Consider the following 53,225-nt stretch of genomic DNA (forward strand, 5'->3'; position numbering starts at 1 on the left):
TTGCAGAAACAGGCCCAGGTGGATTTCTCTTTTGCGAGTCATGACAATATCCTTCGTCATTCTGGATTTTGGGCGGCATCCTGGTTGAGCAGCGCCAGAAGTTGGCGAAGGTCGGCCGTGCTGCTCATTGTCCGGACGAGCGACGGGACATCCGCGAAGGCGGGATTGCGCGCAGTTGCGTCGCGAAATTTTTCGGCCGGATCGCTCAGCCCCGGCAGGCCGTCGAAGCGGCGCTGTATCGCGCTGCCGTCGCGAAGCACGATATCGACGATCACGAAGCGGGTGCGTGGATCGCTCGACATGCGCGGCGCAGTCTCGTCGTGGCGGCGGCCGGCGCGCCGGGCAAGGTCCATCAGGCGCGGCAAGACAGGCCGCTCGTCGAAATGGTCGAGCCGCAGAGCCCCGTCGATGAGGGCGGCGGCGAACACGTATTCGGGACTGAAGCGCGCCTCGATCCCATTGCCGGGCTTGCTCACCACCAGGGCGGCATCGGCGCCGGGCGGGTAGGTGAAGGTGATATACTCGATCGCATCAGCCTCCAGACCTTCCCGGTTGAGGCCGATGCCGAGAGACGCGACCGGATGGCTGGCGGTGCAGCAGGGATAGGCCTTCAGCGTCAGCCCGGGCGCCACGATCTGCCATGGCGAACCCCAGTTCTCGGTCACGGCGGACGGGCGTTCCGCGCCGAAGGCATAGACCGAATGGAAGCCGACCGGATTGTCGAGGAAATCCGGCGCGCCGCCGAAACCTGCAGCGGCCATCCTCGCCGACAGGAGCCCGGATCGCGCCGCCATGCCGGCGTGGAAAGGTTTGGCGTCCGTGCCGAACTGCAGCCGCAGGCCGGACGATTGCGTTGCCGCAAGGCCCAGCGCGACGGCGGTCTCGTCGATGGAGGCGCGGGTCAGATGGGCGATTGCCGCCGCCGCGCCGATCGTCCCGAGCGTCGCCGTGGCATGGAAACCGTTCTCGTAGTGCTGTGAGCCGAGCGACAACCCCAGCCGCGCCATGGCTTCGAGCCCGACGATATAGGAGGCGATCAGCGCATCTGCGGAAAATTCGCGCTCGGCGGCGAACGCCAGCAGGGCCGGGATGATCACGGTCGTCGGATGGCCGCGCACGCTTGCATGCACGTCGTCATAATCGAGCACATGGCCGGCATGACCGTTGACGAGCGCCGCGACCAGCGGATCGGTTCGGCGCGAGCTGCCGAGCAGGATCGCTTCGCCCGCCAGATTGGCACCGACGGTATCTGCCAGAATGCCGGTCGTGCGGTCGCCGGCGCCTGCGATCGCACAGGCGAGAAAATCGATGATCGCCGTGCGCGCCGCGTCCAATGCCACGGGATCTTTCGATGGATCCGAGGAGATGATCGCCTGGGCGAATGCCGAAGTCAGAGGCGCGAATGTGCTCGTCATGAAAAAATCCTAGATGCCTTCGCGCACTGGCCCGCGCCCACCGGCGAGACCACCGACGAATTGGCGGATACGGGGATTGTCGAAGGTGTGGAAAATCTGTTCAGGCGAGCCTTGGTCGACGATGCGGCCGTTCTCGGTGAAGACGACGATGTCGCTGATCTCCTCGGCGAACCGCATTTCGTGGGTCACGAGGATGCTGGTCATGCCGTCGCGGATGAGGTCGCGGATCACCCACAGCACTTCGCCCACCGTCTCGGGGTCAAGCGCCGAGGTGACTTCGTCGAACAGCACCAGTTCCGGCTTCATCGCCAGCGCGCGGGCGATCGCGACGCGCTGCTGCTGACCACCGGAAAGCTGGCCGGGATAGGCGCCGGCCTTTTCCGAAAGCCTGACCTTGTCGAGCAGTTCGCGTGCGAGTTTTTCCGCTTCGCGCCGCTCGACGCCGAGGATGCGGGTCGGGGCCAGCACGATATTGTCCAGCACGCTCAGGTGGGGAAAGAGATTGTACTGCTGGAAGACGATGCCGATACGCTTGCGCAGCGCGATGCGTTCGCTCTCCTTGGCCAGTTGATCGACGCGGGTGCCGTCGACCGTGATGCGGCCGCGCTGCGGCGCCACCAATGCGTTGATGCAGCGCAGGATCGTCGACTTTCCCGAACCGGACGGGCCGATAATGGAAACCGCATTGCCCTTGTTGACGGTGAGGTCTATGCCCTTCAGCACCTCCGTCTGGCCGAAGGACAGGTGCACGTCTTCCAGTCGCACGATCGTTTCGTCGGGTTTTGCGTTCATCATTCAAATCCTCAGGCCGTCTTGAAGCGCCGCTCGAGGCGTCGGGTCAGGCGGGCGATCGGGTAGCAAAGCGTGAAGAAGGCCGCCATCACCACGATATAGGCGATGATCGTGAAATCGAGGCGGCGCACGGATGTGCTGGCATCGGTTGCCGCATGCAATAGTTCGTGCACGCCAACCAGCGAGGCGAGCGACGTGCCCATGGTGATGGAGGCCAATATGTTCATCCATGGCGGCAGCGAGCGCCGCAGGCATTGCGGCAGGATGATCCAGCGCAGGGCCTGGCCGCGCGAAAAACCGAGCCCCTTTGCCGCTTCCCATTGCGTGGTCGGGATCGAAAGGATGGCGCCGCGGGTGATCTCGGCCACATAGGCGCTGGCCGGTATGGCAAGGCCGATCACCGCCTTCATCCAATCCGGGAAGGGCAGATAGTTGCCGGCCACCACGATTTCGAAGGGAAAGATGTAAGTCGTCGCGAAGATCAGCACGAGATGCGGGGCATTGCGGAAGACTTGCACATAGGCGACCACCGGGTAGCGCACCAGCTTGAAGGGAACCAGTTCCAGTATGCCGAACACGGCTCCGACGGTCGTTCCAAGCGTCATCGCGCACAGGCTGATGACGACGTTCATCATGAAGCCCGAGCCGAGATAGGGAAGCCACGTCACCAGTTCGCGCCCCAGCGTCAGGTCGGCCAGCGACCAGAGGACGATAACAAGCGGGAGTGCCGTAAAGCCGATATTGCGCAGCAGGCGACCACTCCTGCGCTGCTCGGAAAGTACCGCAGTCGTCATAGGCCATACCCCGGAATGGCGAGCTTGCGCTCCACCCACAGGCCGATGCGGGCAACGGCAAGGTTGATGATGCTGAAGAACAGCAGAATGACGATCATCAGTGACACCACGTTGTCGCGCTGCGTCCAGACCATGATCGAGGCATAGGTAATCTCGCTGACTGCAATCGCATTACCCACCGTCGTCAACTTCACGAGATTGATGAGATTGTTGACGATCGCGGGCAGCGATGCCCTCAATGCCAGGGGAACTTCGACGTAACGGAGGATCTGCAGCGTGCTGAAGCCGATGCCGCGCGCCGCTTCCACCGTGGCCGACGGCACCGCCTCGATACCTGCGCGGATCGCCTCGGCATGCAAGGCGGCGATGTGCAGTCCGACCACCGCCACCACCCAAAAGAAGGGTGTCAGCGGATTGTTCTGCGTCCCGCCGACCAGGTTCGATACGAATGTATTGAGAACGAGGAAGCTGAACATCAACTGTACCAGCGTCGGCGTGTTTCGGGTGATTTCCACGAAAGCGCGGACCGGCGTCGATAGCCAGGGCTTGCCGGATGTCAGGCAGGCGGCAAACAGCAGCCCGGCAATCAGGCTGACGGGGATCAAGAGGGCAATCAGATAGAGCGTGGTGATGAAACCATCACGCCATATCTGCGCCTCGTACCCCGTCGCTAGGAACTCGTAGTTAAGGCCAAGCCTGTTCGTCAGGTTGACGAACAGGCTGGTCATGCTGGTGTCGTGCATGTCGATCCGCCAGTGTAACCTGTCTTACTTGCCAGCCGACAGGGTCTTGCGCTCTTGTTCGAGATAGTCGGTATTGCGGAGCCGGTTCGCCTTCGCAAATTCCAGGAGCTTTCCTGACGTATGGAGCTGCCGGATCGACTTATCGAGTGCCTCGGCCGTCTCCTTTTCGCCTTTTCGCACCCAGATTACCGAGTCGGAAGGGAGCAGTTCGGTCGGGAAGAGAATGGTGTAGTCCTTCCACTCCTCGGGCCGGTCCTCCAGCAGAAGGCCGACGGTTGCGCCGACATGGACGGCGGCGACACAATTGCCGCCCTGCAGTGCCAGCAGCGATTCCGGCTGGCTCGGCAAGCCCTTTACCTCGGCGCCGTATTGTTCGATGAGCGGCTGCGTGAAGTTCGACCCTTGCGAAACGCAGACCGGCTTTCCCTTGAGATCTGCCCAGTCCTTCAGGCCGCTGTCCTTGCGTCCGACGGCAGCACCGCCGCTGCGATCATACGGCGTCGCCACCCAATCAAGAACTTTGGCGCGGTCCTCGGTATATTGCATGTTCGCAATCAGGATATCGACCTTGCCCTGCTGGAGAAATTGCACCCGGTTCGGGGGCGTGACGGTGACTGTTTCCAGCTTGACGCCAAGATCGTCCGAGAGCGCTTTTGCAATATCGAGATTGTATCCCTTCTGCGTTTGCGATGTCGGATCGATATAGCCGAAGGGCGCCCCCGAGAGGATGACGCCAACGGTAAGGGTGCCGCGGGCTTTGATGCGGTCGAGCGTGGCATCCGCGGATGCCTGCGTTGCCGCCAACAAGGCAATCGACATGGCGAGGAGCGCCTTCGGGAGAAATTTGCGTGACATGTTTGAGCTCCGTCTTGGGAAGGTAGAAGGACCGGTTCAGGTCCCCGAGCAATTGCAGCACTCTTTGGCTCGACTGCTATGGCGTGGATGTGCGCCACTTTGAGGTGAGGCCGAAAAGGCTGGTGATGAGATGGACGTCGGCTTCCCGCGCAATATTGGGCATGCTTCTCCGCGCTGATAGAAAAGAACGCTGACCGCATCGCATTCCTGCGCGAATCGGCAACTGGACGGCTTTGAAAGGCATAGGGAACCAATGAGAGAGAAGGAACGTTCTGTCTCAGAGAAAATCATCATTGTGATGGATTTTGTAGATTTTATTTTCTGAAATAGGTGCGTTCGTTGAAAAATCTTGTGCACGAGAGGGTTGCTGATCGGCAACCTTCCCGCCCGGTAATGGCATCAAAAATCGGATTTTGCTCGGCCGAACTCCGGCCGTCTTGCGGCTAATCCCGACTGGGCAACCCGCCTTAGCGGATCGTCACGAAATCGGCCGAGGCGAGGACGTTGTTCGGCGCCGGCGTCTTCTTGAATTTCAGCGTCACCACCTTGTAGCCTTCGGTTTCGAGTTTCGAGAGCAGGGTTGGTAGCATCGTCGCCGTGCGTTTGTGGATGTCATGCATCAGGATGATGCCGCGGCCGCGCTTGTGCAAGAGGTTCATCGTCCGCTGCGTTATGGAGACCGGCGTCGTGGTGAAGTAGTCCTTGCTGTCGATATCGACATCCATGACCACCATGTCGCGCATGGCGACCGCGGCGCGCAGCCTGTGGCTCTCGGCAAGATAAGGGAAGCGGAAGAAGGAGACATCGGTTCCGGTCGCCTTGGTCACCGCCAATTCGCCCTTGATCACCTCGGCCATCGCCGCGTCGAAACTCAGCGAAGCGAGGTTGGCGTGGTCATAAGTGTGGCTGCCGATCGTGTTGCCGTCCTGGGCGACCTTGCGGGCGAGCGCCGGATGCATCTCGGCCATCTCGCCGACCATCATGAAGGCGCCCTTGACGCCGAACTGGTCGAGGATTGCCAGCACCTTATCGGTCCGGCCGGGGATCGGGCCATCGTCGAAGCTGAGGATCACTTCCTTGTCCTGGAGCTTGAGATCGGCGAGCGAGGAGACCTCCAGCGTTCGTCCGGCCAGATGGTGCCAGCCGGTTAGGCGCGGCGTCGCATCGTCGCCGGCATAGGCAAGTTTCCGCTCTTCGGGCGCGATCACCGAGGAGGTTTTGATCGATGTGTCAGGAGCGGATTGTCTGGTGGTGCTGCAGGCGGAGAGGGCGGCCGTGAGGGCCATGCAGGACAGAACGAAAAGACGATACATGGAAAGGGCTCAACAAATCGGTAACGAATGTTGAGACAACCTTTCGGATTATGGTTAACGATCGGTTGATAATGGCCCAAATTGCGTTGATGCGCGGCACTTCGCCACGCATTCGATGAGACCTGTGGCTATCCCGCCATCGCTTCTTCGTATTCGGCCGACAGCATCAGCCAGTCTTCCTCGGCGGCAGCCAGTTTTGCAGCAGCTTCGCCGCGCTGTTTTGCCTTCTCGGCGGCTTTAGCGGGCGTCTTCTCGTAAAGGACCGGATCCGCAAGTTCCGCGTCAAGCGCCTGAATCTGTTTCTCCAGCTTCGCCGTCAAGGATTCGATTTCGTTGATCTTTTTCTTAAGTGGCGTCAGTGAGGCGCGACGTTCGGCATTGAGCTTGCGCTGGTCGGCCTTCGATGTCGCGTCTTCAGTTAGCTGCGGCTTTTCTTCTTTTTTTTTACCGGATGTGACGATGAGGTCGCGGTACTCGTCCATATCGCCTTCGAAGGTCGTCACCGTACCGCCGTTGACCAGCCACAGCCGATCGACCGTCGCTTCGATCAGATGGCGATCGTGCGAGATCAAGATGACGRCGCCTTCGAAGTCGTTGAGCGCCTCGATCAGCGCGCGGCGGCTGTCGATGTCGAGGTGGTTGGTCGGCTCGTCGAGGATCAGCAGGTTCGGCGCATTGAAAGCGGCAAGCCCCATCAGCAGGCGGGCTTTTTCGCCGCCGGAAAGATCCTTGGCGGCCGTCGCCATCTTTTCGGTCGCAAGCCCCATCTGGGCGACGCGGGCGCGCACCTTGGCTTCCGGCGCGCCCGGCATCAACCGGCGCACATGCTCCACGGGCGATTGCTCGGGGATGAGGTCGTCGAGCTGGTGCTGCGCGAAGAAGCCGATCTTCAGGCTCGGCGCGATCTTCACTTCACCGCTCTCCGGCGCGAGCCGGCCGGAGATGAATTTGGCGAAGGTCGATTTGCCGTTGCCGTTCGAGCCGAGCAGGGCGATCCGGTCGTCATTGTCGATACGAAGATTGAGGTTCTTCAGGATCGGATTGCCGGGCTCATAGCCGACGGCACCACTCTGGATCGCGACGATCGGCGAAGCCGGCTGCTTTTCCGGCTCGGGAAAAGTGATCGGCTGCACATGGTCCTCGATCACCGCAGCGACCGTTCCCATGCGCTCGAGCGCCTTGACACGCGATTGTGCCTGTCGGGCCTTGGAAGCCTTGGCTTTGAAGCGATCGATGAAGCCCTGCAGATGTTTGCGTGCCGCGTCGTTCTTGGCCTTGGCCTTCGTCTGCAATTCGTCGGCTTCCGCCTTCTGCCGCTCGAACTGGTCGTATCCGCCGCGATAGAAGGTAAGCTTCTTCTGGTCGAGATGGACGATCGCATTGACCGCATTGTTCAGGAGGTCGCGATCGTGGCTGATGATGATGACGGTGTGCGGATAGCGCCTGACATAGTCTTCCAGCCACAGCGTGCCTTCGAGGTCGAGATAGTTGGTCGGCTCGTCGAGCAGAAGCAGGTCCGGCTCGGAAAACAGCACGGCGGCGAGGGCGACGCGCATGCGCCAGCCGCCGGAGAAGGAGGAGGCGGGGCGGGCTTGCGCCGCCTTGTCGAAGCCGAGGCCGGCAAGAATACTCGCCGCGCGCGCTTCGGCAGAATGCGCGTCGATATCGACAAGGCGCATCTGGATTTCGGCGATGCGGTGCGGGTCGGTCGCGGTTTCCGCCTCGGCAACGAGGGCGGTGCGTTCCTTGTCCGCGGCAAGCACGATCTCGATCAGAGCGTCCTCAGTCGCCGGTGCTTCCTGCGCCACCTGGCCGATGCGTGCGGCCTTCGGGATCGACACCGATCCGCTCTCCGAGCCGAGATCGCCGGTGATGACGCGAAAAAGCGTGGACTTGCCGGCGCCGTTGCGCCCGACGAGCCCTGCCTTCGTGCCCGAAGGCAGCGAAATGCTGGCATTGTCGAGTAGCAGGCGCCCGGCGATGCGGGCGGAAATATCGGTGAGCGTGATCATGGCCGGCGTTTTGGCCGAAAGCGCTCGCCAAGGCAAGAGCGCTTATCCCGCGCCAAGCTTGCTTGTGCGCTGACAAGCCTGCTTATCCCGGGGACTAGCCTGCTTGTCCCACCGCAAGATTGCTTGTGCGTCTCAGCGGCCGAAAGCCTGCACCGGCAGTCGGGGGTTCGATTGTGCGGCGAGAAGCGCCACCCGGGCATTGGCCTGTAACTGTCCTGGCGTTGCCGCATCTGTGCTGAGTGCCACGCCGATCGAGATGGTGAGCCTGCCGGGATCGGCCTTGTCGGATGTCGCAAAGACCAGATTGTCCTCGACGGAGGAGCGAAGGCGTTCGGCGATCGTCATTGCATCCTGCATGCCGACATTGGAAAACAAAAGGGCGAATTCGTCAGCCTCGGTGCGGGCAATAAAATCGTTCTTCTTGATCGACTTTTGGAGGAGGCCGGCGAGCTTCTTCAGGAGCTTGTTGCCTGCCTGGGTGCCGTATTTGCCGTTGAGGTCGGTGAAATTGTCGATATCGACCATGATCAGCGCGCTGCCGGCGGCACCTTCCTCCCGCTCGTAGAGGTCGGCAATCGTCCGGTTCAGTGCGATGCGGTTCGGAAGTCCGGTGATCCTGTCGGCGATCGCAGCCGATTGCATCGCGGAAATACCGCGCTCCAGCGTTTCCAGCGTCTTGATGTCGTCCTGCAGCCTGGCGCCGATTTCCATCTCCGCCGCAAGAACGGTCGAAAGCGAAGCCGTGAGGTAGTCGACCTCGCCGAGGAAAGCGGCAAGGCTCTGGTCGTCGTGGCCGGAAACGGATTTCAGGATCGTGCCGCAGGCGCGCGCAAAGGCGTTCTTGTGCTTCAGCCCTTCGGCAAGCCTTTCCGCCACGTCGCGCAGCATCCGGCTCGCCTCGTTCCGTGATGTCTCGCCCGCCAGCCCGCAATGGCCGACGAGGCGGTATTTCAGGCCGAGTTCGTCGAGCATCGGCTGCTGCGGCTGCGGTCCGAGTGCTGCAATATCCTGCGCAAGGCCGGCATTGAGCCCGACGATCGCCTCATGAAAGAGTTCGTAATTGCGCGGTAGTGCCGCGACGTTCAGGCGCGCCATGTGCTGGGCGATCTTCTGAATATCCGCCATCGGCGTCGGGCGCACAGCCTCGCGCGGCACCAGTGTGTTTGCGCTTGCATTCTGCATGACGATCCCTCGCGGCCCGGCCTCATCTCTCACATCCGCTATGCCCGCAAGCTTTTAAGAGAGGCTGAATGTTCAACGGCGAAGCCCTGGATTGGCGGTGGAACCGGCAAAGGCGGTTAATGCCGTGTTGAGAGCGAAGGCCTCACACCCTGTAGCGTGCAAGATCGAATGGCTTTTCGCGCAACATCGAATGGCTACAGAGTATTTTGATCTCCCGGCCCCAAAAGGCTTGTAAAAAGGCCCCTGGTGATAGCTGGTTTCAAGAAGAGCAACGCTGCTAGGCTGGACTCTCGGAACACACGGAAATCAGTCGCTGTGAAAGTTGGGAGCAATGTCCGATCGGCTGGCGGACCATCTTCGTCTCACATTTCGTATTGCCGGCTTAAGCCTTCTTGAGGCGAACTAATATTATTTTCGGGTTGTCCGGTGCTCGCTCGACATCGACGATACCGAACGACCTCACGAGATCGCTTAGTCTGGGGAAGCCGTAATTGCGTGCATCGAAGTCGGGCGCTTGCTTCGCCAGATGCCCTCCCACTTGGGCCAGATTGGCTCGACCGTCTTCATCAGCAGTTGCGATAATCGCTTTGGTCAACATGTCTCGTGCCGTTTTATTCAAGTCCGCCTTTTTAGACGTCGCCTTGGTGGCGGCAGGCTTGGCCTGGACTGGGTTTTGGGTGGGAGCCGCTGCTTCTTCGAGCTCCGCAGCCTGAGCATTGAGCACATCGAAATAGACGAACTTGTCACAGGCAGTGATGAAGGGGCGCGGAGTCTTCCGCTCACCGAACCCATAGACGGTGACAGCTTGCTCCCGGATTCTCGCCGCCAGCCGCGCAAAATCGCTGTCACTGGAGATAATACAGAATCCCGCGAAACGACCAGTATACAACAAGTCCATGGCGTCGATGATCATTGCGCCATCGGTCGCGTTCTTTCCAGTCGTGTAGGCGAATTGCTGAATTGGCTGGATGGAATGTTCGAGCAGGCATTCCTTCCAGCCCCTTAGGTTGGGAGCGGTCCAGTCACCGTAGATGCGTTTGACGCTAGCGATTCCGTAGTTGGCAATCTCAGCCATGAGGCCGCGGACGATCTTTGGCGAAGCGTTGTCGCCATCAATCAACAGCGCTAGGTGTTTAGTTCCGGAATTTTCTGTTGCCATTTATCTCTCCCGCGATGCTCGCAAAACTATATGTCGTGCAGTCTATTGCAGCTGCGACAATGTGGAAACAGGAGGTTGATAAGGATAACGAGAAACGGAAAGAACACTTGGGCGGTCGCCGCGAAGTATATCTACCCAAAGGCGTCCTGGATCGCTTAGGGCATTAGGCTCTGTTGACAAAGTTGATGGTGAAGATGCGATAAGGTCGCTTCCTGATGGAGGGGTTTCATGGCCGGACCTGTTTTGCAGATACTCGAGCTTGTCGACAGGCTCTTTCAAGAGAAGGCCTCGTGGCCAGAACTCATCAAGGAGATAAGAGGCGCATCCGGCGTTGACATTTTGACGGCGGAAAGGATTGCCTTTTCCCACACCGGTTGGAGACGATTGTGTAACCATCGGATCAATCACGATCCTGAATGCAAAAAACAAGCAGCACGACACATCAAAATCCATGGGCCAAGCTCACTGATTTCGTCTGTAGGTGAAACCTTTTCCGTTGCAGCGCCAGAGGTGACCTAAAGACGTTCCACAAAGTGCGGCAGCCATATTTTTGCCGCAGCCAGTGAAAGGAACGCTTCGAAGGAAGTTCGGGTTTTGTCGTAACGAGTGGCGATTCTACGGAACTGCTTGAGCCGGTTGAACATTCGCTCGATACGGTTGCGGTCTTTATATATCTCAAAGTCGCAGGAAGGCGGGTTTTTGCGGTTCGCTTTCGGCGGGATAACCGGACGAATACCATGGATGAGCAGCTCTTCGCGAACAGCGTCGCCGTCATAGCCCTTGTCGGCTAGAAATGACCTTGGTTTGCCCACGGGTATGGCAAGAAGAGCGGGAACGGCACGATAATCGGAGGTCTCGCCGCCTGTCAGGACAAACCAAGAGGACGCCCCTGACCGTCTGCGCGGGCATGGATTTTTGTCGTAAAGCCGCCGCGTGATCGACCAAAACCCTCCTTGTGAGTCCCCCCTTTAGTGCCCGCTGCCTGCGAATGGCCGCGAACCGTGGTGCTGTCGATCATATGTTGCCAGTCGTCGGTCATCCCAAATTCGACAAGCGTTTCCAGCAGCGCGTCCCATACGCCTTGTTCGGCCCAACGGCGGAACCGAACATAGACCGAATTCCACTTTCCATACCGCTCGTGCATATCCCGCCACGGACAACCAACACGCAAGACATGGAGCATTCCGTTAAAAAAGCGATGGTTGTCATGGGAGGGCCGAGACTTGCGACCACGCTCGGTCGGCAACAGTGGTTCGATGATCCGCCACTCCTCATCACTCCAATCGCCTCGCGCCACTGCTGCCTCCTAAAAAGCAGTCTTGAATCACGCCTCAGCCGATTTGGGAATTCACTTTGTCAACAGAGCCTAGGCTTACGATGATCATCGGCCTCGTCGCGCTATGCGCGTGAACCTAGCTTACGGTACGTTAGTGCTCGTCGGGTTCTTGTGTTCTAACTATTTAATTGAGAACGGGCCTCACATCCACTCGCGGCCCTCGCTGCGCAGGAAGTAGATGAGATCAAGCATGAGGCTCGGCCTGCCGAGCGCCGTCAGCGTCATATGGCACTGGCCGCGATGATGGGTTTGGTGGTTGAAGAAATGCGCGAGCGCTGCCGACAGAGGCTGGGTGATCTCGACCGGCTGTACCACCGTTACATAGGTGAAGTTGGCTGCGAGGGTTCTATCGTCCAGCATGCCTGTCCAGGCAATGATCCGCTCGTCCTCTGCTTGGCGTGCGGCGGCAAGAGCATCCAGTTCTCCGAAGAGCACGGCATCGAGTGTCGTCGGCGCTTCGCCGGTGTCGGTGAAGCGCTTCATCCATATCCGGTCGGCGACGAGCAGGTGATTGAGCGTGCGATGAAGCGAGCCGAAGAAAGCGCCGCGGTCGCTGCGGAATTCCGCATCGCTGAGTTCGGCGGCAGCCGCATAGACTTGCGTGTTGGCCCAGCGATTATAGGCGGCGAACATCCTGTAATGTCTGAGCATTCAGTCCCTCCCGGATTGGTCGCGGCAGTCTAGCCCGTTTTCCCGGAAATCGCAGTGATGCGCCCATGAAATTTCCTGATTTGATCGCAGCCGCTTTCTGTCGTGGAATGGATCGAGCTGCGATCTCGAAAGGACTGTTATGACCAGAGCCCTCTATTCCCTCTGTGGCGCCGACGAGCGGCGCTTCTTTTCGCCCCATTGCTGGAAGGCGGTGATGGCGCTGGCGCATAAGGGGCTCGATTTCGAGGAGATTCCGACGACCTATGCCCGCATCCGCGCGATCGGCGGCGGCGTCTCGTCGATTGTGCCCGTTCTCGACGATAACGGCCGGCTGATCCCCGACAGTTTCGACATCGCCCTTTATCTGGAGGAAACCTATCCTGAGCGGCCGTCACTGTTCAACGGCGAGGGCGGTAAGGCGCTATCGCGAATGGTGGAAGGCTATTCGCAGATGATCATCCATCCGGCGATCATGCGCATGGCCCTTCTCGATATCCATGCGAACCTCGACGAGAAAGACAAGGCCTATTTCCGTCAAAGCCGGGAGGCTCGGCTCGGCAAGCCGTTGGAAGTGGTTGCCGCCGACAGTGAGGCGGAGAAGGCCGCCTTCGCCGCCAAGCTGGAGCCGCTACGGCATATGCTGAAGTTCCAGCCCTTCATCGGCGGGCAGACACCGCTCTTTGCCGACTATATCGTCTTCGGCGCGCTGCAATGGCTGCGTGTCTCTGCCGGTCTCGCCATGCTAGCTGCCGACGATCCCGTCACGCTTTGGTTCGAACGCTGCCTCGATCTTCACCAAAGCCGCGGCAGGACTGTGACAGCGGCGTGAAATTGCCGCCTACCTCTTGTTTTCGGGCGTTGGGGCGGGTAAAGACCGCCCACTTTTTCCGAGAAAACAGAGGATTTGACTATGGCGATTGAACGCACCTTCTCGATGATCAAGCCGGACGCAACGAAGCGCAACCTGACGGGCGCCATCACCAAGATGCTCGAAGATGCCGGCCTGCGTGTCGTCGCTTCCAAGCGCGTCTGGATGAGCCGTCGCGAAGCCGAAGGCTTCTACGCCGTTCACAAGGACCGTCCCTTCTTCGGCGAACTGGTCGAAGGCATGACCTCCGGCCCGACCATCGTCCAGGTGCTCGAAGGCGAAGGCGCGATCCTCAAGAACCGCGAAATCATGGGCGCGACCAACCCGGCAAACGCTGACGAAGGCACGATCCGCAAGGTTCACGCTCTGTCGATCGGCGAAAACTCGGTTCACGGTTCGGATGCTCCTGAAACGGCCGCCCAGGAAATCAAGTACTGGTTCTCCGATACCGAAATCGTCGGCTGAGGCTGCGCTTCGGCATTCGCCGGCAATGCCTTGAATTGACTCTCGAAAGCCGGGGCCTTGCTCCGGCTTTTTCTATGCATTTCTTCTATGCAGGGCATTTGTCGGTGTTAGAGAAATCGACGGTGCCGTCAGGCTTGAAGACCTCCGGGTTCTTTTCATAAAGCGCGCCGAGCACGAGCGGCTTGCTCGGCAGGACGGTCTGGTCGAGGTCGGACCGGAACTGCGTCTTCAATTCCTGCAGCACCTTGCCGTCCTTGTCGACCAGCCGGACACTCACGGAATAGGGGCGGTCCTTGCGTACGCAGTGCAGTTTTTCGCTCTGCAGCGCGATCTTGTCGTCGATCGGGTAGATTTTCTGGTTCAGCACCAGCGGATCGCCGCCTTCAGGATTTTCGAATTCGGCGATGATGACCGAACCGTCGGGGATAGGCCCTGTCTTCTTCAGCGTCAGCAGATAGGTGGCGCTGGCCACCCGATAGTTGAAGACGAAGAGATGGCCGGTGACCTCGACCAGGTTTTCAGCCTGGCGTTGACAGCCGGCAAGCAGAAGGCCGGCTGCTGCCACCGTTACGATCATATATTTCCTCATGGCGTCTCCTCCTTCTTGCGGCGATAGTGACGGTTCGCCTTGGCGCGGTTGCCGCAGACCGCCATGTCGCACCAGGCTCGGCTCCTGTTCTTGCTGCGGTCGATGAACAGCCAGCCGCAATTGCCGCAGATCTTCATGCGTTGGGGATCAGGCATGGCGACCAGCCGCAGCGCCGAATGGGCGGTCGCCGCGGCCACGCTGCCAGGGCTTGCTTCGCGCAACACCTTCGCCAACGCTTCCAGCAGGCTGGCCAGCAATTGGTCGTCGCCGCCATTCAGTATACGCTTGCGGAAATAGAGGTCGATGGCTTCCCGTAGCGCGATGAAACCCGTCTCGTTTTCCCTAGCCACCGGCGTGATGTCGCCGAAGAGGGCGCGCTCGGCGCAGAATTCGGCAGCGGCGCGCGGAAAGCTCCGCATCTGGTCCCTGACCGAGAAGCGGTCGATCCGCCGCGTTGCATCGTGGCGCACAACGACGCTGTTGGCGACATCGAGCGCCAGCGCGCCGCCGGCAAAGCGGTGAGGGGTCCAGGAAAAGCTCATGATGAAATTATAACTGGCGAAATAGGTTTTACCAGTTATAATTTTGGTGACGCGGAGTGTCTGGAATGGCCTATCTTCTGCAGCAGCTGGCGAATGCAGTTCCGCTGGCCGCCCTCTATGCCGCGCTCGCCTTCGGTTATGCCGTAGCCTTCGGTGTGACGAAGCGGGCTGACATCACCTATGGGGCGATCTTCGCCTTCGCGGGCCAGATCCTGCTGCTCTTCACCGAACTCGCCTATGTCAGGTTTTGGCTGGTGCTGCCGGCCGCCCTTGCCGTCGGTGTTTGCGCTTCCATCGTCTATTCGCTGGCGGCGGGCCTATGGATCGGCCGTTCGATCATGCTGCCGCTGGTCAATAAATCGCCGAATACGGTCATCGTTGCCGCCCTCGGCATCATGATCGTGCTGATGGAAACGGCCCGGCTTGCCGCCAATACCCGCGCCATCTGGCTGCCGCCGTTTCTGAACGAAACGGTCGTCTTCTGGAGCGACGGCCTGTTCAAAGTGACGCTCACCCATATCCAGCTGATCAACACGGCGCTGATGTGCGCCATTATCGCTGTGGGTACGCTGATCCTCAGGCGCACCGGCTGGGGCCGCGTCTGGCGCGCCGTCACTGATGATCCGCTGGCCGCCGAGCTCTGCGGCACCAGCGCCAACCGCGTCTTCCTCGTCGCCTATGCGACCGCCGCCCTCGTCGCCACTATCTGCGGCATCCTCGCCACCTTCTATTACGGATCGATGGATTTCGGCGCCGGACTGATGTTCGGGCTGAAGGTGCTGCTGATCGCAGCTGTCGGCGGTTATTCCGATCCATTGCGCTCGGCAGGCGGCGCTGCCGGGCTTGCCGTCGTCGAAACCATGTGGGGCGCTTACGGCCCCTTCGTCTGGCGGGATCTGGTCATCTTCTCGCTGCTCGTCCTGCTCTTGGTCATGAGCCGCAGGGAGCGCGTGGTTCTCTGAAGCAATCCCAGCAAAAGTGCGCAGCGGTTTTGCGGCCGGAATTGCGTCAAACAAAAAGGTGGAGCATTTCCGTCACTCGGATAAATCAGGAAATGCGCTAATTTACTTCCACTTGTCGCGCGCCGCGTCGTCGGCGTCTTTCGCCGCGACCCAGTCGCCGGTGGCGCCATCCCTAGCGTGCTCCTTCTTCCAGAAGGGGGCTGCGGTCTTCAGGAAATCCATGACGAAATTGGCGCCGTCGAACGCCGCCTGCCGATGCGGTGCGGTTGCGACGACGAGCACGATGTTCTCGCCTGCTGCGATCTTCCCGTAGCGGTGGATCGCGGTGAGGCCGAGAAGTCCGAAACGCGCGATGGCAAGATCGCCGATGCGCCGCATCTCCGCTTCCGCCATGCCGGGATAATGCTCGAGTTCGAGGGCGGCAAGCGTGCCGCCTTCATCGCGGCAGAGGCCGGAAAAGGTGACGACGGCGCCGATGCCGGCTTTGCCCTTCGAGAGGCGGTCGACTTCGGCCTGCAGGTCGAAGTCCTCATGCTGGACGCGGATGGTGGGGGCAATGGTCATGATAACATCCCCAACTGCGTTGATGTCGTAGCGGAGGCTATGGAGAGGGCGTGCTGTGCCAACCCCCCTCTGCCCTGCCGGGCATCTCCCCCACAAGGAGGGAGATTACGCGTGGCTTGACCATCGTGCCCATCTACAGTTTTGCCGGGCTGCGACGTGGATTGCTTGGGGAAGTTCGTGCTTCCAGCCAATCTCCCTCCTTGTGGGGGAGATGTCCGGCAGGACAGAGGGGGGTAGCGACACGGCACCACCATCACCGCCTCATCCCCCCGTCATCGGCGGAAAGATCCCGATCTCTCGGGCGCCCGATATCGGCTCGTCATGCTCGACATGCTCCATGTCGAGCGCCACGCGGATCACGTCGGGATATTGAAGTGCGGTCTCATATTCTTCGCCCAGCGTCTTCAAATGATTCAGGAGATCGGCGACGGTGACGACGGAGGAGGGGAGGTCGATCTCCTCCTCGCCCTTGCCGATGCGCTCGCGCACCCAGGCGAAATAGACAAGCCGCGTCATTCCTCGTCATCCACGATATGTTTCACCCCGGCGCGGAAATAGTCGTAGCCGGTATAGATGGTCAGCAGCGCCGCGATCCACAGCAGCGCAATGCCGGTCTGCGTCGTATAGGGGAAAATCTCGTCGCCGGCCGGGCCGGCGAGCAGGAAGGCGATGGCGACGAGCTGCAGCGTCGTCTTCCACTTGGCGATCCGCGTCACCGGTACGCTGACCTTCAGCGCCGCCAGATATTCGCGCAAGCCCGAAACCAGGATCTCGCGGCAGAGAATGGTGATCGCCGCCCAGATCGACCAGCCGGCGATGGTCTGGTCGGCCGCGACGAGAAGAAGGATCGAAGCGACCAGCAGCTTATCGGCGATCGGATCGAGCATGCGGCCGATATTCGACGTCTGGTTCCAGATGCGCGCGAGATAGCCGTCGAGGAAATCGGTGAGCGAGGCGATGACGAAGATCCACAGCGCCACCCAACGCGCCGTGTTGCTGATCGACAGCCTGCCCTCGATGAAGAAGCAGAGAACGATCAGCGGTACGGCGAGGATACGGCCGTAGGTCAGAAGATTGGGAATGCTGTACGCACGCGATGCCATGGGATCGTTTCTCTGAATTGATGCGCCGCTACAGCGCCGCACGTCTTTTCAGGCGCGCAAAGGACGCTGTAACACTTTAGAATATCCGCATCGAGCTTTCCGAAAGTCGATTCCGATTTTCGGGCCGATGCGGTAGATGACGGCTTTGGCTGCGGACCGTCAACATTCTTTCTGTCTTTTCACCGCCTTTGCGTGGAATTTGCGACGGACGCCGGTTATTTCGCGGCGTCGTCGTGGAAATGGTTATAGACCTGCTTGGCGACGGCTTCCGATATGCCTTCCACCGCCATCAGATCGGACAGGGCTGCGCGCGAAACGGCCTTTGCCGTGCCGAAATGCTGGAGCAGCGCGCGTTTGCGCGATGGCCCGATGCCGCCGATCTCGTCGAGCGGGTTCTTGATCATTTCCTTCTTGCGCCGTGCCCGGTGCGAGCCGATCGCGAAACGGTGCGCCTCGTCGCGCATGCGCTGGATGAAATAGAGCACCGGATCGCGCGGCGGCAGAGTGAAGCTCTCGCGTCCCGGCGGGAAGAAGCGTTCGCGCCCGGCGTCCCGGTCGACGCCCTTGGCGATGCCGATCGCCGTCACGCTGTCGGTGATGCCGAGTTCGGCAAGGATGGCGCGCACCGCTGTCATCTGACCCTGGCCGCCGTCGATGAGGATCACATCGGGCCAGGTGGGGAAGGGCATGTCGGCTGCATCGGGAGTGGCCGCCTGCGCGGTCCGGTCAGGAATGCCTTCCTCCTTGATCAGCCGCGAGAAGCGCCGCGTCATCACCTCCTTCATCATGCCGAAGTCGTCGCCGGGCGTGATGTCGGTCGATTTGATGTTGAACTTGCGGTACTGGTTCTTGACGAAACCTTCCGGCCCCGCGACCACCATGCCGCCGACGGCATTGGTGCCCATGATATGCGAGTTGTCGTAGATCTCGATGCGCTGCGGTGCATAGGCAAGCCCGAACGTTTCCTTGAAACCTTCGAGCAGCCGCGACTGCGACGCCGTCTCGGCAAGCTTTCGCCCATGCGCCTCGCGCGCATTGCCGACGACATGGTCGACCAGATCGCGCTTTTCGCCGCGCTGCGGCACGAGGATGGAAACCTTGTGGCCGGCTTTTTCGCTGAGCGCTGCGGCGAGCAGCTCCAGCTCCTCGACCGTCTGCGACAGCATGATCTGCTTCGGCACCGGCTTGTCGTCGTAAAACTGCGCCAGGAAGGAATTCAGCACTTCGGCGCCGGAAAGCTGCGGGTCGGCCTTCGGGAAATAGGCGCGGTTGCCCCAGTTTTGGCCGGTGCGGAAGAAGAACACCTGGATGCAGGAGATGCCGCCCTCATGGTGGATGGCGAAAACGTCAGCCTCCTCGACGCCGGCCGGATTAATGCCCTGGTGGCTCTGCACGTGCGAAAGCGCGGCCAGGCGATCGCGATAGATCGCCGCCCGCTCGAAGTCGAGGTCTTCGGCCGCCTGGTTCATGGCCTCGGCCATATGCGACTTCACCTTCTGGCTTTTGCCGGACAGGAAGTCCTTCGCCTCCTGCACCAGTTCGCCGTAACCCCCATCGCTGACCTCGTGGGTGCACGGCCCCGAACAGCGCTTGATCTGGTAGAGCAGGCAGGGTCGTGTGCGCGTTTCGAAGACGCTGTCGGTGCAGGTGCGGATCAGGAAGGCGCGCTGCAGCGAATTGATCGTGCGCCCGACCGCGCCTGCCGAAGCGAATGGTCCGAAATAGTCGCCCTTTCGCGCTCTCGCACCGCGATGCTTGAAGATCGCCGGCGCCCGGTGGTCGCCGGTGATGAGGATATAGGGAAAGGACTTGTCGTCGCGCAAAAGCACGTTAAAGCGCGGCCGCAAGCGCTTGATCAGATTCGCTTCCAGAAGCAGCGCTTCGGTTTCCGTACGCGTCGTCACGAATTCCATATTGGCTGTCTGGCGCACCATCTGGGCGATGCGGTTGGAATGCACCCGGCCGACGGCGTAATTGTTGACGCGCTTCTTCAGGCTGCGCGCCTTGCCGACATAGAGCACGTCGCCCTCGGCATTGAACATGCGGTAGACGCCGGGACTGTTGGGGAGCCGCTTGACGAATTCGCCGATCAGTTCCGCGCCGATGAGCCCGGTTTCATTGAGGCTGCCCGCATTCCAGTCGACCGTCGCCGCCAGCGGGGCGGCGGCGGAAACGTCGCCTTCCACTTCGATATCGTCTTCGCTCTCATCCGTCTCGTCGTAGAGAACGCCGCCATCCGGCAGCTTTCGTCCGTTCATTCCGTAATCTCCGCCACATCGGGCGTCTGCCAGGCGAGGTGCTGGCCGCCGTCGAGGGCAATCATCTGGCCGGTGATCGAGGGCGTGTCGTAAAGGAAGCGAATCGTTTGTCCGAATTCCTCCAGCGCCGGCCCTCGCTGCAAGATAAGGGCTGAGACCTGCGCTTGGAAGTCCTCCATCGCCTGCCGCTCGCTCGGCATCGAGGGGCCGGGGCCGATGGCATTGACGCGGATGCGTGGCGCCAATGCCTGTGCAAGCGTCTGCGTCGCCGTCCACAGCGCGGATTTGGAGAGGGTATAGGAATAGAAGCTGGGCCTCAGCGCCCAAACCCGCTGGTCGATGATATTGACGATCTGCCCCGATGCCTCAGCGGGCATCTGCTGCGCGAAGGCGGCCGCAAGGATAGAGGGCGCACGTACATGCAGGTCGAAGTGCAATGCCCAGGTGGCGGCATTGAAACTACGTGCTGAATCATGCTGGAAGACCGACGCATTATTGACGAGCAGATCGAGCGGCCCGAGCGCTTCCGACGCCTTCGCGACCAAGGCGGCTGTTTCGCCGATATCGGTGAGGTCGGCCTGCAGGGCGGTCGCCCGATATCCCTTTCGCCGCAATTCCGCCACCAGCTCTTCGGCCTCACCGATGGAGCCGTTCGCGTGGATCGCAACGGAAAAGCCATTTGCAGCAAGGTCTTCGGCGATTGCCCGTCCTATTCTTTTAGCAGCCCCTGTTATAAGGGCCGAGCGAAGTCTTTTGTGGTTCAAAATCTTGCCTTCTGATCCCGCGAGTCTGTCTGCAGACTATATAGGGGCCAACGGAGATTATATAAATAGGCCGTTGCGGTTGCGTCAGAGAGCCGGATATTCTATGTATTATTTAAGAATGCGATTTCTTAAAATAAGTATTTTCAGTTTAACACTTCAGTATGGTTAATGAAGTGTATGTTGCGTCAAAGCAACATCGAATTTCAGCCATGCGGCAGCCACAATGATATCACAATTTGGCTCTTTCAAATCCGCATTTGAGTTCCAATTTCAGTCTCGATCCGGAAGGGACATCTGGCAATATCCCGCCAATGCTTCACTGATAGACAGATGACAAGCGGCGCGGGACTGAAAGGAGACTAAGTATGCGTGTACTCATTGCTGGCCTCATGGCCTCCGTTTTTGCAATTGCGGGCGTCTCGGCAGCTCAGGCGGCCGATGCCGTCGACCAGGTTCCGGAAGCACCGGTCGCCCAGGACGCTCCAGTCAAGCCGGCAGGCAACTGGGAAGGCTTTTATCTCGGCGGCGCTGGCACCTACAACATGGGTGACTTCGGTTCCGACCGTCACACCTATGGTTTCGGCGGCCAGGTCTTCACCGGCTACAACTGGCAGCAGGGCCAGATCGTTTACGGCGTTGAATCCGATCTCGGCTACAGCGGCGACGACGTCTCCTCAGGCGGCGTCAAGAACAAGTATGGCTGGAACGGCTCCGTCCGTGGCCGCGTCGGCTACGACATGAACCCCTTCCTGCTCTACGGCACGGCCGGTCTTGCCATCGGCGACGTCAAGGTTTCCGACGACACCTCGGACGAAAGCAAGACGAACTATGGCTATACGGTCGGCGCCGGCGTCGAAGCCTTCGTGACCAACAACATCACGACGCGCCTGGAATATCGCTACACCGACTACCAGAGCAAGGACTACGACCTCGACTCCGGCAGCTTCTCGCGCGGTTACGACGAGAACAGCGTCAAGCTCGGTATCGGCGTCAAGTTCTAAGCCGACTGAACATACTGACATAAAGAAGCCGGGCACGTCGCCCGGCTTTTTGCTGTCTGCTCATTGTTCTGAAGCGCTCAGCCCTGGGACTTGAGCTCGCTATGGGCAGGGAATTTCTTGTCGAACTGCCGCAGCCAGCCAGTCAGCGGCGCATGATCGGCTTCCCACTGGTCCTTGAAGCGCAACTCGAGATAATCAAGCGTGGCCGCCAGTGCAAAATGTCCGCCGTTGAGCTTTTTGCCAAGCTTCGGCGGATTGGCGCTGAGATGAGCGAGACCGCTCGTCGCCTTCTTCCATTGCCGGTCGATCCACGGCTGGTGAACCTTTTCCTCGTCGCGGAAGCGCCGCTCGTAGACGATCGCCAGCAGGCAATCGCAGATGCCGTCGCAGAGCGCCTCGAGGATTTCCGCATCCGTGCGCTTGCCCTTCTTGGAAGGGTAGAGCCCGCCCTTCGTCAGCCGGTCGAAATAATGCATGATCGCCACGCTGTCGTATATCGATACCTCGTCATCGGTCAGAAGCGTCGGGATCTTGCCGAGCGGATTATTGTCCACCAGGATTGCCGGTGCGGTATTGGTGTCGACCCGAATGGCGTTCAACTCCAGGCTCAGAAAATGCGCGGCCATCCGCACCTTGTTGGAATAGGGCGAGGCGGGCGAACAAAGGAGCTTCATGGGGGACACCTGATGAGATTGTGGAGCTGCGGCGCGGACTATTCCGCAAGCAGCTTAAGCGGTCAATCGTCCTTGACCGCCTTGTTCTCGCCGCGCAGCCAGAAGGCGCGGTGCGACGCGAAACGGTCTTGCGCCAGATGGTCCTTCAATGCGGGCAGCAATTGGTGCAACTCGTCCTTCAGCGTGAAAGGTGGGTTGACGATGACGAGGCCTGAGCCCGTCAGTCCCGTAATGCCGCGGTCGCTGCGAACCGCGAGTTCGGCGCAGAGCATTTTCGGGATGTCGAGCGCCTGCAGCGTCTCGTGGAATTCCTTGATCGGCGCGCCCTTCTTCAGCGGATACCACAGGCAATAGGTGCCGCCGGGAAAGCGCCGATAGGCCTTTTCCAGCCCCTCGGCCAGACGCTGATATTCGTCCTCTTCCTCGAAGGGCGGATCGACGAGCACGATGCCGCGCTTCTCTTTCGGCGGCAGATGCGCGCCGAGCGCCAGCCAGCCGTCGAGCTCGGTGATGCGGGCATGGTGATCGCCCTCGAACAGCCGGTGCAGCCTGACGTAGTCCTCGGGATGCAGTTCCATCGCCGACAGCCGGTCCTGCGGCCGGAACAGCATGCGCGCAAGTTTCGGCGATCCGGGATAGAAGCGGATGCCGCCCTCAGGATTGAGTTCGCGGATTGCCGAGAGGTAGGGCTCCAGCAGTTCGGAAACCTGGGGGCCGAGGTCTGCCTCCATCAGCTTGCCGATGCCATCGACCCATTCGCCGGTTTTCTGCGCTTCTTCGGAGGAAAGGTCGTAGAGCCCGATGCCGGCATGCGTGTCGAGCACGCGGAATCCGCCATCCTTCTTCTGCATGTAGCGGATCAGCCGCGTCAGCACGGCATGTTTCAGAACATCGGCAAAGTTGCCCGCGTGATAGATGTGGCGGTAGTTCATTTTTGCTGATGTCCGTATGAATTCGCGTCATGGGGAATTTTTGTGGCTTTTGGCCGTGCAAGCCTTGGAATATACAAATGCCATGAACATTGCGACCCCCATCCACGCCAAATCATCGAAGCCGGACAACAGGGTGGGCCACACCGCCTGTCCGCATGACTGTCCCTCCACCTGCGCGCTGGAGGTCGATATATCAGAGGATGGCCGCATCGGCCGTGTGCGCGGCGCCAATGACCATTCCTACACGTCGGGCGTCATCTGCGCCAAGGTCGCCCGCTACGCCGAGCGGCTCTACCATCCCGACCGCCTGATGCATCCTCTACGTCGCGCCGGCGCCAAAGGGGCAGGGCAGTGGCAGCAGATTTCCTGGGACGAYGCGCTGGATGAGATCGCCGAAGCCTTTGTGAAGGCCGAGGCAAGGGACGGCAGCGAGGCGATCTGGCCCTATTTCTACGCCGGCACCATGGGCTGGGTGCAGCGTGATTCCATCGATCGCCTGCGTCATGCCAAGCGTTACTCCGGCTTCTTCTCCTCGATTTGCACCAACCCCGCCTGGACCGGCTTCACTATGGCGACCGGCACGCTGCGCGGTCCCGATCCGCGCGAGATGGGCCGCACCGATTGCGTCGTCATCTGGGGCACCAACGCGGTCTCGACGCAGGTCAACGTGATGACCCACGCCATCAAGTCGCGCAAGGAGCGCGGCGCGAAGATCGTCGTCATCGACATCTACGATAATCCGACGATGAAGCAGGCCGACATGGCGCTGATCGTCAAACCGGGCACCGATGCCGCACTCGCCTGCGCCGTCATGCACATCGCCTTCCGCGACGGTTACGCCGATCGTGACTATATGGCGAGATATGCCGACGATCCCGCTGGTCTCGAGGCGCATCTCAAAACCAAGACGCCGCAATGGGCCGCTGCCATCACCGGCCTATCGGTCGAGGAGATCGAAGCCTTTGCCAGCCTCGTCGGCACGACGAAGAAAACCTTCTTCCGCCTGGGCTATGGTTTCACTCGCCAGCGCAACGGCGCGGTCGCCATGCATGCGGCTGCCTCGATCGCCACCGTTCTCGGCTCCTGGCAATATGAGGGCGGCGGTGCCTTCCATTCGAACAGCGACATCTTCCGCATGAACAGCGCCGAACTGACCGGCCGGTCGATGAAGGATGCCGATATCCGCATGCTCGATCAGTCGCAGATCGGCCGCGTCCTGACCGGCGATCCCGTAGCGCTACGCCATCGCGGCCCGGTGACGGCAATGCTGATCCAGAACACCAATCCCGCAAACATCGCCCCCGAGCAGCGCCTCGTCAGACGCGGCTTCGCCCGCAATGACCTCTTTGTCGCCGTTCATGAGCAGTTCATGACTGAAACGGCTGAGATCGCCGATATCGTCATTCCCGCGACGATGTTCGTCGAGCACGATGACATCTATCGGGCCGGTGGCCAGAACCATATCCTGCTGGGGCCGAAGCTGGTCGAGCCGCCGCCAACCGTGCGCACCAATCTCTTCGTCATCGAGGAACTGGCAAAACGCCTCGGTGTCGCCGATCGCCCCGGCTTCGGCTTCACCGCCCGCGAAATGGTCGACCGCATCCTCGAATCGAGCGGCCTGCCGGATTACGACCATTTCCTCGAACACAAATGGTTCGATCGCCAGCCCGCGTTCGAGGAGGCGCATTATCTGAACGGTTTTGCCCATCCGGATGGCAAGTTCCATTTCCGCCCGGACTGGATCAATCAGCCGGCGCCGAACAAACCTCCGGCGGCGATCGGCGCGCTCGGGCCGCACGCCGCGCTACCGGCCTTCCCCGATCAGGTCGATGTCATCGAAGTCGCCGATCCCGAGCATCCCTTCCGGCTCGCCACGTCGCCGGCGCGCAACTTCCTGAATTCGAGCTTCTCCGAGACCAAGACCTCTCGCCAGAAGGAGGGCCGCCCTGAAGTGATGGTCAATCCAGCCGACGCCGAAGCCAACGGTATCGCCCATGGCGATCTCGTCCGCATCGGCAATAGCCGCGGCGATCTGCGCATTCACGCCCGCGTCACCACCGAGGTGAAATCCGGCGTGCTGATCGCCGAGGGGCTTTGGCCAAACAAGGCGCATGTCGACGGCGAGGGTATCAATGTCTTGACTGGCGCCGACCCTGTCGCGCCCTATGGTGGGGCGGCCGTGCACGACAACAAGGTCTGGCTTCGCAGGGACCCAGCATGATGCAGCCGAAATCACGGGTGAAGATCGTCAGCGAAGAAACACTGTCGAATGGGTGGACGCGGCTGAGCAGCTATCTACTCGACTATATCGACCGCAAGGGCGCAACCCAACGGCTGAAGCGGGAGATCTATCACCGCACGCCCGCTGCCTGCATCCTGCTTTATGATCCCAAGCGCGACCTCGTCGTTCTCGTCCGCCAGTTCCGCCTTGCCGTCCATCTCAACGGCGATCCCGCCTGGATGATCGAGGTGCCGGCCGGCCTTCTCGACGATGACCATCCCGAAGCGGCGATCCGTCGCGAGGCGATGGAGGAGACCGGCTATCGCCTGCGCGATGCGCGCTTCCTGTTCAAGTCCTATACCTCGCCGGGTGCCATCACCGAAGTCGTCCACTTCTTCGCAGCCCTCATCGACACTGCCGACCGCGTGGCGGAAGGCGGCGGTCTGGACGAGGAACACGAGGATATCGAGGTCCTCGAAACCCCGCTCGACGAGGCTGCGGCGATGATCGAAACCGGCGAAATCTTCGACGCCAAAACGATCGTGCTTCTACAGTGGGCGCTGTTGAACAGGGGCAAACTTCGATAGCGGGCAGGGCGATGGAGGCCTGGTTCGTCAAGTTGCCTCGGGCGGATCGAGATGATCCGCGACCGTCTTAGTTTTCCCCGCGAACTCGCATCATCTGCCGAAAAGCGCGCCGCTTGAGTGCAGGCATCGCGTTGATGATGCGCATCACGCCGCGCATAACAGCGAGCTGAAGTCTGCCGACAATCGGCCGATGGGCCAGATCGCCGGCATCCATCTGCTTTTTCGATTCTTGGACTGCTTCGGTACTGTAGCGAAGCATCTCGACTTCGTAGGCATGTATGGCTTCGACGAGCGGCTTTCGTCCCTGGTCCGCTTCGACCAGCATGCGTCCAAGCAGAGCGGCGTCGCGAAGCGCTGTATTGGCGCCCGCGCCTCGTCCGGGTGTCATCGTATGGACGGCGTCACCGAGCAGAGTGACATTAGAACTCGTCCAAGGCGTCAGCGGGACCGAGGTCCTCACCTTGATATCGCGGATCGTCGACGGCTCCGTCATGCGGATCAGAGTACGCAAATGCGGATGCCAGTCTCGAGCGAGCTCCAGCCCCAGCTCTCTCAATTGTTCGCCGCTCAGGCCGGCCGGATCCCGCGGGCAATTCTGCCGAGCGCCCCATATGCCCCAGCCGATGCTGTCCTCGTCGAGTGCCTCGACGAAATCCGGCCAACGAGCAGCGACACTAGGGTCGCTTCGGCTGTCGACGAACTCGAGCGAGTGAACGATTGCGCCGAAGCCCATCGGTGCCATAATCAGCGACATGCCTTTGAACATTTTGTCCGACAGCAGAGCCTTCGTCTCGACCGTCATAGGAATTTTGCCCCCGAGCGACACGATTCCGGTGTCTTCCAGACGCGCTTCCGGCAAGCGTTGCCTGCGTACCGCGGAGTTCGTGCCGTCAGCGCCCACCAGCACATCTCCCGTCGCGAGGCTTCCATCCTGAAAGCTGGCGGTGACCGACCCGTCGGCGTTATTTGAGTAACCTTGAAGCGCTTTCCCGAAGAAGACGTCATCTTCAAGTCCCCTGAGCAGAACCCGCCTCAGCGTCTTTCGAATAACATTCCTTTCATCGTCGAGAGCGTTCGGGCCTGCATCATCGATATCGAAGCTCAGCACTTCGCCCAGCTGTTCAGTGAGCATGTTGAAATAGCGCGGCGACCTGGCGCAGGTGGCGACATAGAGATCGTAGAGTTCACCGGGGATACAGGCTTTCAGCGCTCGGCTTCCAGCCGGGCTGATGCCAACGCGATAACCACCGCGGTTGGTGTTCGGCGCAAGGTCGCGCTCATACACCGCTATGCAAACCCCAGCCTGCTTAAGCAGATGTGCGAGTGCTAGACCGCCGGTCCCGGCGCCGATAATCAAAACCTTCATGGTGCTAATCCTGGTCGAGTTTGGGGTCGATGGAGAACTTGGCGGCGATCTGCCTCAGCCACTCCTCTGTCCAGGTGATGCGCTGGGCGCTGAGGTCCCCGACAATGCTGTTGACCCAGGACAATTCGGTTGCGTGAAGCACTCGGAGATATTCCATCTCGAGAAGGAAGAGCCTTGGAACGGCCTGCGCTTCCTGCAGGACTTCGTCTATCCGGCGAAGTTCTGACTCGATGGCTTTTGCTCTGAGCTCAAGCTGGCTCGCCACATCATCAGGCGTAAGCAGAGGAAGAAATGACATGGCTGCGGGGAATTCCGGATATTCCCGCGTTAAGGTCGACAATATCGCCCGCATCCATTCCAGCGCGATCTCGCGGCCCTTCTCGGTTATCTCGTACACGGTCCGCTCGGGACGCTTGTCATCCCGGACTGTTTTCTGCGGGGTGATCAAACCCTCGCGTTCGAGCCGCTGGATTGTTTGATAAAGGCTCGCCCTCTGCGTGACATTGATCACCTCGTCCTTGCCGCGCTCCTTGATGAGTCGCTGCATTCGGTACGGATGCAGCGGTTCTTCCATGAGCATTGCAAGGACGGCGAGCGCGATTGGAGAGCGTTTGATCGTTTTCATAGTCATAGTGTTACTAGTTATCTTATAACTAGTCAACGCGGTAAGCAGGGGCGTTGGCTCCTGGACAGGCGCCGGCTGGATCTATGGCCGTGAATCCGAGGGGCGAGCGCATCCAACCAATTCCAAAGCGCAAGTTTCAGCTTTAAGGTGACAACGTTGGAAATTTCATACGACTGTCACGAAGCGGTTCTATCCGCTGCGGTTTGTCAATCATCGGATGCGGTCAGGAGAAAGCCCATGTGGCTCAGCAATTTCACCCTCGTTCTCCCAAACGAGGTGGTGAGTGAAGGTTCCGTGCGTGTTGAGGATGGCGCCATCGCCGAGATCAGGCCGGAGCCGGTCGCCGGTGCTGCCATCGCTGGCGGCGGGCGGCTGCTGATGCCCGGATTCGTCGATCTGCACGGCGATATGATCGAGCGCGAGATCGCCCCACGGCCAAACGCGACGATGCCGATCGATTTCGGCATCCACGAACTCGACAAGAAGCTTGCCGCCGCCGGTGTCACGACGGCGTTCGCCGCCGTCTCCTTTGCGACCGAGAGCGTCTACGGCCATGTCCGTTCGCTGGAGACCACCTCCGCAGTGATCGAGGGCATCAACCGCCTGCGCGATGATCTGCTGATCGACCACCGCGTCCATGCCCGCTACGAAATCACCAACGTCGGCGCAGCCCCAGCACTCGAGCGCCTCCTGAATGCCGATCAGATCGACATGGTTTCCCTGACCGACCACACGCCGGGCCAGGGCCAGTATAACAACCTGCAGAGCTACATCCTCAGCATTTCCGAGCGCCGCGCCGTCTCCGAGGAAATGGCGGCGGAGATCGTCGCCAAGCGCATCGCCATGCGCAACAATCCGGACATCGAGGCCAAGCTGAGGGAAATCGTCGCGCTGTCGCTGAAGCACAAGTTGTCGCTTGCCTCGCATGACGATGACAGCGTCGAAAAAGTCGCCGAGATGCATGATCTCGGCGTCACCATTAGCGAGTTTCCGGTCACAGCAGCTGCAGCGGAAGAGGCGCGCCGCCGCGGTCTCTGGACGCTGATGGGTGCGCCGAACGCGCTGCGCGGCCAGTCGATGTCGGGCAATCTCAGCGCGCTCGACGCCGCCAAGGCCGGGCTGCTCAGCGTCATCGCCGCTGATTACCATCCGGCTGCCTTCGTGCCCGGCATCCTCAAGCTTGCCGACATGGTGGACGGCGGCCTGCCGGCAGCCGTTGCCATGGCGACTGGCAATGCGGCCCGTTCCGCCGGCCTGTCGGATCGCGGCGAGATCGCCGTCGGCCGGCGCGCCGATCTCGTCGTGGTCGAGCCGGGCGATATCAATCGCATCCGCGCCACCTTCCGCGCCGGCCGCTTCGTCTACAGCGACGGCACGCTACATCCCTTGCGGGCTTTGGCGGCTTAAGCGCGGTCGCCGATGAGCGAAATCAGTTGAGCCTTGGGAGCGGCGGTCGCGGCCTCCGCGCCGACGGCTTTGCCGCCTTCCATCGCCACTCGACCTTCGGCAAACAGCCGCAAGGCCTGCGGATAGATCTGGTGTTCGATGGTGAGCACACGCGCGGCAAGGCTTTCGGCCGTATCGCCCAAGAGAACCGGCACAGCCGCCTGGCCGATCACCGGCCCCTCATCCATGCCTTCGGTGACGAAATGCACCGTGCAGCCGGCGATCCGCATGCCGGCGTCGATCGCTCGCTGATGCGTATGCAGGCCCGGAAATAAGGGCAGCAGGGAAGGGTGGATGTTGAGCATCCGGCCTTGGTAACGCTGGATGAATGTCGCCGTCAGCAGCCGCATGTAGCCTGCCAGGCAGAGAATATCGGGTTTAAGCTCGTCGAGCGCCGAAAAGATCGCCGCCTCATGCGCATCCTTGCTGGCGTAGTCCTTGCGGGGAAAAGCGAAGGTAGAAATGCCTTCGGCATCAGCCTTGGCAAGCCCGCCGGCATCCGCCTTGTCGGAGATCACGCCGACGATCTCGGCCGGATAGTCGGCTGCCTTCGCCGCCGCAACCAGCGCCATCATGTTGGAGCCGCTGCCTGATATGAAGACGACGGCGCGTTTGCGCGGCGAGCTCATATGGCAAGCGTACCCTTGTAGACCGTGCCGGCAGCGCCTTCGTCGCGGGCGATCATGCGGCCGAGCGTGATAACTGTCTCGCCCTCGGTTTCGAGTGCCGCGGAAACCGCCGCGACGTTCTCACCGGCGACGACGGCGATCATGCCGACACCGCAGTTGAAGGTGCGCAGCATTTCTCTGGATTCGACGCCGCCAGTCTTGGCGAGCCACGAAAACACCGGCGGAACCTTGACGGCGTCAAGATCGATCTCGGCCGCCAAGTGCTTCGGCAGGACGCGCGGAATATTTTCCGGGAAACCGCCGCCGGTGATGTGCGCCAGCGCCTTGATGGCGCCGGTCTCGCGGATCGCTTTCAGAAGCGGCTTCACATAGATGCGGGTCGGCTCGAGCAGGGCTTCGCCGAGCAGCCGGCCTTCGGCAAACGGTGCGGCTGCGCTCCAGTCGAGGCCGGACAGTTCCACGATCTTGCGCACCAGCGAAAAGCCGTTGGAATGGACGCCGGAGGAGGCAAGGCCGAGGATCACATCACCCTCGGCAATATCGCCTGATGGCAGGAGCTTGCCGCGTTCGGCAGCACCCACGGCAAAGCCGGCGAGGTCGTAGTCGCCGGAGGAATACATACCGGGCATCTCGGCCGTTTCGCCGCCGATCAGCGCGCAGCCGGCCTCGCGGCAGCCGGCGGCAATGCCGCCGACGATGGCCGCGCCCTGGTCGGGGTCGAGCTTGCCGGTCGCGAAATAATCGAGGAAGAACAGCGGCTCGGCGCCCTGCACCACGAGATCGTTGACGCACATGGCAACGAGGTCGATGCCGACGGTGTCGTGATAGTCGGCATCGATCGCGATCTTCAGCTTGGTGCCGACGCCGTCATTGGCGGCGACGAGAACCGGATCGGTAAAGCCTGCAGCCTTGAGATCGAAAAGTCCGCCGAAGCCGCCGATCTCGCCGTCGGCGCCGGGACGGCGCGTCGAGCGCACCGCCGGCTTGATCTTCTCGACGAGGAGGTTACCGGCATCGATATCGACGCCCGCATCGCTATATGTCAGGCCGTTTTTCCCAGACTGGCTCATGCTGGTCTCCGATGGCTATTTCAGGCGGCAAACGTGCCGCGTCATCTGCCGGTCGCAATTGCATGACAGGGGCGTTTATGCAAGCGTTGCATGGCAAAAGCCCCCAATTTCCCGCGTCTTCCTCCAGCCTTTCGGGGATTTGGCACGACAGGGTTGACCATCTTTGCGCCTGCATCCTATGTGCTGAATGGCCGCTCCGGTTCGGATGCGGCGTTTGGCGGCGGCGAGTGATCAGCGGGGAAGCGATGCCACAGCATGTCAGCGGCAACAGTCTCAAGCGTCAGATTTTCTTCTGGCTGGTAGTGCTCGTCTTCTTCATCGTCTTCCTTTATGTCTTCAGCTCGATCCTGCTGCCCTTCATCGCCGGCATGGCGATTGCCTATTTCCTTGATCCGGTGGCTGACCGGCTTGAACGCTTGGGTCTGAGCCGCATGATGGCGACCATCGGCATTCTCGTCGCCTTCGTCATCGTCTTCACGCTGGCGCTGATGATCCTCATTCCGGTGCTCATCAGCCAGTTCAACGATTTCGCTCAGCGTCTGCCGGGTTATATCAGCCAATTACAGCAGTTCATCACGCAGGCGCAGAATTCGCTGCTGCCGGACTGGGTCGAGAACCAGATGGGCACGATCAAGGACAATCTCTCCGGCATCCTGTCGGAGGGCATGGGCTTCCTCACCGGGCTCTTCGCGCAGATCTGGAATTCCGGCAAGGCGATCGTCGACGTCATATCGCTGCTCGTGGTCACCCCCGTCGTCGCCTTCTATATCCTGCTCGATTGGGACCGTATGGTTGCCAAGGTCGACCAGTGGATCCCGCGCGATTATGTCGGCGATGTCCGCCAGATCGCCAAGGAGATCGACCAGGCGATCGCCGGTTTCATCCGCGGCCAGGGCTCGCTCTGCCTCATCCTCGGCATCTATTATGCCGTCGGCCTTTCTCTTGTCGGGCTGAATTTCGGCCTGCTGATCGGCCTCTTCGCCGGCATGATCAGTTTCATTCCCTATGTCGGCTCGATGGTTGGCCTCGTGCTCGCCATCGGCGTGGCGCTTGTGCAATTCTGGCCCGATTATCCCTGGATCGGCCTGGTGCTCGTCGTCTTCTTCAGTGGCCAGTTCCTGGAAGGCAACATTCTGCAGCCGAAGCTCGTCGGCTCCAGCGTCGGCCTGCATCCGGTCTGGCTGATGTTTGCGCTTTTTGCCTTCGGCGCGCTCTTCGGTTTCGTAGGGCTTCTGGTCGCCGTGCCCGCCGCCGCCGCCGTCGGCGTCCTTGTTCGTTTCGCGCTTTCACGCTACCTTCAGAGCGATCTTTATTTTGGCGGGTCGCTCAGTGGCCGCGCCCGGAAGACGAAATCAGTTCCCAATGAATGACGTGAAGAACGCTGATCCGAAGCGTAAGGCCGGAGAGCAGCTGCCGCTGGTCTTTTCGCACGATGCCGCAAGCGGGCGCGACGACCTCCTGATCTCGGAGCGTCTTGCCGCCGCCGTTTCGATCGTCGATGCCTGGCCGGCATGGCCATCACCGGTCGTCGTGCTCGCCGGCCCCGTCGGCTCGGGAAAATCACATCTCGCCCGCATCTGGCGGGAATTGAGCGGCGCCGTCGACATCCATCCCGAGCTTGGCTCGGACGCCGCGGTTGCCGCCGCCGCCGGCCCGGTGCTGTTCGAGGACGCCGACCGCCTCGGCTTCGACGACAACGCGCTCTTCCATGTCATCAACAGCGTGCGCGAAAACGGCACCAGCCTGTTGATTACCAGCCGCCTTTGGCCGATGTCGTGGCCAGTTTTGCTGCCCGATCTGCGTTCGCGCCTGAAAGCGGCAACCGTCGTCGAGATCGGCGAACCCGATGAGGCGCTGTTGTCGCAGGTGATCGTCAAGCTCTTCGCCGACCGGCAGCTTTATATAGATGACAAACTCGTGCTCTATATCGTGAACCGGATGGAACGGTCGCTGAACGCGGCCCAGACGATCGTCGAAAGGCTTGACCGGCTGGCCCTGTCGCGAGGCACCAAAATCACCCGGTCTCTTGCTGCCGAAGTATTGAATGAATTGGGAAATTCGGAACCGGCCGATTGACTGTCACAGTTCCGTCGTCAAACTGATATAATTGCCTTCGGCGATTGAAAACGGGGTAAGCGGACCATGGATAGCGCAGTCGCAGAACATCAGGAACTCACTCCGGAAATTAACGACAACACCCCCCCGCTGGAAGAGCTGCTCAAGAGCCCCGAGCGCTTCATCAACCGAGAATTCTCCTGGCTGCAGTTCAACCGCCGTGTCCTGGAAGAAACTTTGAACACCGAGCATCCGTTGCTTGAGCGCGTTCGCTTCCTGTCGATCTCGGCCGCCAACCTCGACGAATTCTTCATGGTGCGTGTCGCCGGCCTCGAGGGCCAGGTACGCCAGAACATCGCCATCCGCAGTCCCGACGGCAAGACGCCGGCCGAGCAGCTCGATTCGATCCTGCAGGAGATCGACCATCTGCAGATGGAGCAGCAGGCCTCGCTGGCCGTCCTGCAACAATATCTCGCCAAGGAAGACATCCTGATCGTGCGCCCCGGCGCCTTGAGCGATGCCGACCGCCAGTGGCTGGCCGCCGAATTCGAACAGGCGATCTTCCCGGTCCTGACGCCGCTGTCGATCGATCCCGCCCACCCGTTTCCCTTCATTCCGAATCTCGGCTTCTCGATCGGTCTGCAGCTCGTCAGCAAGAATGGCCGTGAGCCGATGACGGCGCTGCTGCGCCTGCCGGTGGCGCTCGACCGCTTCGTCCGTCTGCCGGATGATGGAAACACGATCCGCTACATCACGCTGGAAGATGTCGCCAACATCTTCATCCACCGGCTTTACCCGGGTTACGAGGTGCAGGGCTCCGGTACGTTCCGCGTCATCCGCGACAGCGATATCGAAGTCGAGGAAGAGGCCGAGGATCTCGTCCGCTTCTTCGAAACGGCGCTGAAACGCCGCCGCCGCGGTAAGGTCATCCGCATCGAGACCGACTCGGAAATGCCGGCCTCGCTGCGTCAGTTCGTCGTCCAGGCGCTCAATATCCCTGATAATCGCGTCGCCGTTCTGCCGGGCCTTCTGGCGTTGAACACCCTGTCCGAGATCACCAAGGCGCCGCGCGAAGATCTCAGGTTTGCCCCCTACAATGCGCGATTTCCCGAGCGCGTCCGCGAACATGCCGGCGACTGCTTCGCCGCCATCCGCGAAAAGGACATGGTCGTCCATCACCCCTACGAATCTTTCGACGTCGTGGTCCAGTTTCTTCTCCAGGCTGCGCGCGATCCTGACGTCCTGGCGATAAAGCAGACGCTTTACCGCACCTCCAACGACAGCCCGATCGTCCGCGCGCTGATCGACGCCGCCGAAGCCGGCAAGTCGGTGACGGCGCTGGTCGAGCTCAAGGCCCGCTTCGACGAAGAGGCGAACATCCGCTGGGCGCGCGATCTCGAGCGCGCCGGCGTGCAGGTCGTCTTCGGCTTCATCGAGCTCAAGACCCACGCCAAGATGTCGATGGTCGTTCGGCGCGAGGAAGGCAAGCTGCGAACCTATTGCCACCTCGGAACGGGCAACTACCACCCGATCACCGCGAAGATCTATACAGACCTGTCCTATTTCACCTGCAATCCCGTCATCGCCCACGACATGGCGAACATCTTCAACTTCATTACCGGCTACGGCGAACCGGAGCAGGGCATGCAGCTCGCGATCTCGCCCTATACGATGCGCCCGCGCATCCTGCGCCACATCGAGGAAGAGATTCAGCACGCCAGGAACGGCGCCCCGGCCGCGATCTGGATGAAGATGAATTCGCTTGTCGACCCCGACATCATCGACGCGCTCTATCGCGCCAGCCATGCCGGCGTCGAGATCGACCTCGTCGTGCGCGGCATCTGCTGCCTGCGTCCGCAGGTGCCCGGCCTTTCGGAAAAGATCCGCGTCAAGTCGATCGTCGGCCGCTTCCTCGAGCACAGCCGTATCTTCTGCTTCGGCAATGGCCACGGCCTGCCGTCCGACAAGGCGCTGGTTTACATCGGTTCGGCCGACATGATGCCGAGAAACCTCGATCGCCGTGTCGAAACCATGGTTCCGCTGACGAATCCGACCGTTCACGAGCAGGTCTTGTCACAGATTATGCTCGGCAACGTGATTGACAATCAACAAAGCTACGAGATATTGCCCGACGGTACGTCGCGACGCATGGAAGTGCGCAGGGGCGAAGAACCGTTCAATGCGCAGCAGTATTTCATGACCAATCCGAGCCTGTCGGGCCGTGGTGAAGCTCTGAAGTCCAGTGCGCCGAAGCTGATCGCCGGCCTGCTCGAAGGCCGCAACAACAAGTAAAACTGGACCTAAATGGTTGAATCTGAAGCCCAGGGGCGCCTTCCGGGGATCGCCCCGGTCTCCGTCGTCGATATTGGATCGAATTCGATTCGTCTTGTCGTCTACGAAGGCATGTCCCGTTCGCCAACCGTCCTGTTCAACGAAAAGGTCCTCTGCGGCCTCGGCAAGGGCGTCGCTCTTACCGGCAAAATGGACGAAGAGAGCGTCGCGCGGGCTCTGGCGGCGCTGCACCGTTTCAAGGCTCTGTCAGACCAGGCCCGCGCTGCCACCATGTATGTGCTGGCGACGGCGGCTGCGCGCGAGGCGAGCAACGGTCCTGATTTCATCCATCAGGCGGAAACCATCCTTAAACGCAAGGTCCGCGTACTCTCGGGTGAGGAGGAGGCGAAATTCGCCTCGCTCGGCATCATCAGCGGTTTCTACAATCCTGACGGCATTGCGGGCGACCTCGGTGGCGGCTCGCTGGAACTGATCGATATCAAGGGCAAGGAGTTCGGCAAGGGCATCACGTTGCCGCTCGGCGGCCTGCGCCTGTCGGAATATGCTGGCGGATCGCTCTCCAAGGCCCAGACCTTTGCCCGCAAGCAGTTGAAGACGGCAAAGCTGCTGTCGAAAGGCGAGGGGCGCACCTTCTACGCCGTCGGCGGCACCTGGCGAAACATCGCCAAGCTGCACATGGAAATCACCCACTATCCGCTGCACATGATGCAGGGCTATGAGGTGTCGTTCGAAGGAATGATGCAGTTCCTCGACCAGGTGGTGACCGCGCGCGACTCCAGGGAGCCGGCACTGCAGGCCGTTTCCAAGCACCGCCGTTCGCTGCTGCCTTTCGGCGCCGTCGCCATGAAGGAAGTTCTGAGTGCGATGAAGCCGTCGCTAATTTCCTTCTCGGCGCAGGGTGTGCGCGAGGGATATCTCTATTCGCTGCTGTCGGAGGCCGAGCGCCGCGCCGATCCGCTGCTTGCCGCCGCCGGAGAACTGGCAATTCTGCGTGCCCGTTCGCCGGAGCATGCCCGCGAGTTGGCGGAATGGACCGGCCGCATGATGCCCCTTTTCGGCATCCAAGAAACTGAAGAGGAAAGCCGCTACCGCCAGGCCGCCTGTCTGCTTGCCGATATCAGCTGGCGCGCCCATCCTGACTATCGCGGCCTGCAGGCGCTGAACGTCATCGCCCACTCTTCCTTCGTCGGCATCAGTCATCCCGGCCGCGCCTTTATCGCGCTTTCCAACTATTACCGTTTCGAAGGCCTGCATGACGACGGCGCCACCGGTCCGCTGGCGCAGATTGCCACGCCCCAGCTCATTGAGCGCGCCAAGCTGCTCGGCGGCATGCTGCGCGTCGTCTACCTCTTCTCTGCCTCGATGCCCGGCATCGTCAAGAACCTGACCTTCCGCAAATCGTCGAGCCCGGACCTCGACCTCGAATTCGTCGTGCCTCCCGAATATCGCGATTTCGCCGGCGAGCGCCTTGACGGCCGCCTGCAGCAGCTGTCGAGGCTGACAAACAAGCGGTTGGCGTTTCGGTTTGAATAGGTCTGTGCCACTGCACGTCGTCAGGAACGCAACCTAGGCAGCGAAAAACAAAAAGGGCGGCGCCTTCGCGCCACCCTCTGTATTTCACACCAGAACGCCGAATTACTTCGCGTTCAGGAACTCGCCGACTTCGAGCAGGCTGAACTCGTTATTGTCAGCCTTGTCGACGGCGCGGCCGGCCGAGAAGGGCAGGTTGTTGTCGTTGCCGATGATGATGTGCGTGGCGTCGACGCGGTCGACGTTTTCGATCGTCACGAACGGCATGTCGTAGACGCCGTCCTTGCTGCCGGCCTTCTTCTTGTTGTCGGGGTCCTGGATGTTCAGGAGGTCGATATAGCCGATCTTGCGGACCGCCTTGCCGACATTGGCATCGTTGAACTCGATCTTGTAGACGCGCTTCAGCACGGCCGGAGCTTCGAAGCAATCCGGCTTCGGCTGCTTCGGATCGGCGCAGGCTTTGTCCGTCGTGCCGGCGCCGTTATCGCGCTCGATGACGAGAGCGGTGGTGTCGTCGAGCATGTTGAAGTCGCCGATCGATACCCCCTTGTCTTCGAACGGATAAAGCCAGCTGCGGCCGGTCCACCTCTTGGAGGCGACATCGAATTCGATGACGCGGATGGCGGTGTGGCCATCGATGGTTTCCACAGTGCCGTCATCCTTGTAGATGGCCCCTTCGAGCAGGCCGTAGAGCTTGGCGCCGTCCTTCGACATAGCGAGGCCTTCGAAGCCGCCGGAGCGCTTCAGGTTGAAGACCGGCATCTTGGCGGCCGGGTTTGATGGAACCGAGAGAAGCGGATTGTCGGGCGAAAGCACCGGCTTGCCGTCGAGCGTCGTCGGAATGACGTCGGTGAGGCGGCCAGCGGTGTCGAACTTCAGGATGTAGGGACCGAATTCGTCGCCGAGCCAGAAGCCGTCGGCAACCGGCTGGATCGATTCGATGTCGAAGTCGGCACCGGTGAGATAGCGCGTGTCAGTACCTTCAAGCACGATCGGGAACGGAGCGATCTTGTTGGGGTCGGAGAGGAAGAGGTTCTTGACGACCTCAGCCTTGTTGCCGGCCCAGTCAAACTTCATCTGGTGCAGGAAAAGCATGGAGTCCGACGAGTTGGACTTCGAGCCGAAGCCGTTGTCGGAGAGCGTCCAGAAGGTGCCGTCGGCCATCGTCTTGACGCCCGAGAAACCCTGGATCGACTGGCCGTCGAAGGGAAGCTTCAGATCGGTGACACGGGCGCCGTCCTTACCGGGAACGGTGCCGAGCGCTTCGGTGCGCTTGCGGTCAGGCGTCGTGAACTTGCCGGCATGCTTGAGGAATTCGGGGGCGTCGGCCGGTGCCGGAACCATGGTGTTGGCAGGCAGGATCGCCTGGCCGGCGAGCTTGGCCGGGAACTGCTGCTGGTCGGCCGAAGCGGAGCCGGCGACCAGGATGAAAAGCGATACGGAAGCAAAAAGGACGTTCTTCATAATATCCCCGTGGAACGGATTGCAAAGGCCTTCCGCTTAGCAGGGCTTTAATGTCAGCGAATTGACGTTTGGGTGAAGCTTTGGTGACGTACTTACAGCGCCGCGCGTCTTTCAGACGCGTAAAGGACGCTGTAACATTTTCAATCTTCGCATCGTGCTTTCCGAAAATCGATTCCGATTTTCGGGCCGATGCGGCAGAGTCGTTGCTCAGCCGTGCAGAATGACCGCCGGCGTGTTCAGTACGGTGACTGCGCGCGAGGAAAGCGCCATGACGCCGAGCGCCTGGCCGCGCCCCTTCACGGCGTGAGTGCCGAGATCCTCGCAGCTGACGTCGTCGGGAAAGTTCATGCGCCGGGCAAGCTCAGTGGAGATCAGCACCGGCCGGTTCAGGCTGCGGCAGAGCGTCTCCAGCCGGGCAGTGGTGTTCACCGTGTCGCCGAAATAGCTGATCTTGTGATGGTCGACGCCGATTTCGGCGGTGATGATTTCGCCTCCATGAAGGGCGGCGCGGAGCTTCGGCACCTGCCCATAGCTTTTGCGCCAGCCGGCGGCATTGGCTTCGATATCGGCGAGGATATCGAAGATGCAGCGCACGCAGCGCGCATTTTTGACGCCGCGGGCAAGCGGCCAAGTGATGATCGCCGCATCGCCGACATAGTCGTTGATCATGCCCTTGTGGCGCCTGACCGGTTCGGCGAAAGTCGCAAACAGCGAGCTCAGCAGCTGCTGAGCCCTGAGGTCGCCGTGCTTTTCGGCAAAAGCCGTCGAATCGACGAGATCGATGAACAGGAAGACACGCTCTTCCCTAACCGGGTTGCGGTAGCGGCTAATGAGCATGCTGAGGAAAACCTCGCGGCCGAGCAGCTCTCGCACGCGCAAGACGAAGATCAGCAGCGCGCAGACCGCCAGCGCATAGAGGAAGACCTCGAACGGCATGATGACGAGATCGAGGAGCGATGCCGGCTTCAGCATGGCGAACGACCAGAGCAGCAGGCCGGCGCAGGCAAAGCCGATGCTCATCAGGATCTCGTAGATCACCAGCTCGGTAATGATGAAGGCGAAGGTCGGCAGCTTCTGGATGCGCCTGTAGAGCCGGCGAAACAGCACCTTGCGCTCGAAGGCGATGATCGGCATGCCGATGAAGAGCGCGAAGATCGCGCCAATGACGGGCGTCTGGTTGGAGTAGAACATCAGATCATACATGACACCGCTGGCCGCGAGGACGATCGCGATCAGGATCCAATTCTGCGTCGGAGATATTTCCCGCATGCCGCCTCTGCGCCGTGATGTCACTTCCCGCCCATTGTTTCAGGCCGGAAAAAACCGTCAAGCGAATTCGAAACTACAGCGTCCTTAGCGTGTCTTTTCGAGAGCCACTAAGGACGCTGTAGCACTTTGAATTGCTGCATAATTTTACCCTTAAATCGAGTCCGATTTAAGGAGTTAGGCAGCAACCTCAGAGGCTGACGGTTTCGACCTTCCGGTCGACGAAACGCAAGGCGATTGCGCCCTGGATCAGCTGCAGTGCCGGCTCGCCGAAAAGATCGCGCCGCCAGCCGTGCAGGGCAGCCACTTCGGCCTTCTCGCCCTCGGCGGCGATCCTGTCGAGATCCTCGCTGTTGGCGATGACCTTCGGCGCCACGCCGTGTTTTTCCGAAATCAGCTTCAGCAGCACCTTCAACAATTCGACGGCAGCAGCGGCCCCTTCGGGCGCCTGCGCCTGGCGTGGCACATGCGGCATATCGGCCTTCGGAAGAGCAAGCGCCGTGTTGACGGCCTCGATGACCGCGGCACCGGAAGTCGAGCGCTCCCAGCCCTTTGGAATGGTGCGCAGACGGCCGAGCGCCTCGGTATCCTTGGGTTGCTGCTGGGCGATCTCGTAGATCGCATCATCCTTCAGCACCCGCGAACGCGGCACGTTGCGGGCCCGCGCCTCGCGTTCGCGCCAGGCGGCGACATATTTCAGGATCGCCAGCTCCTGCGGCTTGCGCAGACGCATCTTCAGCCGCTGCCAGGCATCGTCGGGATGCATGTCGTAGGTTTCGCGCGACTCGAGAATGTCCATTTCCTCGGAGAGCCAGGAGGTGCGGCCTTCGCGATCGAGTTCCGCCTTCAGCGACAGGTAGACGTCGCGCAGGTGGGTGACGTCAGCCAGTGCATAATCCAGCTGTTTGTCCGAGAGTGGCCGGCGGCTCCAGTCGGTGAAGCGCGACGACTTGTCGATATGGACGTTCTTGATGCGGCTGACCAACTGGTCATAGGAGACGCTGTCGCCGAAGCCGCAGACCATGGCGGCGACCTGCGTGTCGAAGATCGGATGCGGAATGAGATTGCCGCGATTGAAGATGATTTCGATGTCCTGGCGCGCCGCGTGAAAGACCTTCAGCACCTTCGGATCGGCCATCAGCTCGAAGAAGGGGGCGAGATCGATGCCCTTGGCCAGCGGATCGACGAGAACTTCCGTCGTCGGGCTTGCCATCTGGATCAGGCAGAGCTCCGGCCAGAAGGTCGTTTCGCGCAGGAATTCGGTGTCGATGGTGATGAAGTCGGACTTGGCCAGCTCTTTGCAGGCGGCCGCCAAATCGGCGGTGGTTTCGATCATATCATTTCATTCGCAAGGAAAAGGTCGGTTAAACCTTCCTTCTCCTTTCGGTTCGATATGTCAATACAACAGCATACGCTTCGAGCATTGCTGGCGAAGAATCACGTCTAAACTGAGGCATGGCGCGAACGCCGGCGCGAAGCAAAGCTGCAATCGCGGCGAAAGCGCGGGCTGTCTCAGCTTACCCTGAGATAGCTCGTCATCCCCGTCTTCTGATGCTCGATGATATGGCAATGCAGCAGCCAGTCGCCGGGATTGTCGGCGACGAAGGCAAGCTGCACCTTCTCGTCCGGCTGAATGAGATAGGTATCGGACACCAGCGGCATCACCTCGCGCGTCGAGGAGGAGACCACCGTGAAGCTCATCCCGTGCAGATGAATCGGATGGGCATGCGGCGTAGTATTCTCCAGATTGAAGACATAGCTCTTGCCGAGCTTCAATTCCGCAAGCGGCGCCGTCGGATCGGGCGTATCGCCTGGCCACGGCACCTTGTTGATTGCCCAGAAACTGTAGCCCAGCGTGCCGCAGATGCTTTCGACCGCGGCATTCTCGKCGGTGGCGCTCAGTATCAACGGGATCTGCTCGGCAGTGGTTAGATCGGCCTTCGGGACGGGATTCTCGACAAGCGGCCGGAGATCGCCGATATCGCGCTTCAGCGATGATCCGACCGCGCGCAGGCTGGCGATCGTCTTCGGCGTCGTGCCGCGGATATCCTCGAGCGTTGCGACCGCACCTTCACCATCCGGCATGCGCACGGCAAGATCGAGCCGTTGACCCGGTCCGATCTGCAGGAGGTCGAGGGAAAAACGCTTCGGCACCGGATTGCCGTCGATCGCAATCACGATCGCATCGGCGCCTTCCATCTTCAGCGAGAAGATCCGCGTCACGTCGGTCACGGCAATACGCAGCCGCACCAGCCCGCCGGCTGGCGCATCATATCGCGGTTCCTGATGCCAGTTGGCGGTGCGCACCGTGCCGTAGGTACCGGTCTTGGCAGCGTCGCGCGGCCGGAAGGGAGCGATGAACTGCCCGTCGCCGCCGAGCCGCCAGTCACGCAGGTTCAGCACCACCTCGGCATCGAATTGGGGATCAGCCGGATCTTCGACGACGATGATGCCGGTCATGCCGTGCCCCATCTGCGTCAGCGTGTTGCAATGCGGATGATACCAGAAGGTGCCGGCATCGGGCGGCGTGAAGGCATAATCGAAGCTATCGCCGGTATAGATGTAGGGCTGCGTCATGAACGGCACGCCGTCCATGCGGTTATCGATGCGAAGCCCGTGCCAGTGGATCGTCGTCGGTTCGTCGAGCCCGTTTTTCAGCCGCGCCGCATAGGGTCGCCCCTTTGTCATTCTCAGAACCGGCGGCATGCCGTCATGGCTCCAGCTCATGATATCCCTGGTCGGTCCCGCCTCGGTCAGCATGGCCTCGGTCTTCACCGCCGTCAGCAGCTGCGGCTCGGGAGCCGCCTCGGCAAGCCCGAATTTACCGGCAATGCCGATGCCGACGCCATAAGCACCCGCGACAGCGGATGCCTTGAGAAGGTTGCGGCGGCTAAGGAGAGGCATGCGGAGGCTCCACGATGAGAATGCCGATCCTTGTAAAGTTGACCGACATCTTCATCAATACAGGAAACGCGGCCAAACTGCCGCAGCATACCGGTCGCAGCCTCGCCATAAACGCGTGCCAAACGCCCGGCCGCGTGCGCCAAGCCTTGACAAATCGGAGCGTCCATGCGCTTTTCCGCCCGATTTTCTTGTCGGCGCTTGAGGGTCGTGGAACCCTTGTGCCGTCTTAAGCCACATGCCAGGATTTGAGATCATGCATCGCTATCGCAGCCACACATGCGCCGCCCTCCGCAAGACGGATGTCGGCTCGACCGTCCGTATTTCCGGCTGGGTTCACCGCGTTCGCGACCATGGCGGCGTTCTCTTCATCGACCTTCGCGACCATTACGGCATCACCCAGGTCGTTGCCGATCCCGACAGCCCGGCCTTCAAGATGGCGGAAACCGTGCGTGGCGAGTGGGTCATCCGCATCGACGGCCTCGTCAAGGCCCGCACCGAAGACACCGTCAACAAGGCCATGGCAACAGGCGAGATCGAGCTCTACGCGCAGGAGATCGAAGTTCTCTCCGCCGCCAAGGAACTGCCGCTGCCGGTCTTCGGCGAGCCGGATTATCCGGAAGACGTCCGCTTGAAGTATCGCTTCCTCGATCTTCGCCGCGAAACGCTGCACAAGAACATCGTCAGGCGCACCCAGGTGATCTCCGCCATGCGCCGCGAAATGGGCAATGTCGGCTTCACCGAATATACGACGCCGATCCTGACGGCCTCCTCGCCGGAAGGCGCGCGCGACTTCCTCGTGCCCTCCCGCATCCATCCCGGCACCTTCTATGCGCTGCCGCAGGCGCCGCAGCAGTACAAGCAGCTGCTGATGGTTGCAGGCTTCGACCGCTACTTCCAGATCGCGCCCTGCTTCCGCGACGAAGACCCGCGCGCCGATCGCCTGCCGGGTGAATTCTACCAGCTCGACCTCGAAATGAGCTTCGTCACCCAGGAAGACGTCTGGGACACGATGGGTCCGCTGATGACCGGCATTTTCGAAGAGTTCGCGGAAGGCAAGCCGGTCACCAAGGAATGGCCGCGCATCCCCTACGACGAGGCGATCCGTAAATATGGTTCGGACAAGCCGGACCTGCGCAACCCCATCGTCATGGAAGCGGTCACCGAACATTTCGCCGGCTCCGGCTTCAAGGTTTTCGCAGGCATGATCGCCTCCAACCCGAAGGTCGAGATCTGGGCTATTCCGGCCAAGACCGGCGGTTCCAGAGCGTTCTGCGATCGCATGAATGCCTGGGCGCAGTCGACCGGTCAGCCTGGCCTCGGCTACATCTTCTGGCGCAAGGAAGGTGACAAGCTCGAGGGCGCCGGCCCGCTTGCAAAGAACATCGGCGAGGAGCGCACCGACGCGATCCGTACCCAGCTCGGCCTCGATGACGGTGACGCCTGCTTCTTCGTTGCCGGCGATCCGGCGAAGTTCTACAAGTTTGCCGGTGAAGCCCGCACCAAGGCCGGCGAAGAGTTGAACCTTGTCGATCGCGAGCGTTTCGAACTCTGCTGGATCGTCGACTTCCCGTTCTTCGAATGGAGCGAGGAAGAAAAGAAGGTCGATTTCGCGCACAACCCGTTCTCGATGCCGCAGGGCGGCCTCGATGCGCTGCAGAACCAGGATCCGCTGACGATCAAGGCGTTCCAGTATGACGCCGTCTGCAACGGTTTCGAAATCGCCTCGGGCTCGATCCGTAACCAGTCGCCGGAAACCATGGTCGCCGCCTTCGAGAAGGTCGGCCTCAGCCAGCAGGATGTCGAAGACCGTTTCGGCGGCCTCTACCGCGCCTTCCAGTACGGCGCGCCGCCGCATGGCGGTGCTGCCTTCGGTATCGACCGTATCGTTATGCTGCTCGTCGGCGCGAAGAACCTGCGCGAAATCTCGCTGTTCCCGATGAACCAGCAGGCCCAGGACCTGCTGATGGGCGCGCCGAGCCCGGCAACGCCGACGCAACTGCGTGAGCTCTCTATCCGGCCGATCCCGCCGGTCAAGAAGGACTGAGATCGTCTGCTCCCGAATGCAAAAGCCCGGCAAATCGCCGGGCTTTTCGTTTGGTTCGGTCGCTCACAATGCCGCGTAGATCGCCTCGCGAAGATCGACTGTGAACTTGCCCCACATGCCCTCCAGCGTGGTGTTGGTCAGCGCAACGACGGTCAGCCCGTTGACGGGGTCGATGAACCAGCTATGGCCGTAGACGCCGCCCCATTTCAGCGTGCCCTTGGGGAAGGGGACGCCTGCCTCGGCCGGATTGGTGATAACAGACCAGCCGAAGCCAAAGCCGGAGCCGGGTTCATGCTGCTGGCGGCGCCCGCCGGCCTGGTCCGTCATCATCATCTGTACGGTTTCGGTCGAGAGCAGCGGTCCGCCACCCCTACGGATGGTTTCGAGTACGGCGAGCACGTCACCCGCCGTTCCCGCCATGCCGGCGCCGCCGGAATGATAGGAGGCGGGGTCGAAGATGCGGTTCGGCGCGAAGCGGATGGGACCCATCAGCGACATCACCACCGCATTCTCGCCCATCAGCCCGGGTTCCGGTGAAGCGTTCATATAGGCCGCTGCCAGCCGGCTGCGGTCGCGAACCGAAAACGCGGTATCGGCAAGGCCAAGCGGTTTGGTCACCAGTTCAGCGACGGCATCGCCCAACGGCACTCCCGTTTCCGCCTCGATGATGCCGCCCAGAACATCCATGGCGACGGAATATTGCCAGTCGCTGCCCGGCGCAAAGCGCAGCGGCACGCTGGCGATCCGCCGCAGGTTCTCGGCCAGCGGCAGTCCCGGTTCGGCAAGGCCGTCGGAAACGCCGGCGCTGATATAGGAACCGCCGTCCTCTTCGGAGAAGCTGTAGCCGAGGCCGGACGTATGGGTCAGCAGGTGGCGGATGCGGATGATCGCCTCTCCGCCGTCAGGCAGCCTCGGACGGAAATCCGGCAGCCATCTTGTCACGGCGTCGTCGAGCCCGATTCTTGCCTGCTCGACGAGCCGCATCGCGGCGATGGTGACGATCGGCTTGGTGATCGAGGCAAGCCTGAAGATGGTGTCCTCGCGCATCGGCAGACCGCTTTCGCGGTCGGCAAGGCCGGCGGCGCGGTGATGGACGATCTCTCCGTCGCGGGCAACGAGTACCACCGTCCCCACAAGCCGTTTGTCGTCGAGCGCGCTTGTGATTGCCGCATCAACCGCTGCGGCAAGGGATGAATTCCTGTCGGCGTCTGCCATTTCGAGGGGAAGACTCATCAGATTAAACCTTCTATAATCACAATGACCGTTCCTGAATATAGAAAGCCGTTTTGAATTTCTAGAGTGATCATTGTGAAAAATAGCACTGACATGAATAATCCTGCCACCCGCCGCCGCGGCCGTCCGCCGGCCTTCGACCGCGAGACTGTGCTGTCGGCGGCGCGCGAGACCTTCTGGGCGCATGGATATGAGGGCGCCTCGATCGCGGATCTCACTGCCGCTATGGGCATCACGCCGCAAAGCCTCTATGCCGCCTTCAACTCGAAGGCCGATCTCTATCGCGCCGCGCTCGAGCAATACCGAACGCTGGGCTCCGACACGTTTTCCGCGCTCGGCGATCCTATCGACACCGTCTCCGCCTTCGAGCGCATATTGCGGGGCTCGGCCGAGATTTTCTCGGCTCCGGAGCATCCTAAAGGCTGCATGATTTCGACGGCTGTGCTGAACTGCGCCAGCGAGAACGACGTGATCGCCGACCATGTTGCGGCGATGCGTCGTAGATCGCTGGACGCTTTCACGGCAAGGATCGAGCGTGGCATCCGCGAGGGTGATATCAAGGCCGGAACGAACCCTCGCGCACTCGCACGGTTCCTCGGTGCCATCATCCAGGGCATGTCGGTGCAGGCGAGGGACGCGGCATCTCTTGAAGAATTGCTTGATATCGCAAGCTTCGCCATTTCTGAAGTCGCCCGCCACCGCGCCTGAAAACGAAAAGGCCCGGCAGTCCGTGAACTGCCCCCGAAAGTTGGACGTCAACCTTTGGGGGGCAGTTCACTGCTGCCGGGCCTTTCATCGCAAGATCGAAGCGATCAGTCGTTGGCGGTAACCTTGACGCCGAGCACTTGCGGCAGCGTGTTCGGAGCGCCCATGGCGGCGCCCACGATCGTCGGGAACGGCACCGGCTTTTCGGGAGCGGCCTTGACGGTCAGGCTCTTCGGATCGTCGAGGAAGGTGTTGACGGCAGCTGAAACGGCATTCTGCAGTTCCGGGATATTGAGCTGCGCCAGCATGATCGGCGTCATGGCCTTCAGCGAATCCGCCATCTGCTTGCCCGACATGTTCTGCTGTGAACCGGCATAATCCAGCGCACGCTTGGTGATCGAGGCATCTTCGAAGCGCACCTGCGCCGCCTCGAAGGACAACTGCTGCATCAGGCCGAGCATGGCAAGACCGAGCGCCTGCTGCGATTCTTCCTTGTTCGCACTGGCTTCGGATTGCTTCATCGCATCCTGCAGCGACTTCACGAAGGCCATCGTATAGCCCGAGATCTTGAAGCCAAGGTTCAGCTTGCCGATGTTGGTGAAGTCGAAGGCAAATTCCGAAATGTCGATCGTGCCGGGGGCAAGTTCCCAGGCGCCCTTCATGGTGATGTCGCCCTGGATGTGCTGCAGGGCAAGCTTCTCGATCGCGTCTTTGCTCTGCGGATCCTCGGCTTTGCTGAGATCGGCCTTCATGCTTTTGAAGGCGCCGTCGAAATCGAAGCCGGATTCGTCTTCGCGCAGTGTCAGGTTGACGTCGCTTTGCAGCAGCGAGAACATTTCCGCGCCGTCCTTGACCACCTTCAGCGGGCCGGTATGGGCGGTTTCGTAGAGCATCATGGTATCGAGCGTGTCGCCGCCCGCCGTTGCCGGGATCGAGATGCCGCCGAGCGTCAGCTCCTGCGCCGTTACCGTGACGCCGTCTTTCGTGGTGTTGATATCGGGGAAGGAGGCCTCTTCGATGTAATAGCCGCCATCCTCGTCTTCCTCGACGCCGGAAAGGGTGACTTCGCCGACGGCCAGGCTTTCGCCGCCGGCCGACTTGACGCTGACATTCTTCAGCGTCGCGGTCGTGCCGTTGATATCGACGGCGTCAGCCGAAATCGTTCCGCCCTGTACGGCATAGGCGGCGTTGAGCTTCTTCAGCAGATCGGCGCCGTCGAGGGCGAAAGCCGAACCGGCGAGCGAGAAAAAGGCGGCGCCCGACAGCATCAGCCGCGTTGTCCGGGAAAAGTTCATGGGGTGATTCCTCTGGTGGCGTGGTGGCGGTTGGAAATCTGCAGTTACGCTACTACGGATTGGGCCCGCTTTATATTTGCGGATCTCTAAATTTCTGTTGAGAGGAACGGCAAACGAAGTCCAAATTGCGGCGGAACGTTTGTCTCATCCTTTGATGTCAGTCCCAAGACTTCATCCACAGCCGTAATGGCCCGGATTCCTTGCCCACCGGCCGCTTCTGAGCTAGTCAGAACCTATGGGACAAGAGATTTTGCCGCCTTCAGGCGGAGACGACGATCACATCCAACCGGTCGACCTCAAGGCGGCGCTCGAGCAGCGCTACCTTGCCTATGCGCTGTCGACCATTATGCACCGCGCCCTGCCTGACGTTCGCGACGGGCTGAAGCCCGTTCACCGCCGCATCGTCTATGCGATGAACGAGATGGGGCTGAGGCCGAACTCGGCCTTCAGAAAATGCGCCAAGATCGTCGGCGAGGTGATGGGTAACTACCATCCGCACGGCGACCAGTCGATCTACGACGCGCTTGCCCGTCTCGCCCAGGATTTCTCGCAGCGCTACACGCTGGTTAACGGCCAGGGCAATTTCGGCAATATCGACGGCGACAGCCCCGCCGCCATGCGTTACACCGAATCGAAGATGACGGCGGTCTCCGAGCTGCTGCTTGAAGGCATCGATCAGGATGCCGTCGATTTCCGCGACACTTACGACGAATCGAATTCCGAGCCGGTCGTCCTTCCCGGCGCCTTCCCGAACCTGCTCGCCAACGGCTCCTCCGGCATCGCCGTCGGCATGGCGACCTCGATCCCGTCGCACAATGCCCATGAGCTTTGCGATGCTGCCCTGCATCTGATCAAGCATCCCGATGCGACCGTCGAAAAGCTCGTCGAATTTATTCCCGGCCCGGATTTCCCCACAGGCGGCATCATCATCGATAGCCGCGACAGCATTATCGAGAGCTACCGCACCGGCCGCGGCGGTTTCCGCGTGYGGGCGAAATGGCAGACGGAAGATCTCGGCCGTGGCGGCTACCAGATCGTCATCACCGAAATTCCCTTCCAGGTGCAGAAATCGCGGCTGATCGAGAAGATCGCTGAGCTGCTGATCGCCCGCAAGCTGCCGCTGCTGGAAGATATCCGCGACGAATCGGCCGAGGACATTCGTGTCGTGCTGGTGCCGAAGACCCGCAGCGTCGATCCGACGATCCTGATGGAATCGATGTTCAAGCTGACGGAGCTCGAAAGCCGCTTCCCGCTCAACATGAACGTGCTGTCCATGGGCCGCATCCCGCGGGTCATGGCGCTGAACGAGGTCCTGAGGGAGTGGCTGGACCACCGCCGCGAAGTTCTGCAGCGCCGCTCGCGCTTCCGACTGGCAGCGATCGACAGGCGCCTCGAAATCCTCAGCGGCCTTCTGGTCGCCTACCTCAACATCGATGAGGTCATCCGCATCATCCGCGAGGAGGACGAGCCGAAGCCGGTCATGATGGCGCGCTGGGATCTCACCGACAATCAGGTCGAGGCGATCCTCAATATGCGGTTGCGCGCCTTGCGCAAGCTGGAAGAGTTCGAGATCCGCAAGGAATTCGACGAACTCACCAAGGAAAAGGGCGAGATCGAGGCGTTGCTTTCCTCCGACGACAAGCAATGGCAGACGGTCGCCTGGGAAATCGGTGAGGTGAAGAAGAAATTCGCCAAGGCAACGGAGGTCGGCCGCCGCCGCACCCAGTTTGCCGACGCGCCCGAGACTGACGAGGAAGCAATCCAGCAGGCGATGATCGAGAAGGAACCGATCACCGTCGTCATTTCCGAAAAGGGCTGGATCCGCGCATTGAAGGGCCATATCGCCGATACGGCAACGCTGACCTTCAAGGAAGGTGACGGCTTGAAGATCGCCTTCCCGGCGCAGACGACGGACAAGATCCTGATCGTCACGACAGGCGGCAAGGCCTTCACGCTCGGCGGCGACAAGCTGCCGGGCGGCCGCGGTCATGGCGAGCCGCTACGCATCATCGTCGATATGGATAACGACCAGGCGGTGCTGACCGCTTTTGTCCATGATCCCTCGCGCAAGCAGCTGATCGTCTCGACCGCCGGCAACGGCTTCGTCGTGCCTGAAGCCGAACTGGTCGCCAATACGCGCAAGGGCAAGCAGATCATGAACGTCGGGCTGCCCGAGGAAACGCAGCTGCTCGTGCCCGTCAGCGGCGACCATGTCGCCGTCGTCGGCGAAAACCGCAAGCTGCTGGTATTCCCGCTGGCGCAGGTGCCGGAAATGTCGCGCGGCAAGGGCGTGCGTCTGCAGCGTTACAAGGATGGCGGCATTTCCGACGTCCGTTGCTTCGCGATATCAGACGGCCTCGTCTGGGAAGACAGCGCCGGCCGCACCTTCACGAAGAACAAGGATGAACTTGCCGAATGGCTGGCCGACCGCGCCACCGCCGGCCGCACCGTGCCGAAGGGCTTCCCGCGCAGCGGTAAATTCGCCGGCTGAGGCACGAGAGCACCGCGCGTCTTTTCAGACGCGCAAAGAACGCTGTAAAACTTAGATGCAGTAAATTCCGCGCCCGAGTCTTGGCGGGCGCGACAATTCCTCTATTTCAATCCTGTTAGCAAAAATATGAGCAGGCCGGCTCCGGAGGCGGACGGAATGGCCGCAGGCCGCGCACGGGAGGAGTGTGCGCGCCATTACCGGAGGAAAATAGATGCCCGCCAGCACCATCAAACTGCATGTCAGCCACACCTACAGGGTGCCGCCCGCCGTTGTCTACGACGCCTGGCTTAACCCCGAAATCGCCCGCCGCTTCCTGTTTGCGACCGATGACGGTCACGTCATCCGCGCCGATATCGATCCGCATGTCGGCGGCCGTTTCTTCGTCGTCGACCGCCGCCCGACCGGCGACGCCTTCCACCAGGGTGTCTTCCTGGAACTGAAGCGCCCGCAGCGCATGGTCTTCAGCTTTTCCGTCGAGGAACACGACCACAATTGCGACCGTGTCGAAATCAACATCGAGCCTCTTGGCGGGGGCAGTCGTCTGACGCTGACCCACGAAATGTGCGCCGAATGGGCCGAACACGAGGAAAAGACCCGGCAAGGCTGGGCGCATGTGGTCGAAGGGCTTGGCAGGGAACTGGAGCAGCAGCAGTTCAAGGCGACGGGTTGAGCGGTATGCTGAAATCTCGAAGGAAGCGGGTCGCACCTTCCTCGTCGATCTCGCCTGCGGCTACCTCTAGTACAAATGCAATGACCTGCGCGTTGTCGGCATTGATGACATAGCGGTTGATGTAGAGAAACGTAAACGCCGCGAGATAGCCGGTACGCTTGTTTCCATCCGCGAATGGGTGGTTTCTAACAATGGCATAGAGATAGGCTGCGGCGAGTACGAAGATGTCGGTCTCGCCGTATGCAGCCTTGTTAAGCGGGCGCGCTAAGGTTTCTAATGCATTGGCATCCCGCAGGCCAGGCAGACCGCCATGCTCGCCGATTTGCTCATCGTGCATATTTTCAATCGCTTGGCGGCTCAGCCACTGAAGCCGTATCATTTCGCGAGTTCGCGGAGTGCCACCTGGTTTTATCCTCTGTGATAACGGCGTTATAACATGAGGCCGAGCAGGCGAGAACGTCCTAGCCTGCCATTTGAACGATGCTTTTCCTCCGCACCATCCAGACGGAATGGGCTGCGATCGCCGCCACCAGGATGCCGCCCCCGACCAGTGTCATCGTCGTCGGCGTTTCGGCAAAGATCAGCCAGACCCAGATCGGTGCGAGCACGGTTTCGAGCAGGTAGAACATGCCGACCTCAGGTGCGGAGAGGTAACGCGGCCCGGTCGCCAGGCACCAGAGGGCAAGCGGCATCATCACCGCACCGTTGAAGAGGATCCAGGCGGGATGCTCGATCGAAAAACCGCCGGCTGGCATGACCGAGATCAGGCCGACCGCCGCCGGCAGCACCGTCGAAAGCAGGGAGACGAAGCCCATCTCCCGGCGCGAGGCGCGGCTGATGGTGATGGCGGCGGCAATGATGAAGGCGGTCAGCAGCGCCATGCTGTCGCCGAAGAGATGGCCGCTCGAAAGCCCGTCCTGGACGATCAGGCCGACGCCGACGATCATCGCCGCCATGGCGATCAGCGTAGCTAGCGCCGGCCGCTCCTTGAGGAAAATCCAGGAAAGCAGGGCGGCGAACATCGGATTGAAGGCGACGATGAAAACGACATTGGCCGTCGAGGTATTGAAAACGGCAAGAAGGAAGACCACCGTCGTCAGCCCGTAGAGCAGGCCGGTGACGAGGCCCGGCCACCCCGGCACGAGCACTGGCCACCGCCCGTTGGCGATCCTGAGCACTGTGGCGACCAGAAGCGTCACGCCAAGGGTCGCGATGCTTCTCGCGGCAAGGATCGACCACAGCTCGCCGTCGGCGAGCCGCATGAGCGGGATATCCACGGAAAGCGCCAGCCCGCCGATCGCCGTCAGCAGCAGGCCCTTCCGATGGTCGGAAAGAGCGGTGGGGAACATTCAGTCGTGGGTGCTCTCGGGCATGGACGAGGGATCGAAGCGTTCCCAGCCGCGCGGGGTCAGATGCTCCTGCGGCTGGAAGCGCGTCTTGTAGTCCATTTTCCGCGACCCTTGAACCCAGTAGCCGAGATAGACATGCGGCAGTCCCAGCGCTTTTGTGCGCCTGACATGGTCGAGAATCATGAAAGTGCCGAGCGAACGCCGTTCAAGCGCCGGATTGAAATAGGAATAGACCATCGACAGCCCGTCGCTCATCGTGTCGGTGAGGGCGGCAGCCAGCAACTCGCCCTTTGGCCGCTGCTCCAGTCCGGAGCCTTCCTCGCGCCGGCGATATTCGATGATTCTCGTATTCACATGCGTGTCTTCCACCATGATTGCGTAGTCGAGCACGGTCATGTCGGACATGCCGCCCTGCTGGTGGCGAAAATCGAGATAGCGTCGGAAGAGCGAATATTGTTCGCTGGAAGGTTGGGCTGCGAATTCGGTGGCGATGACGTCGGAATTGGCGCCAAGCACCCGCTTCATCGATTTCGTCGGCTCGAACTCCTGGGCGAGAATTCTCACGGAAACGCAGGCGCGACAGGATTCGCAGGCCGGGCGATAAGCGATGTTCTGCGAGCGGCGGAAACCGCCCTGCGTCAGGATGTCGTTCATCTCGGCGGCACGCGGGCCGACCAGATGGGTGAACACCTTTCGCTCCATCTCATGCGGCAGGTACGGACACGCAGCCGGGGCCGTCAGATAAAACTGCGGTGATGGCGTCGTCTGCGTATTCATTTGTCGCGGAAATTTCCTTGTCGAGACCGTGCCGTTTCCTGACAGCATGACCTAAGAATAAAAAACGTCAACAGCGGGGCGCCTTTCGCCCTTCATATCAGTCTTCTAATTATAGATATGGAGCGCCGGCGCCTGCCGGCAAAGGGAAGGCGGAGACTTTATTTCGTCTCCGCCCCGGGGATTGCAGTTAGGGATCAGCCGAGATCTCAGGCCGTGCGCACCGTCGCCGTAC

48 protein-coding genes and 1 pseudogene are annotated in these 53,225 nt (G+C 60.9%); 15 read left to right on the forward strand and 34 right to left on the reverse strand.

Annotated features, from left to right (window positions below):
• Positions 1-56: 56 nt before the first annotated feature.
• The 12 genes and pseudogenes from AC1D1Z_RS13595 to AC1D1Z_RS13650 all read right to left on the reverse strand — a co-directional run bounded on the left by AC1D1Z_RS13595 (position 57) and on the right by AC1D1Z_RS13650 (position 12,252).
• Positions 57-1,415, reverse strand: coding sequence for an MmgE/PrpD family protein (locus AC1D1Z_RS13595; protein ID WP_168298068.1), 1,359 nt, complete (start codon positions 1,413-1,415; stop codon positions 57-59).
• Between the two features lie 9 nt (positions 1,416-1,424).
• A complete protein-coding gene (locus AC1D1Z_RS13600) occupies positions 1,425-2,210 on the reverse strand; it encodes an amino acid ABC transporter ATP-binding protein (protein WP_376766707.1) in 786 nt (261 codons plus the stop codon).
• Positions 2,211-2,218: 8 nt separating this feature from the next.
• A complete protein-coding gene (locus tag AC1D1Z_RS13605; RefSeq protein ID WP_018241467.1) occupies positions 2,219-3,001 on the reverse strand; it encodes an amino acid ABC transporter permease in 783 nt (260 codons plus the stop codon).
• Positions 2,998-3,744, reverse strand: coding sequence for an amino acid ABC transporter permease (locus AC1D1Z_RS13610; protein ID WP_130728937.1), 747 nt, complete (start codon positions 3,742-3,744; stop codon positions 2,998-3,000). Before AC1D1Z_RS13610 ends, AC1D1Z_RS13605 begins: the two co-directional genes overlap by 4 nt.
• A 24-nt stretch (positions 3,745-3,768) precedes the next feature.
• Positions 3,769-4,599, reverse strand: a complete 831-nt coding sequence (locus AC1D1Z_RS13615; RefSeq protein ID WP_065276255.1) for a transporter substrate-binding domain-containing protein — start codon at positions 4,597-4,599, stop codon at positions 3,769-3,771.
• Between the two features lie 467 nt (positions 4,600-5,066).
• The gene (locus AC1D1Z_RS13620; protein WP_018241470.1) at positions 5,067-5,912 is read right to left on the reverse strand and encodes a polysaccharide deacetylase family protein; all 846 of its coding nucleotides are present in this window, start codon (positions 5,910-5,912) and stop codon (positions 5,067-5,069) included.
• A gap of 128 nt (positions 5,913-6,040) precedes the next feature.
• Positions 6,041-7,924: an ABC-F family ATP-binding cassette domain-containing protein gene (locus tag AC1D1Z_RS13625; RefSeq protein WP_477850844.1), complete on the reverse strand. Its 1,884-nt coding sequence runs from the start codon at positions 7,922-7,924 to the stop codon at positions 6,041-6,043.
• Positions 7,925-8,056: 132 nt separating this feature from the next.
• On the reverse strand, positions 8,057-9,106 hold the full coding sequence (locus tag AC1D1Z_RS13630; RefSeq protein ID WP_446981205.1) for a GGDEF domain-containing protein: 1,050 nt from the start codon (positions 9,104-9,106) through the stop codon (positions 8,057-8,059).
• Between the two features lie 382 nt (positions 9,107-9,488).
• Entirely contained in the window at positions 9,489-10,265 is a 777-nt protein-coding gene (locus tag AC1D1Z_RS13635) for an NYN domain-containing protein (RefSeq protein ID WP_446983310.1), read from the reverse strand.
• Positions 10,266-10,307: 42 nt separating this feature from the next.
• Positions 10,308-10,718: a hypothetical protein gene (locus tag AC1D1Z_RS13640; protein ID WP_477850847.1), complete on the reverse strand. Its 411-nt coding sequence runs from the start codon at positions 10,716-10,718 to the stop codon at positions 10,308-10,310.
• A 62-nt stretch (positions 10,719-10,780) separates the two neighbouring features.
• Positions 10,781-11,562: pseudogene (locus tag AC1D1Z_RS13645) on the reverse strand (IS5 family transposase).
• 180 nt (positions 11,563-11,742) lie between these two features.
• On the reverse strand, positions 11,743-12,252 hold the full coding sequence (locus AC1D1Z_RS13650) for a DinB family protein (protein WP_446983311.1): 510 nt from the start codon (positions 12,250-12,252) through the stop codon (positions 11,743-11,745).
• A gap of 139 nt (positions 12,253-12,391) precedes the next feature.
• Between AC1D1Z_RS13650 and AC1D1Z_RS13655 the strand changes: the two genes are divergently transcribed.
• Together AC1D1Z_RS13655 and ndk are read left to right on the forward strand one after the other, a co-directional pair.
• A complete protein-coding gene (locus tag AC1D1Z_RS13655; protein ID WP_130728943.1) occupies positions 12,392-13,081 on the forward strand; it encodes a glutathione S-transferase family protein in 690 nt (229 codons plus the stop codon).
• Between the two features lie 81 nt (positions 13,082-13,162).
• Positions 13,163-13,585 (forward strand): nucleoside-diphosphate kinase, encoded by a 423-nt coding sequence (gene ndk, locus AC1D1Z_RS13660; RefSeq protein ID WP_003547097.1) that lies wholly within the window; start codon positions 13,163-13,165, stop codon positions 13,583-13,585.
• 85 nt (positions 13,586-13,670) lie between these two features.
• Here ndk and AC1D1Z_RS13665 read toward each other — a convergent pair whose 3' ends face one another.
• Together AC1D1Z_RS13665 and AC1D1Z_RS13670 are read right to left on the reverse strand one after the other, a co-directional pair.
• Positions 13,671-14,174 carry a hypothetical protein gene (locus tag AC1D1Z_RS13665; protein ID WP_018447438.1) on the reverse strand — a complete coding sequence of 168 codons (504 nt, stop codon included), beginning with the start codon at positions 14,172-14,174 and terminating at the stop codon, positions 13,671-13,673.
• On the reverse strand, positions 14,171-14,716 hold the full coding sequence (locus tag AC1D1Z_RS13670) for a CGNR zinc finger domain-containing protein (protein WP_018447439.1): 546 nt from the start codon (positions 14,714-14,716) through the stop codon (positions 14,171-14,173). The genes AC1D1Z_RS13665 and AC1D1Z_RS13670 overlap by 4 nt, the downstream gene beginning before the upstream one ends.
• A 65-nt stretch (positions 14,717-14,781) precedes the next feature.
• Here AC1D1Z_RS13670 and AC1D1Z_RS13675 point away from each other — a divergent pair, with 65 nt between their 5' ends.
• Positions 14,782-15,678: a branched-chain amino acid ABC transporter permease gene (locus AC1D1Z_RS13675; RefSeq protein ID WP_047621559.1), complete on the forward strand. Its 897-nt coding sequence runs from the start codon at positions 14,782-14,784 to the stop codon at positions 15,676-15,678.
• Positions 15,679-15,780: 102 nt separating this feature from the next.
• Here AC1D1Z_RS13675 and AC1D1Z_RS13680 read toward each other — a convergent pair whose 3' ends face one another.
• The 5 genes from AC1D1Z_RS13680 to AC1D1Z_RS13700 form a co-directional block, all read right to left on the reverse strand.
• On the reverse strand, positions 15,781-16,242 hold the full coding sequence (locus AC1D1Z_RS13680; RefSeq protein WP_018447441.1) for a molybdenum cofactor biosynthesis protein MoaE: 462 nt from the start codon (positions 16,240-16,242) through the stop codon (positions 15,781-15,783).
• Between the two features lie 261 nt (positions 16,243-16,503).
• Positions 16,504-16,758: a molybdopterin converting factor subunit 1 gene (gene moaD / locus AC1D1Z_RS13685; protein WP_017959832.1), complete on the reverse strand. Its 255-nt coding sequence runs from the start codon at positions 16,756-16,758 to the stop codon at positions 16,504-16,506.
• Positions 16,755-17,345 carry a CDP-diacylglycerol--glycerol-3-phosphate 3-phosphatidyltransferase gene (pgsA, locus tag AC1D1Z_RS13690; protein ID WP_003547103.1) on the reverse strand — a complete coding sequence of 197 codons (591 nt, stop codon included), beginning with the start codon at positions 17,343-17,345 and terminating at the stop codon, positions 16,755-16,757. Before pgsA ends, moaD begins: the two co-directional genes overlap by 4 nt.
• Positions 17,346-17,560: 215 nt before the next feature.
• On the reverse strand, positions 17,561-19,603 hold the full coding sequence (gene uvrC / locus AC1D1Z_RS13695) for an excinuclease ABC subunit UvrC (protein ID WP_047621561.1): 2,043 nt from the start codon (positions 19,601-19,603) through the stop codon (positions 17,561-17,563).
• The gene (locus AC1D1Z_RS13700) at positions 19,600-20,367 is read right to left on the reverse strand and encodes an SDR family oxidoreductase (protein ID WP_018241480.1); all 768 of its coding nucleotides are present in this window, start codon (positions 20,365-20,367) and stop codon (positions 19,600-19,602) included. The genes uvrC and AC1D1Z_RS13700 overlap by 4 nt, the downstream gene beginning before the upstream one ends.
• 365 nt (positions 20,368-20,732) lie before the next feature.
• Here AC1D1Z_RS13700 and AC1D1Z_RS13705 point away from each other — a divergent pair, with 365 nt between their 5' ends.
• Positions 20,733-21,368, forward strand: coding sequence for an outer membrane protein (locus AC1D1Z_RS13705; protein ID WP_018241481.1), 636 nt, complete (start codon positions 20,733-20,735; stop codon positions 21,366-21,368).
• A 77-nt stretch (positions 21,369-21,445) separates the two neighbouring features.
• On the opposite strand, the gene AC1D1Z_RS13710 is transcribed toward AC1D1Z_RS13705, so the two are convergent.
• Positions 21,446-22,042: a glutathione S-transferase family protein gene (locus tag AC1D1Z_RS13710; RefSeq protein ID WP_047621563.1), complete on the reverse strand. Its 597-nt coding sequence runs from the start codon at positions 22,040-22,042 to the stop codon at positions 21,446-21,448.
• A 62-nt stretch (positions 22,043-22,104) separates the two neighbouring features.
• Positions 22,105-22,974 carry a 23S rRNA (adenine(2030)-N(6))-methyltransferase RlmJ gene (locus tag AC1D1Z_RS13715; protein ID WP_003558248.1) on the reverse strand — a complete coding sequence of 290 codons (870 nt, stop codon included), beginning with the start codon at positions 22,972-22,974 and terminating at the stop codon, positions 22,105-22,107.
• Between the two features lie 16 nt (positions 22,975-22,990).
• On the opposite strand from AC1D1Z_RS13715, the gene AC1D1Z_RS13720 reads away from it, so the two are divergent.
• Both AC1D1Z_RS13720 and AC1D1Z_RS13725 read left to right on the forward strand, forming a co-directional pair.
• Positions 22,991-25,195 carry a molybdopterin-containing oxidoreductase family protein gene (locus tag AC1D1Z_RS13720; protein ID WP_130716100.1) on the forward strand — a complete coding sequence of 735 codons (2,205 nt, stop codon included), beginning with the start codon at positions 22,991-22,993 and terminating at the stop codon, positions 25,193-25,195.
• A complete protein-coding gene (locus AC1D1Z_RS13725; RefSeq protein ID WP_130716101.1) occupies positions 25,192-25,782 on the forward strand; it encodes an NUDIX domain-containing protein in 591 nt (196 codons plus the stop codon). Before AC1D1Z_RS13720 ends, AC1D1Z_RS13725 begins: the two co-directional genes overlap by 4 nt.
• 67 nt (positions 25,783-25,849) lie before the next feature.
• On the opposite strand, the gene AC1D1Z_RS13730 is transcribed toward AC1D1Z_RS13725, so the two are convergent.
• Together AC1D1Z_RS13730 and AC1D1Z_RS13735 are read right to left on the reverse strand one after the other, a co-directional pair.
• On the reverse strand, positions 25,850-27,148 hold the full coding sequence (locus tag AC1D1Z_RS13730; RefSeq protein ID WP_130716102.1) for an FAD-dependent oxidoreductase: 1,299 nt from the start codon (positions 27,146-27,148) through the stop codon (positions 25,850-25,852).
• 4 nt (positions 27,149-27,152) lie between these two features.
• The gene (locus AC1D1Z_RS13735) at positions 27,153-27,773 is read right to left on the reverse strand and encodes a PadR family transcriptional regulator (RefSeq protein ID WP_245498926.1); all 621 of its coding nucleotides are present in this window, start codon (positions 27,771-27,773) and stop codon (positions 27,153-27,155) included.
• Positions 27,774-28,010: 237 nt separating this feature from the next.
• On the opposite strand from AC1D1Z_RS13735, the gene AC1D1Z_RS13740 reads away from it, so the two are divergent.
• A complete protein-coding gene (locus AC1D1Z_RS13740; protein ID WP_130716103.1) occupies positions 28,011-29,180 on the forward strand; it encodes an alpha-D-ribose 1-methylphosphonate 5-triphosphate diphosphatase in 1,170 nt (389 codons plus the stop codon).
• Here the strand turns inward: AC1D1Z_RS13740 and purN are convergent.
• Together purN and purM are read right to left on the reverse strand one after the other, a co-directional pair.
• Positions 29,177-29,848, reverse strand: coding sequence for a phosphoribosylglycinamide formyltransferase (gene purN / locus AC1D1Z_RS13745; RefSeq protein WP_018241489.1), 672 nt, complete (start codon positions 29,846-29,848; stop codon positions 29,177-29,179). The genes AC1D1Z_RS13740 and purN overlap by 4 nt on opposite strands.
• Positions 29,845-30,918, reverse strand: a complete 1,074-nt coding sequence (gene purM / locus AC1D1Z_RS13750; protein WP_130716104.1) for a phosphoribosylformylglycinamidine cyclo-ligase — start codon at positions 30,916-30,918, stop codon at positions 29,845-29,847. The genes purN and purM overlap by 4 nt, the downstream gene beginning before the upstream one ends.
• Before the next feature lie 245 nt (positions 30,919-31,163).
• On the opposite strand from purM, the gene AC1D1Z_RS13755 reads away from it, so the two are divergent.
• The 4 genes from AC1D1Z_RS13755 (at position 31,164) to ppx (ending at position 36,798) form a co-directional block, all read left to right on the forward strand.
• On the forward strand, positions 31,164-32,288 hold the full coding sequence (locus tag AC1D1Z_RS13755) for an AI-2E family transporter (RefSeq protein WP_018241491.1): 1,125 nt from the start codon (positions 31,164-31,166) through the stop codon (positions 32,286-32,288).
• The gene (hdaA, locus tag AC1D1Z_RS13760; RefSeq protein WP_018241492.1) at positions 32,281-32,994 is read left to right on the forward strand and encodes a DnaA regulatory inactivator HdaA; all 714 of its coding nucleotides are present in this window, start codon (positions 32,281-32,283) and stop codon (positions 32,992-32,994) included. The genes AC1D1Z_RS13755 and hdaA overlap by 8 nt, the downstream gene beginning before the upstream one ends.
• A 66-nt stretch (positions 32,995-33,060) precedes the next feature.
• Positions 33,061-35,265, forward strand: a complete 2,205-nt coding sequence (locus tag AC1D1Z_RS13765; protein WP_018241493.1) for an RNA degradosome polyphosphate kinase — start codon at positions 33,061-33,063, stop codon at positions 35,263-35,265.
• A gap of 12 nt (positions 35,266-35,277) precedes the next feature.
• Positions 35,278-36,798, forward strand: a complete 1,521-nt coding sequence (gene ppx, locus AC1D1Z_RS13770) for an exopolyphosphatase (protein ID WP_130716105.1) — start codon at positions 35,278-35,280, stop codon at positions 36,796-36,798.
• Between the two features lie 102 nt (positions 36,799-36,900).
• Here ppx and AC1D1Z_RS13775 read toward each other — a convergent pair whose 3' ends face one another.
• The 4 genes from AC1D1Z_RS13775 to AC1D1Z_RS13790 form a co-directional block, all read right to left on the reverse strand.
• The gene (locus AC1D1Z_RS13775) at positions 36,901-38,259 is read right to left on the reverse strand and encodes an esterase-like activity of phytase family protein (RefSeq protein ID WP_446983314.1); all 1,359 of its coding nucleotides are present in this window, start codon (positions 38,257-38,259) and stop codon (positions 36,901-36,903) included.
• Between the two features lie 207 nt (positions 38,260-38,466).
• Positions 38,467-39,528: an adenylate/guanylate cyclase domain-containing protein gene (locus tag AC1D1Z_RS13780; protein WP_115156986.1), complete on the reverse strand. Its 1,062-nt coding sequence runs from the start codon at positions 39,526-39,528 to the stop codon at positions 38,467-38,469.
• Positions 39,529-39,715: 187 nt separating this feature from the next.
• Entirely contained in the window at positions 39,716-40,861 is a 1,146-nt protein-coding gene (gene rnd / locus AC1D1Z_RS13785) for a ribonuclease D (RefSeq protein WP_018241497.1), read from the reverse strand.
• 176 nt (positions 40,862-41,037) lie between these two features.
• Positions 41,038-42,429, reverse strand: coding sequence for a multicopper oxidase family protein (locus tag AC1D1Z_RS13790; RefSeq protein WP_477850860.1), 1,392 nt, complete (start codon positions 42,427-42,429; stop codon positions 41,038-41,040).
• Between the two features lie 253 nt (positions 42,430-42,682).
• On the opposite strand from AC1D1Z_RS13790, the gene aspS reads away from it, so the two are divergent.
• On the forward strand, positions 42,683-44,473 hold the full coding sequence (aspS, locus tag AC1D1Z_RS13795; protein WP_168298092.1) for an aspartate--tRNA ligase: 1,791 nt from the start codon (positions 42,683-42,685) through the stop codon (positions 44,471-44,473).
• A 63-nt stretch (positions 44,474-44,536) separates the two neighbouring features.
• Here aspS and AC1D1Z_RS13800 read toward each other — a convergent pair whose 3' ends face one another.
• Positions 44,537-45,706 (reverse strand): serine hydrolase domain-containing protein, encoded by a 1,170-nt coding sequence (locus tag AC1D1Z_RS13800; protein ID WP_446983315.1) that lies wholly within the window; start codon positions 45,704-45,706, stop codon positions 44,537-44,539.
• Positions 45,707-45,772: 66 nt separating this feature from the next.
• On the opposite strand from AC1D1Z_RS13800, the gene AC1D1Z_RS13805 reads away from it, so the two are divergent.
• Entirely contained in the window at positions 45,773-46,414 is a 642-nt protein-coding gene (locus AC1D1Z_RS13805; protein WP_418889532.1) for a TetR/AcrR family transcriptional regulator, read from the forward strand.
• A gap of 104 nt (positions 46,415-46,518) precedes the next feature.
• Here the strand turns inward: AC1D1Z_RS13805 and AC1D1Z_RS13810 are convergent, their stop codons facing one another.
• The gene (locus AC1D1Z_RS13810; RefSeq protein ID WP_446983316.1) at positions 46,519-47,706 is read right to left on the reverse strand and encodes a YdgA family protein; all 1,188 of its coding nucleotides are present in this window, start codon (positions 47,704-47,706) and stop codon (positions 46,519-46,521) included.
• Between the two features lie 235 nt (positions 47,707-47,941).
• Between AC1D1Z_RS13810 and parC the strand changes: the two genes are divergently transcribed.
• Complete coding sequence (parC, locus tag AC1D1Z_RS13815; RefSeq protein ID WP_477850863.1) at positions 47,942-50,197, forward strand: DNA topoisomerase IV subunit A; 2,256 nt, start codon at positions 47,942-47,944, stop codon at positions 50,195-50,197.
• 211 nt (positions 50,198-50,408) lie between these two features.
• Positions 50,409-50,867 carry an SRPBCC family protein gene (locus AC1D1Z_RS13820; protein ID WP_018241505.1) on the forward strand — a complete coding sequence of 153 codons (459 nt, stop codon included), beginning with the start codon at positions 50,409-50,411 and terminating at the stop codon, positions 50,865-50,867.
• Here AC1D1Z_RS13820 and AC1D1Z_RS13825 read toward each other — a convergent pair.
• The 3 genes from AC1D1Z_RS13825 to AC1D1Z_RS13835 form a co-directional block, all read right to left on the reverse strand.
• Positions 50,851-51,246: a type II toxin-antitoxin system death-on-curing family toxin gene (locus AC1D1Z_RS13825; protein ID WP_446983317.1), complete on the reverse strand. Its 396-nt coding sequence runs from the start codon at positions 51,244-51,246 to the stop codon at positions 50,851-50,853. The genes AC1D1Z_RS13820 and AC1D1Z_RS13825 overlap by 17 nt on opposite strands.
• An 82-nt stretch (positions 51,247-51,328) precedes the next feature.
• Positions 51,329-52,216 carry a DMT family transporter gene (locus AC1D1Z_RS13830; protein WP_168319366.1) on the reverse strand — a complete coding sequence of 296 codons (888 nt, stop codon included), beginning with the start codon at positions 52,214-52,216 and terminating at the stop codon, positions 51,329-51,331.
• Positions 52,217-52,993: an arginyltransferase gene (locus AC1D1Z_RS13835; protein ID WP_018241509.1), complete on the reverse strand. Its 777-nt coding sequence runs from the start codon at positions 52,991-52,993 to the stop codon at positions 52,217-52,219.
• Between the last annotated feature and the right edge of the window lie 232 nt (positions 52,994-53,225).

It is taken from the genome of Rhizobium sp. P1_E1 (assembly GCF_056406015.1).

Coding starts and splice junctions, on each gene's coding strand:
- AC1D1Z_RS13605 (WP_018241467.1), bottom strand. CDS start 3,001: ATGACGACTGCGGTACTTTCCGAGCAGCGCAGGAGTGGTCGCCTGCTG.
- AC1D1Z_RS13615 (WP_065276255.1), bottom strand. CDS start 4,599: ATGTCACGCAAATTTCTCCCGAAGGCGCTCCTCGCCATGTCGATTGCC.
- aspS (WP_168298092.1), top strand. CDS start 42,683: ATGCATCGCTATCGCAGCCACACATGCGCCGCCCTCCGCAAGACGGAT.
- AC1D1Z_RS13600 (WP_376766707.1), bottom strand. CDS start 2,210: ATGATGAACGCAAAACCCGACGAAACGATCGTGCGACTGGAAGACGTG.
- AC1D1Z_RS13735 (WP_245498926.1), bottom strand. CDS start 27,773: ATGAAAACGATCAAACGCTCTCCAATCGCGCTCGCCGTCCTTGCAATG.
- hdaA (WP_018241492.1), top strand. CDS start 32,281: ATGAATGACGTGAAGAACGCTGATCCGAAGCGTAAGGCCGGAGAGCAG.
- AC1D1Z_RS13710 (WP_047621563.1), bottom strand. CDS start 22,042: ATGAAGCTCCTTTGTTCGCCCGCCTCGCCCTATTCCAACAAGGTGCGG.
- AC1D1Z_RS13725 (WP_130716101.1), top strand. CDS start 25,192: ATGATGCAGCCGAAATCACGGGTGAAGATCGTCAGCGAAGAAACACTG.
- AC1D1Z_RS13620 (WP_018241470.1), bottom strand. CDS start 5,912: ATGTATCGTCTTTTCGTTCTGTCCTGCATGGCCCTCACGGCCGCCCTC.
- AC1D1Z_RS13810 (WP_446983316.1), bottom strand. CDS start 47,706: ATGAACTTTTCCCGGACAACGCGGCTGATGCTGTCGGGCGCCGCCTTT.
- AC1D1Z_RS13825 (WP_446983317.1), bottom strand. CDS start 51,246: ATGATACGGCTTCAGTGGCTGAGCCGCCAAGCGATTGAAAATATGCAC.
- purN (WP_018241489.1), bottom strand. CDS start 29,848: ATGAGCTCGCCGCGCAAACGCGCCGTCGTCTTCATATCAGGCAGCGGC.
- AC1D1Z_RS13610 (WP_130728937.1), bottom strand. CDS start 3,744: ATGCACGACACCAGCATGACCAGCCTGTTCGTCAACCTGACGAACAGG.
- AC1D1Z_RS13650 (WP_446983311.1), bottom strand. CDS start 12,252: ATGCTCAGACATTACAGGATGTTCGCCGCCTATAATCGCTGGGCCAAC.
- AC1D1Z_RS13665 (WP_018447438.1), bottom strand. CDS start 14,174: ATGAGGAAATATATGATCGTAACGGTGGCAGCAGCCGGCCTTCTGCTT.
- AC1D1Z_RS13765 (WP_018241493.1), top strand. CDS start 33,061: ATGGATAGCGCAGTCGCAGAACATCAGGAACTCACTCCGGAAATTAAC.
- AC1D1Z_RS13655 (WP_130728943.1), top strand. CDS start 12,392: ATGACCAGAGCCCTCTATTCCCTCTGTGGCGCCGACGAGCGGCGCTTC.
- AC1D1Z_RS13755 (WP_018241491.1), top strand. CDS start 31,164: ATGCCACAGCATGTCAGCGGCAACAGTCTCAAGCGTCAGATTTTCTTC.
- AC1D1Z_RS13595 (WP_168298068.1), bottom strand. CDS start 1,415: ATGACGAGCACATTCGCGCCTCTGACTTCGGCATTCGCCCAGGCGATC.
- AC1D1Z_RS13640 (WP_477850847.1), bottom strand. CDS start 10,718: ATGGATTTTGATGTGTCGTGCTGCTTGTTTTTTGCATTCAGGATCGTG.
- uvrC (WP_047621561.1), bottom strand. CDS start 19,603: ATGAACGGACGAAAGCTGCCGGATGGCGGCGTTCTCTACGACGAGACG.
- AC1D1Z_RS13830 (WP_168319366.1), bottom strand. CDS start 52,216: ATGTTCCCCACCGCTCTTTCCGACCATCGGAAGGGCCTGCTGCTGACG.
- AC1D1Z_RS13740 (WP_130716103.1), top strand. CDS start 28,011: ATGTGGCTCAGCAATTTCACCCTCGTTCTCCCAAACGAGGTGGTGAGT.
- AC1D1Z_RS13835 (WP_018241509.1), bottom strand. CDS start 52,993: ATGAATACGCAGACGACGCCATCACCGCAGTTTTATCTGACGGCCCCG.
- pgsA (WP_003547103.1), bottom strand. CDS start 17,345: ATGGCATCGCGTGCGTACAGCATTCCCAATCTTCTGACCTACGGCCGT.
- AC1D1Z_RS13675 (WP_047621559.1), top strand. CDS start 14,782: ATGGCCTATCTTCTGCAGCAGCTGGCGAATGCAGTTCCGCTGGCCGCC.
- AC1D1Z_RS13715 (WP_003558248.1), bottom strand. CDS start 22,974: ATGAACTACCGCCACATCTATCACGCGGGCAACTTTGCCGATGTTCTG.
- rnd (WP_018241497.1), bottom strand. CDS start 40,861: ATGATCGAAACCACCGCCGATTTGGCGGCCGCCTGCAAAGAGCTGGCC.
- AC1D1Z_RS13705 (WP_018241481.1), top strand. CDS start 20,733: ATGCGTGTACTCATTGCTGGCCTCATGGCCTCCGTTTTTGCAATTGCG.
- AC1D1Z_RS13630 (WP_446981205.1), bottom strand. CDS start 9,106: ATGCAGAATGCAAGCGCAAACACACTGGTGCCGCGCGAGGCTGTGCGC.
- AC1D1Z_RS13800 (WP_446983315.1), bottom strand. CDS start 45,706: ATGAGTCTTCCCCTCGAAATGGCAGACGCCGACAGGAATTCATCCCTT.
- moaD (WP_017959832.1), bottom strand. CDS start 16,758: ATGACGCGGCTTGTCTATTTCGCCTGGGTGCGCGAGCGCATCGGCAAG.
- AC1D1Z_RS13680 (WP_018447441.1), bottom strand. CDS start 16,242: ATGACCATTGCCCCCACCATCCGCGTCCAGCATGAGGACTTCGACCTG.
- AC1D1Z_RS13820 (WP_018241505.1), top strand. CDS start 50,409: ATGCCCGCCAGCACCATCAAACTGCATGTCAGCCACACCTACAGGGTG.
- AC1D1Z_RS13780 (WP_115156986.1), bottom strand. CDS start 39,528: ATGCGGGAAATATCTCCGACGCAGAATTGGATCCTGATCGCGATCGTC.
- ndk (WP_003547097.1), top strand. CDS start 13,163: ATGGCGATTGAACGCACCTTCTCGATGATCAAGCCGGACGCAACGAAG.
- AC1D1Z_RS13775 (WP_446983314.1), bottom strand. CDS start 38,259: ATGAAGAACGTCCTTTTTGCTTCCGTATCGCTTTTCATCCTGGTCGCC.
- purM (WP_130716104.1), bottom strand. CDS start 30,918: ATGAGCCAGTCTGGGAAAAACGGCCTGACATATAGCGATGCGGGCGTC.
- ppx (WP_130716105.1), top strand. CDS start 35,278: ATGGTTGAATCTGAAGCCCAGGGGCGCCTTCCGGGGATCGCCCCGGTC.
- AC1D1Z_RS13730 (WP_130716102.1), bottom strand. CDS start 27,148: ATGAAGGTTTTGATTATCGGCGCCGGGACCGGCGGTCTAGCACTCGCA.
- AC1D1Z_RS13635 (WP_446983310.1), bottom strand. CDS start 10,265: ATGGCAACAGAAAATTCCGGAACTAAACACCTAGCGCTGTTGATTGAT.
- AC1D1Z_RS13670 (WP_018447439.1), bottom strand. CDS start 14,716: ATGAGCTTTTCCTGGACCCCTCACCGCTTTGCCGGCGGCGCGCTGGCG.